The 56,504-nt window shown below is 60.3% G+C and carries 58 protein-coding genes and 1 tRNA gene (2 of these 59 only partly in view); 20 read left to right on the plus strand and 39 right to left on the minus strand.

The features are described from left to right. On the minus strand, positions 1-754 hold the 5' portion of the coding sequence (locus tag N2601_RS13760) for a hypothetical protein (protein WP_104824339.1). The gene continues 95 nt to the left of window position 1, outside the view; only the first 754 of its 849 coding nucleotides appear in the window; it begins with the start codon at positions 752-754; its stop codon lies beyond the left edge, outside the window. 195 nt (positions 755-949) lie between these two features. Here N2601_RS13760 and N2601_RS13765 point away from each other — a divergent pair, with 195 nt between their 5' ends. Continuing rightward, positions 950-1,858 carry a LysR family transcriptional regulator gene (locus N2601_RS13765; RefSeq protein WP_104824340.1) on the plus strand — a complete coding sequence of 303 codons (909 nt, stop codon included), beginning with the start codon at positions 950-952 and terminating at the stop codon, positions 1,856-1,858. Positions 1,859-1,895: 37 nt separating this feature from the next. On the opposite strand, the gene N2601_RS13770 is transcribed toward N2601_RS13765, so the two are convergent. Then, positions 1,896-3,140 carry an SDR family NAD(P)-dependent oxidoreductase gene (locus N2601_RS13770; protein ID WP_260303146.1) on the minus strand — a complete coding sequence of 415 codons (1,245 nt, stop codon included), beginning with the start codon at positions 3,138-3,140 and terminating at the stop codon, positions 1,896-1,898. Between N2601_RS13770 and N2601_RS13775 the strand changes: the two genes are divergently transcribed. The 7 genes from N2601_RS13775 to N2601_RS13805 all read left to right on the plus strand — a co-directional run bounded on the left by N2601_RS13775 (position 3,025) and on the right by N2601_RS13805 (position 9,666). Then, positions 3,025-3,510 (plus strand): TetR/AcrR family transcriptional regulator, encoded by a 486-nt coding sequence (locus N2601_RS13775; protein WP_260303147.1) that lies wholly within the window; start codon positions 3,025-3,027, stop codon positions 3,508-3,510. The two genes, N2601_RS13770 and N2601_RS13775, sit on opposite strands and share 116 nt — an antisense overlap. Positions 3,511-3,737: 227 nt before the next feature. Further along, positions 3,738-4,898: an ABC transporter substrate-binding protein gene (locus N2601_RS13780; RefSeq protein ID WP_260303148.1), complete on the plus strand. Its 1,161-nt coding sequence runs from the start codon at positions 3,738-3,740 to the stop codon at positions 4,896-4,898. Positions 4,899-5,066: 168 nt separating this feature from the next. After that, complete coding sequence (locus N2601_RS13785; protein ID WP_260303150.1) at positions 5,067-6,053, plus strand: ABC transporter ATP-binding protein; 987 nt, start codon at positions 5,067-5,069, stop codon at positions 6,051-6,053. Next, positions 6,050-7,021: an ABC transporter permease gene (locus N2601_RS13790; protein ID WP_260303151.1), complete on the plus strand. Its 972-nt coding sequence runs from the start codon at positions 6,050-6,052 to the stop codon at positions 7,019-7,021. The genes N2601_RS13785 and N2601_RS13790 overlap by 4 nt, the downstream gene beginning before the upstream one ends. Then, positions 7,011-7,826 (plus strand): ABC transporter permease, encoded by an 816-nt coding sequence (locus tag N2601_RS13795; protein WP_260303152.1) that lies wholly within the window; start codon positions 7,011-7,013, stop codon positions 7,824-7,826. The genes N2601_RS13790 and N2601_RS13795 overlap by 11 nt, the downstream gene beginning before the upstream one ends. 13 nt (positions 7,827-7,839) lie before the next feature. Further along, positions 7,840-9,267, plus strand: coding sequence for a gamma-aminobutyraldehyde dehydrogenase (locus N2601_RS13800; RefSeq protein ID WP_260303153.1), 1,428 nt, complete (start codon positions 7,840-7,842; stop codon positions 9,265-9,267). A 225-nt stretch (positions 9,268-9,492) separates the two neighbouring features. Then, positions 9,493-9,666: a DUF1328 domain-containing protein gene (locus tag N2601_RS13805; RefSeq protein WP_104824347.1), complete on the plus strand. Its 174-nt coding sequence runs from the start codon at positions 9,493-9,495 to the stop codon at positions 9,664-9,666. A gap of 35 nt (positions 9,667-9,701) precedes the next feature. Here N2601_RS13805 and N2601_RS13810 read toward each other — a convergent pair whose 3' ends face one another. The 11 genes from N2601_RS13810 to N2601_RS13860 all read right to left on the minus strand — a co-directional run bounded on the left by N2601_RS13810 (position 9,702) and on the right by N2601_RS13860 (position 20,039). Next, entirely contained in the window at positions 9,702-10,376 is a 675-nt protein-coding gene (locus N2601_RS13810) for a DUF1345 domain-containing protein (RefSeq protein WP_104825216.1), read from the minus strand. Positions 10,377-10,485: 109 nt separating this feature from the next. Further along, the gene (locus tag N2601_RS13815; protein ID WP_104824348.1) at positions 10,486-11,217 is read right to left on the minus strand and encodes an SDR family oxidoreductase; all 732 of its coding nucleotides are present in this window, start codon (positions 11,215-11,217) and stop codon (positions 10,486-10,488) included. Positions 11,218-11,331: 114 nt separating this feature from the next. Beyond that, a complete protein-coding gene (locus N2601_RS13820) occupies positions 11,332-12,465 on the minus strand; it encodes an extracellular solute-binding protein (RefSeq protein WP_104824349.1) in 1,134 nt (377 codons plus the stop codon). 6 nt (positions 12,466-12,471) lie between these two features. After that, complete coding sequence (locus N2601_RS13825) at positions 12,472-12,924, minus strand: MaoC/PaaZ C-terminal domain-containing protein (RefSeq protein WP_104824350.1); 453 nt, start codon at positions 12,922-12,924, stop codon at positions 12,472-12,474. Positions 12,925-12,927: 3 nt separating this feature from the next. Further along, positions 12,928-14,001 carry a Gfo/Idh/MocA family protein gene (locus N2601_RS13830; protein WP_104824351.1) on the minus strand — a complete coding sequence of 358 codons (1,074 nt, stop codon included), beginning with the start codon at positions 13,999-14,001 and terminating at the stop codon, positions 12,928-12,930. 201 nt (positions 14,002-14,202) lie between these two features. Further along, entirely contained in the window at positions 14,203-14,532 is a 330-nt protein-coding gene (locus N2601_RS13835) for an L-rhamnose mutarotase (protein ID WP_104824352.1), read from the minus strand. A 14-nt stretch (positions 14,533-14,546) separates the two neighbouring features. Continuing rightward, positions 14,547-15,659 (minus strand): mandelate racemase/muconate lactonizing enzyme family protein, encoded by a 1,113-nt coding sequence (locus tag N2601_RS13840; protein ID WP_104824353.1) that lies wholly within the window; start codon positions 15,657-15,659, stop codon positions 14,547-14,549. A 17-nt stretch (positions 15,660-15,676) separates the two neighbouring features. After that, positions 15,677-16,774, minus strand: coding sequence for an ABC transporter ATP-binding protein (locus N2601_RS13845; protein WP_104824354.1), 1,098 nt, complete (start codon positions 16,772-16,774; stop codon positions 15,677-15,679). Between the two features lie 5 nt (positions 16,775-16,779). Beyond that, positions 16,780-17,646, minus strand: a complete 867-nt coding sequence (locus tag N2601_RS13850; RefSeq protein WP_104824355.1) for a carbohydrate ABC transporter permease — start codon at positions 17,644-17,646, stop codon at positions 16,780-16,782. Between the two features lie 2 nt (positions 17,647-17,648). Next, positions 17,649-18,542, minus strand: coding sequence for a carbohydrate ABC transporter permease (locus N2601_RS13855; RefSeq protein ID WP_104824356.1), 894 nt, complete (start codon positions 18,540-18,542; stop codon positions 17,649-17,651). 180 nt (positions 18,543-18,722) lie between these two features. Beyond that, on the minus strand, positions 18,723-20,039 hold the full coding sequence (locus N2601_RS13860) for an ABC transporter substrate-binding protein (protein WP_104824357.1): 1,317 nt from the start codon (positions 20,037-20,039) through the stop codon (positions 18,723-18,725). A 176-nt stretch (positions 20,040-20,215) separates the two neighbouring features. On the opposite strand from N2601_RS13860, the gene N2601_RS13865 reads away from it, so the two are divergent. From N2601_RS13865 to N2601_RS13880, 4 genes are all read left to right on the plus strand, one after another. After that, complete coding sequence (locus N2601_RS13865; protein WP_104824358.1) at positions 20,216-21,007, plus strand: IclR family transcriptional regulator; 792 nt, start codon at positions 20,216-20,218, stop codon at positions 21,005-21,007. Positions 21,008-21,072: 65 nt separating this feature from the next. Beyond that, the gene (locus N2601_RS13870) at positions 21,073-21,909 is read left to right on the plus strand and encodes an amidohydrolase family protein (protein WP_104824359.1); all 837 of its coding nucleotides are present in this window, start codon (positions 21,073-21,075) and stop codon (positions 21,907-21,909) included. A 31-nt stretch (positions 21,910-21,940) separates the two neighbouring features. Then, the gene (locus N2601_RS13875; protein WP_104824360.1) at positions 21,941-22,486 is read left to right on the plus strand and encodes a MaoC family dehydratase; all 546 of its coding nucleotides are present in this window, start codon (positions 21,941-21,943) and stop codon (positions 22,484-22,486) included. Position 22,487: 1 nt separating this feature from the next. After that, on the plus strand, positions 22,488-23,645 hold the full coding sequence (locus N2601_RS13880) for a CaiB/BaiF CoA transferase family protein (protein ID WP_104824361.1): 1,158 nt from the start codon (positions 22,488-22,490) through the stop codon (positions 23,643-23,645). Between the two features lie 98 nt (positions 23,646-23,743). On the opposite strand, the gene tal is transcribed toward N2601_RS13880, so the two are convergent. Next, entirely contained in the window at positions 23,744-24,709 is a 966-nt protein-coding gene (gene tal, locus N2601_RS13885; protein WP_260303154.1) for a transaldolase, read from the minus strand. Positions 24,710-25,209: 500 nt separating this feature from the next. Between tal and N2601_RS13890 the strand changes: the two genes are divergently transcribed. After that, entirely contained in the window at positions 25,210-26,199 is a 990-nt protein-coding gene (locus N2601_RS13890; RefSeq protein WP_104824364.1) for a sugar-binding transcriptional regulator, read from the plus strand. Between the two features lie 37 nt (positions 26,200-26,236). On the opposite strand, the gene N2601_RS13895 is transcribed toward N2601_RS13890, so the two are convergent. Then, positions 26,237-27,109, minus strand: a complete 873-nt coding sequence (locus N2601_RS13895; protein WP_104824365.1) for a methylated-DNA--[protein]-cysteine S-methyltransferase — start codon at positions 27,107-27,109, stop codon at positions 26,237-26,239. A 69-nt stretch (positions 27,110-27,178) separates the two neighbouring features. After that, the gene (locus N2601_RS13900; RefSeq protein WP_104824366.1) at positions 27,179-27,682 is read right to left on the minus strand and encodes a DUF2244 domain-containing protein; all 504 of its coding nucleotides are present in this window, start codon (positions 27,680-27,682) and stop codon (positions 27,179-27,181) included. On the opposite strand from N2601_RS13900, the gene nth reads away from it, so the two are divergent. Further along, complete coding sequence (gene nth, locus N2601_RS13905; RefSeq protein ID WP_104825217.1) at positions 27,681-28,478, plus strand: endonuclease III; 798 nt, start codon at positions 27,681-27,683, stop codon at positions 28,476-28,478. The two genes, N2601_RS13900 and nth, sit on opposite strands and share 2 nt — an antisense overlap. A gap of 28 nt (positions 28,479-28,506) precedes the next feature. Here nth and N2601_RS13910 read toward each other — a convergent pair whose 3' ends face one another. Continuing rightward, on the minus strand, positions 28,507-29,220 hold the full coding sequence (locus tag N2601_RS13910) for a sulfate transporter family protein (protein ID WP_104824367.1): 714 nt from the start codon (positions 29,218-29,220) through the stop codon (positions 28,507-28,509). Between the two features lie 255 nt (positions 29,221-29,475). On the opposite strand from N2601_RS13910, the gene N2601_RS13915 reads away from it, so the two are divergent. After that, on the plus strand, positions 29,476-30,327 hold the full coding sequence (locus N2601_RS13915) for a MurR/RpiR family transcriptional regulator (RefSeq protein ID WP_104824368.1): 852 nt from the start codon (positions 29,476-29,478) through the stop codon (positions 30,325-30,327). A gap of 48 nt (positions 30,328-30,375) precedes the next feature. On the opposite strand, the gene N2601_RS13920 is transcribed toward N2601_RS13915, so the two are convergent. From N2601_RS13920 to N2601_RS13960, 9 genes are all read right to left on the minus strand, one after another. Further along, on the minus strand, positions 30,376-31,959 hold the full coding sequence (locus N2601_RS13920) for an FGGY-family carbohydrate kinase (RefSeq protein ID WP_104824369.1): 1,584 nt from the start codon (positions 31,957-31,959) through the stop codon (positions 30,376-30,378). A 20-nt stretch (positions 31,960-31,979) separates the two neighbouring features. Beyond that, positions 31,980-32,654 carry an HAD family hydrolase gene (locus N2601_RS13925; protein ID WP_104824370.1) on the minus strand — a complete coding sequence of 225 codons (675 nt, stop codon included), beginning with the start codon at positions 32,652-32,654 and terminating at the stop codon, positions 31,980-31,982. Positions 32,655-32,752: 98 nt separating this feature from the next. Then, entirely contained in the window at positions 32,753-34,234 is a 1,482-nt protein-coding gene (locus N2601_RS13930) for a mannitol dehydrogenase family protein (protein ID WP_104824371.1), read from the minus strand. A gap of 146 nt (positions 34,235-34,380) precedes the next feature. Next, a complete protein-coding gene (locus N2601_RS13935; RefSeq protein WP_104824372.1) occupies positions 34,381-35,379 on the minus strand; it encodes an ABC transporter ATP-binding protein in 999 nt (332 codons plus the stop codon). Positions 35,380-35,390: 11 nt separating this feature from the next. Next, positions 35,391-36,233 (minus strand): carbohydrate ABC transporter permease, encoded by an 843-nt coding sequence (locus N2601_RS13940; RefSeq protein WP_104824373.1) that lies wholly within the window; start codon positions 36,231-36,233, stop codon positions 35,391-35,393. Between the two features lies 1 nt (position 36,234). Beyond that, positions 36,235-37,107: a carbohydrate ABC transporter permease gene (locus tag N2601_RS13945; RefSeq protein WP_104824374.1), complete on the minus strand. Its 873-nt coding sequence runs from the start codon at positions 37,105-37,107 to the stop codon at positions 36,235-36,237. Between the two features lie 146 nt (positions 37,108-37,253). After that, positions 37,254-38,570 (minus strand): ABC transporter substrate-binding protein, encoded by a 1,317-nt coding sequence (locus N2601_RS13950; protein ID WP_104824375.1) that lies wholly within the window; start codon positions 38,568-38,570, stop codon positions 37,254-37,256. A 145-nt stretch (positions 38,571-38,715) separates the two neighbouring features. Beyond that, positions 38,716-39,669: a sugar-binding transcriptional regulator gene (locus N2601_RS13955; RefSeq protein WP_104824376.1), complete on the minus strand. Its 954-nt coding sequence runs from the start codon at positions 39,667-39,669 to the stop codon at positions 38,716-38,718. A gap of 55 nt (positions 39,670-39,724) precedes the next feature. Further along, positions 39,725-40,180, minus strand: a complete 456-nt coding sequence (locus tag N2601_RS13960) for an RbsD/FucU family protein (RefSeq protein WP_104824377.1) — start codon at positions 40,178-40,180, stop codon at positions 39,725-39,727. Between the two features lie 227 nt (positions 40,181-40,407). On the opposite strand from N2601_RS13960, the gene N2601_RS13965 reads away from it, so the two are divergent. The 5 genes from N2601_RS13965 (at position 40,408) to N2601_RS13985 (ending at position 45,222) form a co-directional block, all read left to right on the plus strand. Continuing rightward, the gene (locus N2601_RS13965) at positions 40,408-41,067 is read left to right on the plus strand and encodes a response regulator (RefSeq protein WP_104824378.1); all 660 of its coding nucleotides are present in this window, start codon (positions 40,408-40,410) and stop codon (positions 41,065-41,067) included. Next, on the plus strand, positions 41,064-42,419 hold the full coding sequence (locus N2601_RS13970) for an ATP-binding protein (protein WP_104824379.1): 1,356 nt from the start codon (positions 41,064-41,066) through the stop codon (positions 42,417-42,419). The genes N2601_RS13965 and N2601_RS13970 overlap by 4 nt, the downstream gene beginning before the upstream one ends. A gap of 93 nt (positions 42,420-42,512) precedes the next feature. Next, on the plus strand, positions 42,513-43,439 hold the full coding sequence (locus N2601_RS13975; RefSeq protein ID WP_104824380.1) for an ROK family protein: 927 nt from the start codon (positions 42,513-42,515) through the stop codon (positions 43,437-43,439). Then, positions 43,429-44,139, plus strand: coding sequence for a copper homeostasis protein CutC (locus N2601_RS13980; RefSeq protein WP_104824381.1), 711 nt, complete (start codon positions 43,429-43,431; stop codon positions 44,137-44,139). Before N2601_RS13975 ends, N2601_RS13980 begins: the two co-directional genes overlap by 11 nt. A 135-nt stretch (positions 44,140-44,274) precedes the next feature. Beyond that, the gene (locus tag N2601_RS13985; RefSeq protein WP_104824382.1) at positions 44,275-45,222 is read left to right on the plus strand and encodes a DUF6030 family protein; all 948 of its coding nucleotides are present in this window, start codon (positions 44,275-44,277) and stop codon (positions 45,220-45,222) included. 73 nt (positions 45,223-45,295) lie between these two features. Here N2601_RS13985 and N2601_RS13990 read toward each other — a convergent pair whose 3' ends face one another. The 13 genes from N2601_RS13990 to N2601_RS14050 all read right to left on the minus strand — a co-directional run. After that, a complete protein-coding gene (locus N2601_RS13990; protein WP_104824383.1) occupies positions 45,296-46,843 on the minus strand; it encodes a SpoVR family protein in 1,548 nt (515 codons plus the stop codon). Continuing rightward, positions 46,843-48,114: a YeaH/YhbH family protein gene (locus tag N2601_RS13995; protein ID WP_104824384.1), complete on the minus strand. Its 1,272-nt coding sequence runs from the start codon at positions 48,112-48,114 to the stop codon at positions 46,843-46,845. The genes N2601_RS13990 and N2601_RS13995 overlap by 1 nt, the downstream gene beginning before the upstream one ends. A gap of 18 nt (positions 48,115-48,132) precedes the next feature. Next, complete coding sequence (locus tag N2601_RS14000; protein WP_104824385.1) at positions 48,133-50,079, minus strand: PrkA family serine protein kinase; 1,947 nt, start codon at positions 50,077-50,079, stop codon at positions 48,133-48,135. A 468-nt stretch (positions 50,080-50,547) separates the two neighbouring features. Next, a tRNA-Phe gene (locus N2601_RS14005) sits at positions 50,548-50,623 on the minus strand. Positions 50,624-50,807: 184 nt separating this feature from the next. Then, entirely contained in the window at positions 50,808-51,017 is a 210-nt protein-coding gene (gene yacG / locus N2601_RS14010; RefSeq protein ID WP_104825218.1) for a DNA gyrase inhibitor YacG, read from the minus strand. Positions 51,018-51,022: 5 nt separating this feature from the next. Beyond that, positions 51,023-51,643, minus strand: a complete 621-nt coding sequence (locus N2601_RS14015; protein ID WP_104824387.1) for a Maf-like protein — start codon at positions 51,641-51,643, stop codon at positions 51,023-51,025. A gap of 58 nt (positions 51,644-51,701) precedes the next feature. Next, positions 51,702-51,920: a translation initiation factor IF-1 gene (infA, locus tag N2601_RS14020; RefSeq protein WP_004117876.1), complete on the minus strand. Its 219-nt coding sequence runs from the start codon at positions 51,918-51,920 to the stop codon at positions 51,702-51,704. Positions 51,921-52,062: 142 nt separating this feature from the next. Next, complete coding sequence (locus tag N2601_RS14025) at positions 52,063-52,530, minus strand: arsenate-mycothiol transferase ArsC (protein WP_104824388.1); 468 nt, start codon at positions 52,528-52,530, stop codon at positions 52,063-52,065. A gap of 5 nt (positions 52,531-52,535) precedes the next feature. Further along, positions 52,536-53,009, minus strand: a complete 474-nt coding sequence (locus tag N2601_RS14030; protein WP_104824389.1) for a UPF0262 family protein — start codon at positions 53,007-53,009, stop codon at positions 52,536-52,538. A gap of 3 nt (positions 53,010-53,012) precedes the next feature. Continuing rightward, positions 53,013-54,311: a histidinol dehydrogenase gene (gene hisD / locus N2601_RS14035; RefSeq protein WP_104824390.1), complete on the minus strand. Its 1,299-nt coding sequence runs from the start codon at positions 54,309-54,311 to the stop codon at positions 53,013-53,015. Positions 54,312-54,364: 53 nt separating this feature from the next. Beyond that, on the minus strand, positions 54,365-54,808 hold the full coding sequence (locus N2601_RS14040) for a DUF2948 family protein (protein ID WP_104824391.1): 444 nt from the start codon (positions 54,806-54,808) through the stop codon (positions 54,365-54,367). Between the two features lie 131 nt (positions 54,809-54,939). After that, complete coding sequence (gene murA, locus N2601_RS14045) at positions 54,940-56,232, minus strand: UDP-N-acetylglucosamine 1-carboxyvinyltransferase (RefSeq protein ID WP_104824392.1); 1,293 nt, start codon at positions 56,230-56,232, stop codon at positions 54,940-54,942. Positions 56,233-56,373: 141 nt separating this feature from the next. Next, on the minus strand, positions 56,374-56,504 hold the final stretch of the coding sequence (locus tag N2601_RS14050) for a hypothetical protein (RefSeq protein ID WP_245463896.1). The gene runs 139 nt beyond the window's last position; 131 of the gene's 270 nt are visible here — the last part of the coding sequence; its start codon lies beyond the right edge, outside the window; the stop codon is at positions 56,374-56,376.

Consider the following 56,504-nt stretch of genomic DNA (forward strand, 5'->3'; position numbering starts at 1 on the left):
CAATGAAGCTGCCGGTATTGTTGCCCTCCGGCGGGAGACTGCTCCTCGACGCGGGAGGATTCTGTTCCGGAGGAGTCGCGGGCGCATCCTCCTTTTCCTCGCGGGCGACGGCTTTCTGTTCGGCGGCTTCGGCGGCCTTCTGCTTGTCTTTCTTGGCGCTGCCGCCTGCCTCGCTGTCGGCAGACAGGGGATTGTCGCAGTCGCTGTGATCCTGAAGCGCTGCAAGCGCGTCATCGATATCCTTGGGCAGCATATTGATCTGTTCGCCATAAAACAGACCTTGGGCGCTCGCGCCACCATTGTAGTAGCGCGCCGTCACCGGCTCCTCGGCTGCACCATCGGCAACCTTGTCCGGATGCGGAACATAAACGACATCGGCCCCCAGCGCCCGGCCGCGAATATCGGACCGTAGCGTCGGGCCGTTCTTATCAAGGACGACGACCTGAACGAGATCAGGCTTTTGCTCGTCATACACGGCTTTGGCGACGCGAAGCGCCGTTTTGACGCGCGTCAGCCCATCGGTCGGGTCCGTGCGGATATATTTGCGCACCCAGAGCCGATTCTCCTTGCGGATCGTAACCAGATTGACGTCGCTGCATTTCAAACCGTTCGGGGAGGCGGAGGCAAGACCCAAAAGCCTGTCTTTGCCGAGATAAAGCGCGAAGACGCCGGAGCAGCCTATCAACAAGGCCACTCCGCCGATGATGAAGACAAGCTTCCGGGATGGCCGGAAAATGTGCAGTAAGGCGCTCACGCCAACTGCTCCACCATAGAGCACTCCAACGCGACAAGATGATCAACTCTCACGTTAGGGGATATCGCGTTTCGGAATACTTAAAGAAGAGATGAATCTTGTACCGCTCGCATTTCCGCTACCAAAAAAGGTCCAAGCCTTTCAGACTGATGCTGGTTCTTGCCTTGCACGGCAAACCCATGCTCTAACCGGGGCATGGCCTTCACTTTGAGACAGCTTCAATATTTCGTCGCCGTGGCGGAACAGGGCTCCATCACCCGCGCGGCTCAGAACCTGTCGATCTCGCAATCTTCGGTCACCGAAGCCCTGAAGGAGCTGGAGAGCGATCTTGGCGTCGAGCTTTTCGACCGCCATCCGCGCGGTCTCTCCATCACCCATAACGGCCACCAATTCCTGCGCCACGCCACAAAGATCCTCGCGACCGTTTCCGACGCGCGCACCAGTTTTTCCAGCCAGCAGAATGCGGCCGGCGGCACGTTGAATATTGGCGTCACCTCGCTTGTCGCCGGCTATGTGCTGTCCGACCTCCTGGCGCGCTACCGTCGCGCTTGCCCCGGCGTCGAGGTCAGCGCCATCGAGGACAATGGCGGCTATCTCGAGCATCTTCTGGTTGGTGGCGAACTCGACGTCGCCGTCATGGTCATTTCCAACCTGCGTGACCGCATGGCGCTACAGGCCGAAATTCTCGAGACATCCCCCTATCGTCTCTGGTTGCCCATGGGGCATCCCCTGGTCTCCGCCGATATCATCAGCGTCGCCGACATCACCCGCGAACCGCTGATCATGCTGACCATCGACGAGATCGAGGAGAATACCGGCAAGCTGCTGACAGCGCTCGGCGCCCGCCCGCATGTCGCCTTCCGCACCCGCTCCGTCGAGGCAGTTCGAAGCCTGGTTGCCACGGGTGCCGGCGTGGCGCTGCTGCCGGATCTCGTCTACCGCCCCTGGTCGCTGGAAGGCGACCGCATCGAAAGCCGCGACGTCTCCGGCTCGCTGCCGGTCGTCCAGGTTGGCATGGTCTGGCGCAAGGGGTCCAGCCTGCCGCAAGCCGCCCGCGATTTCGTCGGCATTGCGGAAGCCATGCGCTCGGGCCGTCAGCGATAGTAGAGAGCTGAAAAGCTTTTCATGTAATCTTCCGATTTCAAATGGCGTATGTGACGCCGGTAATCCGTTCCAGATCACTGAACAGAGCGCGCCAAGCGGAGGGATCATCCGCATAGGGAGCCGTTTTCGCCTCGACGGGATTGCCGCGTAGCTCCATAAAGCCGCCAGGTCCGTAATAACCGCCAGGTCGGGCGTTCTCCAAAGTTGCAGCCATAAGGCTCGGCCACGCGCCTTTCTCCGAACTTTGCAGCAAAGGGTACGTTAAGATGCCGGCGATCTTGGTGCTCAAGGTTGTTGCGGCAAAGAGATTGGTTCGCGCGCCGCCAGGATGGCTGATGGTGGATAGTAGTCGGTCGCCCGCGCGACGCTGTAACTCACGAGCGAAGAGGACGTTGGCAAGCTTCGTCTTGGCGTAGACGCGCATCGGCACGTAGCTGTCCTTGGCCTCAAAATCCGTTATCCGTCCCGGCTTGAACATCTTATGTGTGCCGGACGCGACTGTTACGACACGTGGGCGGTTCGCGCGCAGCAATGCAGGCAAAAGCAAACCAGTCAAACGGTAAGGCCCGAAGACATTGGTCGCGAACTGCAGCTCGTGGCCGTCGACGCTAACTTCGCGCCGAGGAAGGCCCATTACGCCAGCATTATTGATCAGCATATCGATAGGATGGCCGTATTCGAGCTGGCTGTCGGCGAATGCTTGAACGGACACAGGATTGGAAAGGTCCAAGACACCCGAGCGTACAGTGGCGGTCGGAATAATGTCGCGGATGCGCTTTACCGCGTCCTCGCCTTTGGACTTGCTGCGCGCGCCGATCGTAACCTGTGCGCCGGCGCGAGCCAATTCGAGCGCGGTATGCCATCCTATTCCGCTGTTGCCACCTGTAACGATTATACGTCTACCCGTTTGCGGGGGGATTTCTGCAGGGGTCCAAGCATTGCTCATTTTCATTGCTTTCTGTCTGTGGAAGCTGGCGCGCTGTAACTTTGTTTGCGCAAAGCGGTACATTGTGACAAAATTTACTCTTTCTGTCAAAAGGAATTGACGATAGCCAAAGATCAAGAGGAGAAATGCAATAACTTGACAAAAAACACTCAATTTGTCACAAGCGGCTATGGCGCCCAGGATAACCCCAGAAGAAGTTGCTTCACGCCGCAACACCATTTTGAATGCCGCAAAATGGTGCTTCCTCAATTTTGGCTTCGCCAAAACGTCGCTGGACGATATCGCTAAACGCGCCTGCATTTCGCGCACGCTGCTGTACAAAATGTTCAGCAACAAAGAGGATATCTTTACTGCCGTGTTTCGGCACTGGCTGATATCCCGACACCCGCTTGCCAAGGCAGCCGTTACTGGCGCTGGCACGAAGCAGGAGCGCCTCTTTGAGGTCTGCCGTATTATGCTGATCGAGCCTTGGGCGGACATGATTGGGGCACCTATGGCCGGCGAGTTCTATGAAGTGTGTGAACGGCTAGACCCGGAAATTGATGCGCTACATCGCAAAGTCGCGTTCGAGTGTATATCGGCAATTGTGGCGGATAGGACGGCCACTGATGTGTTCATGCTGTCGTTAGACGGTCAGATTGGGGACGATCCTTCTGTTCCCGTTCTTGAGAAACGAGTCCGATTGCTAATCGATCGTTTCATTTGAAGCTGCTTTGTCTTTGTCCGCTTCTCGCGGATTCTTCCCTACGCATATCGGGTAGGTGCCGAGCTTACTTGCGACACATATATGCCAAGTGAGATATCGGAAATTCCGATACCGCCTTTCTGATAAATGAATTTGCGAATACGGCAAAATAGCGTCACCTTTTCTCTGGGAACATAACGCCAGAAACTGGCTCCGATACCAACTGGCTCAAGAACCGGGAGAGTTTGATGAAGCATCTGCTGAAATCATGCACGGCAGCGCTCGCATGCTTAAGTTTCGCCACGCAGGTCGTCGCCGCTGCGCCGCTGAAGACGCTCGGCAAAGGCGAAGGCGCCGTCAGCATCGTTGCTTGGTCCGGCTATATCGAGCGCGGTGAGAGCGACAAGAATTACGACTGGGTCACCCAATTCGAGAAGGACACGGGCTGCAAGGTCAGCGTCAAGACCGCCGCCACCTCCGATGAAATGGTGGCGCTGATGAACGAAGGCGGCTTCGATCTCGTCACAGCCTCGGGCGACGCGTCGCTCCGCCTCGTTGCCGGCAAGCGGGTTCAGCCGATCAACGTCGATCTGATCCCGAGCTGGAAAAATCTCGATGAACGACTGAAAAACGCGCCGTGGCATACCGTCAACGGCGTCCATTACGGCGTGCCCTATCTCTGGGGGCCGAACGTCCTGATGTACAACACCGACGCCTTTAAGGATAAGACACCGAAGAGCTGGGATGTCGTCTTCGAGGAAATGACCCTGCCGGATGGCAAGTCCAACAAGGGCCGCGTGCAGGCCTATGACGGGCCGATCTATATCGCCGATGCCGCGCTCTACCTGATGGCCCACAAGCCGGAACTCGGCATCAAGGACCCATACGAACTCAACGAAGACCAATACAAGGCCGCCCTTGACCTGCTGCGCGGCCAGCGCAAGCTCGTCAGCCGCTATTGGCACGACGCGATGATCCAGACGGACGACTTCAAGAACGAAGGCGTCGTCGCCTCGGGCTCCTGGCCGTTCCAGGTCAACCTGCTGCAAGCGGATAAGCAGAAGATCGGCTCGACCTTCCCCGATGAAGGCACGACCGGATGGGCCGATACGACCATGCTGCATGTCGACAGCCAGCATCCGAACTGCGCCTATATGTGGATTGAGCATTCGCTACAGCCAAAGGTCCAGGGCGACGCTGCGGCCTGGTTCGGCGCCGTGCCTTCGGTCCCGGCTGCGTGCAAGGGCAACGAGCTCCTGACCGACAGCGGCTGCGCGACCAACGGCTATGATCATTTCGACAAGATCAAGTTCTGGAAAACACCGGTCGCCAAGTGCAAGACCGAGAGCGAATGCGTGCCGTACCATCGCTGGGTTTCAGACTATATCGGCGTGATTGGGGGCAGATAGTTCACGCCGATTATGGCGACCGCCTCTCCATTCTAAAGAGCGCGATCGCACCGGGGCGATGAGGGGCCTGATATCTGAAGCCCCTCATCGCCTCACCGAGCCCTCTTCCAAGCGAAGAGGCGCAACGGAACAACATGCCCTTCTTCTCTGCATACCCGGGAGCATCCCATGACCGCCGTTCGTTTCCAGCAGGTATCGCGCCATTTCGGCCAGGTCCGCGCCGTAGACCGCGTCGATCTAGAGATTGAGTCCGGTGAATTCTTCGCCATGCTCGGCCCTTCCGGCTCTGGCAAGACCACTTGCCTCAGGCTCGTCGCCGGTTTCGAGCAGCCGACCGGCGGCCATATCGAGATCTTCGGCGAAACCGCCGAGGGCGTGCCGCCCTACCGGCGCAACGTCAACACGGTCTTCCAGGACTATGCCCTCTTCCCGCACCTCAACATCCTCGACAATGTCGCCTATGGGCTGATGGTCAAGGGTATCGGCAAGACCGAAAGGCTGAGGGCCGCCGAACAGGCACTCGAACTGGTGAAGCTACCGGGTTATGGTGACCGCCGCCCCGGCCAACTCTCGGGCGGCCAGCGCCAGCGCGTGGCGCTGGCCCGCGCTCTCGTGAACAAGCCGAAGGTGCTGCTGCTCGACGAACCGCTCGGTGCGCTTGACCTCAAGCTGCGCGAGCAGATGCAGGAAGAGCTGAAGAGCCTTCAGCGCGCGCTCGGCATCACCTTCGTCTTTGTCACCCACGATCAGGGCGAAGCACTCTCCATGGCCGACCGCGTCGCCGTCTTCAACAATGGCAGGATCGTGCAGGAGGGCACGCCGCACGACATCTATCAGCGGCCGAAGACCCGCTTCGTCGCGGATTTCGTTGGCTCTTCCAATGTGATCGCCCCTGAGACCATGTCATCGCTCGGCGGTGAACGGCGCTGGGCGAGCCTGCGGCCGGAAGCGATACGGTTGACAGAGGGGGCCGGTGTTCCGGCGACGGTGCAGGCGACCAGCTTCCTCGGCGCCGCCACCCGGCTTTCGGTCGAAGCGCAGGGCACGCGCATGCAAGTCACCGTGCCGGCCGGCCAACCTATCCCCGACACCGGCGCCTCGGTGCGCATCGCTTGGCTGCCCGCCGACATCCATTACATGGACGACGCCGCATGATATCAGCCGCCATCTCAACGGCTGCACCGGCAGCCACCTCGATCCTGCCACGTCGCGGCGGTTTCTTCGGCCGCCTCTCGGATCTCTTCTGGCGCCGCCCGAAACTCCTGCTTTTCCTCATGCTGACGCCGCCGCTGCTCTGGCTCGGCATCATCTATATCGGCTCGCTGATCGCGCTGCTGCTGCAAAGCTTCTTCTCGATCGACGACTTCTCCGGAATGGTGAATTACGAATTCACGCTCGCGACCTATGCGCAGCTTTTGAATTCCGCCAATTTCGACATCATCATCCGCACGGTCGTTATGGCGGCGCTGGTGACCATCGCCTCCTCGTTCGTCGCTTTTCCGATCGCCTATTATGCGGCGCGCTACGCCAAGGGAAAATGGAAGGCGCTGTTCTATCTCGGCGTCATGCTGCCGCTCTGGTCGAGCTATCTGGTCAAGGTCTACGCCTGGAAGCTGATCCTCGCCAAGGAAGGCATATTGACCTGGCTTTTCGACAGGCTCTACCTCGGCTGGCTGCTCGACGGCGTGCTCAGTCTCCCGATCGTCGGCGGAAATTCGCTGTCGGTGAGCTATATCGGCACCTTCCTGGTCTTCGTCTATATCTGGCTGCCCTATATGATCCTGCCGACGCAGGCTGCCCTTGAGCGCGTGCCGGCCAACCTCCTCGAAGCCTCCGCCGATCTCGGCGCGACGCCGAACCAAACCTTCCGCACGGTGCTGCTGCCGCTGGCCTTGCCGGGTGTCGTTGCCGGCTCAATCTTCACCTTCTCGCTAACGCTCGGCGACTACATCATTCCGCAGATCATCGGCTCGTCGCGTCTCTTCATCGGTCAGGCCGTCTATGCGCAGCAGGGCACGGCCGGCAACGTGCCGCTCGCCGCCGCCTTCTCGGTGGTACCGATTGTCATCATGGCCATCTATCTCTGGATCGCCAAGAAACAGGGGGCCTTCGATGCGCTCTGATCGCGGCCAACGCGCGTCCGTGCCCCTGAAGATCGCCGCCGCCGGCGGCCTGCTCTTCCTGCATCTGCCGATCCTGCTGATCTTCGTCTATGCCTTCACGACGGAGGAAAAGAGCTATCAGTGGCCGCCGCCGGGCCTCACGCTGCAATGGTTCGGCATAGCCTGGAACAGGCCGGACGTCTGGTCGTCCTTGGCACTGTCGGTGCAGGTGGCGACCGTCGCGACTGCCATCGCTCTCGTGCTCGGCACGCTCTGCGCAGCGGCCGTCAGCCAGACGAAATTCTTCGGTCGCGAGGCGATCTCGCTGCTGGTCATCCTGCCGATCGCGCTTCCCGGTATCATCACCGGCATAGCGCTGCGCTCGGCCTTCAGCCTGTTCGACATTCCCTTCTCGGTCTGGACGATCGTTCTCGGCCACGCCACCTTCTGCGTTGTCGTGGTCTATAACAACGCCGTCGCCCGCTTCCGCCGCACTTCCGGCTCGCTGATCGAAGCCTCGATGGATCTCGGCGCCGACGGCTTCCAGACGTTCCGCCATGTGATCCTGCCGAATATCGGCACGGCGCTGCTTGCCGGCGGCATGCTCGCCTTCGCGCTGTCCTTCGATGAAGTCATCGTCACTACCTTTACCGGCGGTCAGCAGATGACCTTGCCGATCTGGATGCTGGAAGAGCTGATCCGCCCGCGCCAACGTCCCGTCACCAATGTCGTCGCCATGGTCGTGGTGCTCGTCACCTTCCTGCCGATCCTGGCAGCCTACTATCTTACCCGCGACGGCGACCAAATCGCCGGCGGCGGCAAATGAAAGGGAGATAATTATGGACACCCAAATGCTGATCGGCTCCCGCTTTGAGGCCGGTTCGGAGACGGAAGAGCATATTCTCAACCCGAAGACGGGTGAGACCGTGCTCAATCTGCCGGAAGCCTCGCTCGGCCAGATCGATGCCGCCGTCAACGCCGCCGAGAAGGCTTTCGCGAGCTGGTCGCAGACGACGCCCGCCCAGCGCTCCACCTATCTCCTGAAGATTGCCGACGCCATCGAGAAGGATGCCGAAAGCTTCGCGACGCTCGAGGCGCTGAACTGCGGCAAGCCGATCAATGCCGTACTCAACGACGAAATCCCCGCCATCGTCGATTGCTACCGCTTCTTCGCCGGCGCGGTGCGCAACCTGCACGGCCCGGTCGCCGGCGAGTACCTGCCCGGCCACACCTCAATGATCCGCCGCGATCCGATCGGCATTGTCGGCTCCATCGCACCGTGGAACTATCCGCTGATGATGATGGCCTGGAAGCTGGCGCCCGCCATTGCCGGCGGCAACACCGTCGTCTTCAAGCCCTCGGAACAGACGCCGCTGACGGCATTGAAGATGGCGAAACTCCTGTCGGACATCCTGCCTGAAGGCGTCGTCAACGTCATCCTTGGCCGTGGTGAGAGCGTCGGCAATGCGCTGATCAACCATCCGAAAATCGGCATGGTCTCGATCACCGGCGATGTCGCCACCGGCAAGAAAGTCCTGCAGGCCGCCGCCAAGACGGTGAAACGCACCCATCTCGAACTCGGCGGCAAAGCCCCGGTCATCGTCTTCGATGACGCCGATATCGACGCCGTCGTCGCCGGTATCCGGACCTTCGGCTATTACAATGCCGGCCAGGACTGCACCGCCGCCTGCCGCATCTATGCCGATGCCAAGGTCTACGACAATTTCGTCGCCGACCTGACCTCTGCCGTCTCCAGCATCAAGTTCAACCTTGCCGACGACACGGAGAACGAAATCGGCCCGCTGATCTCCAAGCGCCAGCGCGACCGCGTCGAAAGCTTCGTCACCCGCGCCGCCGAACACCGGCACATGGAAATCACCACCGGCGGCAAGACCTCGGGCGATCGCGGCTTCTTCTACGCCCCCACCGTGGTTGCCGGCGCCACGCAGGACGACGAAATCGTCCGTCGCGAAGTGTTTGGCCCCGTTGTCTCCGTCACCCGCTTCACCAGCACCGACGATGCCGTCGCCTGGGCTAATGACAGCGACTACGGCCTTGCCTCCTCCGTCTGGACCAAGGACATCAGCCGCGGCATGCAAACCGCCGCCCGCCTGCAATATGGCTGCACTTGGATCAATACCCATTTCATGCTGGTCAACGAAATGCCGCATGGCGGCCTGAAGCAATCCGGCTACGGCAAGGACATGTCGGTCTACGCGCTGGAAGACTACACAGCCGTCCGGCACGTCATGATCAATCATGGGTGAGAAGCGGTTCGGTGTAACCGAAGCAATCGACCCAGCGGGTCGATTGCAGCGCCGAACGCCCTGAGCCACGCGAAGGGCCGGTGGTGCAGCACTTGCGAAACGTCTGCTGAAAGGCATTGGTTTCAAGAATGCCGCCCTACCACCGCTCCCCGCAATCGAAACGGCATCGGAACAATTTCCCCTTTTCTGCGTCTTCATTAGGCGCAACGCAGAGGAGATTTTCTAATGCTGAAATGGGCTCTGATATTCTTCGTGATTTCGTTGATAGCCGGCTTTTTCGGCTTTTCCGGCGTCTCGGCCGCAACAGCGACGATCGCCCGCGTGCTCTTCGCGCTCTTCCTGATCGTTTTCCTGGTGTTCCTGATCATGGCAGTGATGGCCGGTAACGCGGTGCTCTAAACCGACGAGATATCAACGATGCTTCGGCGGGCGGGCTACACCAGGCTCGCCCCGACATTGATCGCAAGCGCCAGGATCGTCGTGTTGAACAGGAAAGACAGGATGGCGTGCAGCAGTACCAGCTTGCGCATGCTGACGGAAGATACGCCGATATCGGCTGTCTGGGCGGCGACGCCGATGGTGAAGGAGAAATAGAGGAAGTCCCAATAGATGGGCTCCTCTACCGGCTCGGCGAACTTCAACCCCTGCCCCCTACCCGAACCGCGATAGAAGCGGTGCGCATAGTGGACCGTAAAAAGCATGTGCAGAAACACCCAGGAAATCAGGATCGTTACGATCGCCATCAATGCACGGAAAAGCGCTACCTGCGGCGGCGCCTCCTTGACGCCGAGCAGTTCCAGAGCGATGCCGCCAACACTGGCGACTGCGGCCGCGATGGACAGGAACAGCAGAACGGCATCCGAAAAATCGAGATCGGCCGAACGCTTGCGGATGCGATGCACATCGGATGTTAGCATCCGGTACAGGCTGAATACGATATAGATGATGGCGGTGGCATCCCAGGCAACAAGCAAGTTGCTCGGATTGAACGCACGCGAGGTCAGAAGCAGGAAGCACACGATGCCGGCCGCAACGCTGACCAGAATCACCTGATGCTTGTGCAACAGCACGGCGGTCCCGGAACGATGCTGCTCTCCGCCCATTCGCATGCCGCTCTCCATTCACTAAATATCCATCAGATATAGATTCTCTGACGTAGGTGGCAAACAAAAAGAGGCCCCGCAATGCGAGGCCTCCGCGCTTGGAGAAGACGCTAGTTCAAGCCGTCCAGCCACCGTCGATGACATGGATCTGACCGGTGGTGAAACCCGCCTCGTCGCCGGCGAGATAGGTCACCAGGGCAGCGATCTCCTCGGCAGTCGCGATGCGGCCCATCGGCTGGCGGGCGATGAAGTCCTTCATCGCCTTCTCATAATCGCCGGTGGCGCGCAGGCGCTCATGCAGCGAGGGGCTGTCGACCGTGCCGGGGCAAATGGCATTGACGCGGATACCCTTGGCGACGAAATCGGCGGCGATCGACTTGGTGAGGCCGATCACCGCTGCCTTGGAGGCGCAGTAGGCGAAGCGATTCGGTACGCCCTTCACACTGGAGGCGACCGAGGACATGTTGACGATCGAGCCTTTGCCCTTTTCGAGCATGCCCGGCAGGAAGGTGCGGCAAGTCGTGTACATCGCCTTGGCATTGAGATTGAAGGAGAAATCCCAATCCTTCTCCTCGCAGTCGAGGATGGTGCCAGCATGTACGAAGCCGGCGCAATTGAAGAGCACGTCGATCGGACCGAGTTCATCGGCATATGCCTTGACCGCGGCGCTGTCGAGCACGTTCAGCACATGCTTGCTGGCGCCTTCCAGCGTCGAAAGCGTCTGCTCGTTGATGTCGGTGGCATATACATGCGCCCCGAGCGAGATGAAGCGCTCAGCCGTCGCGCGGCCAATCCCCTGTCCCGCCGCCGTGATGACGACCTTCTTGCCTTCCAATCCGTGACCCATAATCCTGATCCTTTCCTCCAGGGCATGATCCCGAGACCGAAAGGCCACGAAGCGAAAATGCGTGGTTGCTTGCGGATAAGATCATGCGAAAACAAACAGCTAGAGCCGCCTGCCCTAGCTTTCGAACGATTGCGCGAAGAGCTGGTTGAGCTTGTCGATGAGGACTGTATGCCGCGCGGCGGTGCGCAGTCCATTGGTAATAATGTTGGAAGCCTCGCTCTGGAAAGCCATGTAGCCGTCATGACGCGGCCGGACATAGGCGCCCTCCAACGTCGCGCGCGTATTGCGGTAAAAATCGAGCGCCGGCCCGTTAACGCTATCGCTGCCCCAGGCGTCGGCATGGCCGGGCTGGCCATTGCCACTGGCGTAGGCGCCCGCCTGCACCGGCCCGCTGGCAATCCAGCGTGCAAAGGCCTTGGCCTCCTCCGGCACCTGCGTCCGGGCCGAAACGGCAATACCCGTGCCGCCGAGCGCTGAGCCTTTGGGCGCGCGGCCATCGATCACGGGCATGTCGGCAAAGGCTAAGCGCGCCGGTCGGAATCCGGCAAAGGAATAGCTGACATAGCCATAGGCGAAGGGGACGACGTCATAGGGGCAATCCAGCTCACCCATCAGCTCGAAGACAGCTATCGGGTCCATGTCGTCACATTTGGCATCCATGCCGCCGACGAGCCGTGCCATCCAGTCGAGCACAGCTTCTCCATCCGCCGTGGCGATCAACTCCGGTCCTTCGACGCTGCAGGGCGTGCCGAGATGTGCCGCAAGCGTGAAGAAGGTCATCAGCGAATGCGGCGGCCGCATCGGCAGGATCGCCCTGCCCCTGGCCGCGAGCGATACGATCTCGGCAAGATCGGTGATCGGCCCACTCAACCGATCCGGCCGGTAGGCCTGAACCTGTGTCGCCGCATCGATCGGGAATCCCCACTGCCGGCCCTGCCAATTGTAGCTCGGATAGGAGCGCCCGACCGTGCCGGCGGCGATTGCGACAAGTTCACCGGCATGGTCCGCATCGTCGAGCGGCAGCAGGCAATTCTCCCGCGTGATCTGGCCGACATGCGGATGGTCGATGACGATCAGATCATAGGCGGCCGCAAGCTCCTCCACTGGAAAGGTCTCGAAATCCTGCAGCGAGCGCTTCTCCCATACGACCTCGACGCCGGTCTTTTCCTTCCAGATGGCCGAGCATGCCACCATCGGATCGTAGCCGCGCGGATGCGACCAGGTCATTCCCTTGAGTGTCACCATCATTCTCTCTCAGTTTGCCGCTTTGCGCTCGACGATCAGAATATGGTCGGCGGCGAGGACGACCTCGTCGCGCTGGTTCAGCACTTCGCAACGCTCGACAACGCGGCCGGACGCCGGGCGCTTCGGATCGTCCTCTTTCGCCGATATCGTCACCCGCGTGCGGATCGTGTCGCCGATATGCACAGGGCGAATGAACCGCAGCCGGTCGTAGCCATAGGAAAAGGCGACGGGATTGATGAGTGAGGCCGTCAGCCCGACGCCGATCGAGAAGATCATCGTGCCGTGGGCAATGCGCTGACCGCCAGGCAAGGTCTTGGCGAATTCCGCGTCCATATGATGCGGAAAGAAATCGCCGGTGTGGCCGGCATGGACAACGAAATCGGTCTCGGTGATCGTGCGTCCGGTCGTTATGCGGACGTGGCCGAGCTCATAGTCTTCAAAGTAGATCCTTTGTTGGGCCATCGCTTACACCTTTGGAAGTCCGGCAATCGGCGTTGCCGGCTCAGCGCTCGATTGATAGGCGGCCTCAACCAGCGCCATGGTCTGCCAGCCATCCTCGACGGAGCCGACCAATGTCTGGTCCTCGCCCGAGGCGAAACGCTGCAGATTGGCCATACGGTTGACGAAGGCATCCGGGAACCAGGCGCCTTCAAGCTTCACCTCGACCCACTCGCTGCCGCCGGCCGGGCGAATCCACAGCTCGTCCGGCTCGCCGCGCGGATAGTCGAGATTGACCCCGAGTTTGATATAGGCCGCACCCTTGGTGCCGGAGATGCGGAACTCGCAGGCCTGGAATTTGCGGCCGAATTCATGGTCGTGATTGACCGAGAGCACACAGCGCACCTTGTCGCCATAGTCGAGGATCGCGGCCGTGCGCGTCTGCGCCACCTCATGGTTCGGATGGCCGATCGTCTTGGCATGCACCCCCTTGGGATTGCCGAGCAGGCCGCGAATGAAATCGAGATAGTGGATCGAGTGCATGGCAATCTCGATCCGCGGTAGGCCTTTCAGGAAAGGCCAGAGCCCCCACGGCGTTGCAAGCGCCAGCCAGGCGTCGAAATCGACGACCTCGCCGAGATAGCCTTTATCGACGGCATCATAGAGCGCCAGCATCATCGGTGCGAACCGAAGCTGGAAATTGACAGCCGCCTTGATGTCGCGCTCGCGGCATACCCGGAGAATTTCCGTCGCCGCAGCCAGATCGGTGCCCATCGGCTTCTGGATCAGCGCAAAAGAGCCGCGCGGCAGCTTGGCAAGGATAGCGGTATGGGCGGCCGGCGGCGTTGCCAGATCGAAGATCGCACCTTCGACGGCAAACGCCTCCGCCTCGGATGCAAAGGCGCAAATGCCCCATTGGGCCGCCAACTCCGCTGCCTTCTCGGCATTCGGATCATAGAGACCGGCGACCGGGAAGCCCGCCTTGTTGTAGGCCGGCAGATGCGCGTCGCCGACGATGCTGCCGGCACCAAAAATGACGATCGGGCGGGGATTCGACGGCTTCGGCCACCATTGGCGGAGAGATTTGGGATCGAAGGTCATTGGATATCTCCGGCGTTGGCGGCAACCTTGCCTTCTCCCCTCGGGCAGAAGATGGCCCGAAGGGTCAGATGAGGGGGTCTCGCGGCATATTCGGAGCTGCGTTGAGCGGAAAGCAAAAGGCGAAGTTCGCCCGGTAACGCCCCCTCAACCCGCGCTCCGCGCGTCCTTCTGCCCGCTGGGGAGAAGGTGCGCACCCTCATCTCAGTCATGATGAAACACCTCTTCCATCATGGCCCACCACTCGCCTTCCTTGCGGGTCTCGAGCGGCTTCTGACAGGGCATGCAGACGGACCACCATTCCTGGTTTTTCGGGCTTGCGGCCATCTTGGCCATGTCAGCCTCGAAATCCGTGCCGACATATTCCCAATAGCCGAAAAGCAGATTTTCCGGCTCCTTCAGGAAGATCGAATAGTTGGTGATGTTGCACTCGGAGATCAGCGCCAGGATCTCGGGCCAGACGGCCGCATGCAGGCGCTTGTATTCCTCGATCTTCGACGGCTCCAGGCCGATCACCATCCCCATCCGCTGCATGGCATATTCCTCCTTCAGCCGTGGATTTCCCGTGTGAATTCGCCGATCGAGCGTGCCTTCACCGCTTCCCAATCCCAGGCGATACCGATACCGGGCTCGGAGGGTGCGATTGCCCTGCCGTCGATGATCTCCATGCCCTTGGTGGTGAGGTCGTCGAGCTGCGGGATATATTCGACATATTTCCCGTTCGGCACGGCGCAGACGAGGCTGACATGCAGCTCCATCAGGAAATGCGGGCAGACCGGAATATCGAAGGCTTCCGCCGCATGTGCCACCTTCAGCCAAGGCGTGATGCCGCCGATACGGGCAACGTCGACCTGGACGATCGAGCAGGCGCCCTTCTGCATATATTCGCGGAAATGCCGGATCGAATACATGGATTCGCCGACCGCAATCGGCGTCGGCGTCGAGCGCGTCAGGCGAATATGGCCATCGAGATCGTCTGATGGCAGCGGCTCCTCGATCCAAGCGAGATCGAGTTCTCTCAACCTTGCAGCACGGCGGATGACCTCATCGACCGTAAAGCCCTGATTACAGTCGGTCATGATCTCGAAACCCATCCCAAGCGCCAGACGCATGGCGGAAAGCCGGTCGTAATCTTCCGAGCCATGCGGCTTGCCGATCTTCACCTTCGAGCCGGAGAAACCCTTGGCCTTCGCCTGCAAGGCATCCTCGACCAAAGCCTCCTTCTCGATGTGCAGCCAGCCTCCCTCGGTCGTGTAGAGCGGGCAACGATCCTTGGCGCCGCCGGCAAGCTTCCAGAGCGGCAGCTTCTGCTTCTTGGCGCGCAGATCCCAAAGCGCCGTGTCGATGGCGGCGAGCGCCAGCGCGGTAATGGCGCCGATGGTCGTCGCATGGGTCGCGAATTCCATTTTGTGCCAGATCGCCTCGATGCAATCGGCATCCTCGCCGATCAGCAGCGGCACGAGATGGTCCGACAGCAGCCGCATGACGGAGGAGCCGCCGGTGCCGATCGTGTAACTGTAGCCGGTACCGACGGCGCCGTCGGAATCGGTGATGGTGACGATCGGCGTCTCCTGGCTGACAAAGCTCTGGATCGCATCCGTCCGCTTCACCTTCGGCGGCAGGTCGACCATGCGCAGCTCAATTTTCTCGATGCGGGCCATGTGCTTGCCTCCCCCGCTCAGATCGCCAGGCTCTTGCCGGTCTCGGTGGAAAAGAGATGCGCCTGGCTGAGGTCGAAGCTCATTTTCAATTGTTCGCCGCTCTTTAATCCGCGCGGATTGAGCATACGCGACACCCATTCGCGACCGGCGAATTCGACGAAGACCAGGGTTTCATTGCCGAGAGGCTCGGTGATGGCGACGGGCAACGTCACCTCATGCACCGCGGCCTCGGCGCCGGAATGAAGGCCATGGCCGCTCGGGAAAATATCGTCCGGGCGTAGGCCGAAGGCAACCTTTTCGCCATCTCTGACCCGATCCGCAAATTGCCCCGGCAGCGGCAGCTTGTCGCCATTCTTGAACACCAGCGCGCCGGCCGAAACCGTTGCCTCCTCGATATTCATCGGCGGCGAGCCGATGAAGCCGGCGACGAAGCGCGTGGCCGGCCGCTTGAACACTTCATCCGGCGTGCCGACCTGCTCGATGTAGCCATCGCGCATGATGACGATGCGGTCGGCAAGCGTCATCGCTTCCACCTGGTCATGGGTGACGTAGATCACCGTCGACTGCACCTTGGCATGCAGCTTCTTGATCTCGGTGCGCATCTGCGTACGCAGCTTGGCGTCGAGGTTCGACAGCGGCTCGTCGAAGAGGAAGACTTCCGGCTGGCGGACGATGGCGCGGCCCATGGCAACGCGCTGGCGCTGGCCGCCGGAAAGCTGTGCCGGGCGACGGTCCATCAACGCTTCCAGGCTAAGGATCGCGGCCGCCTCGTTGACGCGCTGGTCGATTTCCGCCTGCGGCTGCTTGGCGATCTTCAGCGAGAAGCCCATATTCTCGCGCACGGTCATGTGCGGATAGAGCGCGTAGGACTGGAACACCATGGAGATGTTGCGATCTCGCGGTGGCAGGTCGTTGACGATGATATCGCCGATCATGATGGCGCCCTCGGAGACGTCCTCGAGGCCCGCGATCATGCGCAGCGTCGTCGACTTGCCGCAGCCGGAAGGCCCGACAAGGGCGATGAATTCCTTGTCCCTGATATCAAGGTCAATCCCGTGCACGATTTCCAGGGCGCCATAGCGCTTGACGAGTTTTTTGAGCGTAACCTGAGCCATGGGGTTCAACCTTTGACCGCACCGAATGTCAGACCGGACACCAGATGCTTCTGAATAATGAAGGTGAGAGCGAGCGCCGGAACGATCATCACCACCGCGAGAGCGCACATGCCGCGCCAGTCGATGGTGAATTCCGCCGTATAGTCGAGCAGCCCGACCGGGAGTGTCTTGGAATCGACGGAGCGCGTGAGCTGCGAGGCCAATGCATATTCGTTCCAGCAGGTGAGAAAGGCGAAGATGCCGGCGGATGCGATGCCGGGGCCGGCGAGCGGAAATTCCACCTGCCAGAAGGCTTGCCAGCGCGTGCAGCCGTCGATCTGCGCGGCTTCGGCGAGGTCCTTCGGCACCTGCCGGAAGAAACCGTCGATCAGCCAGATGGTGAAAGGCACATTCAGCGCGACATAGGTGAGGATCAGGCCGAAATGCGTGTCGATGATGCCGAGCCGTGCATAGACCATGAAGAGCGGCAGCGATAGCGCGACGCCCGGCACGGAGCGCGTCAGCATCAGGCCGAGGAACACCGCGGATTTGCCGGTGAAGCGGAAGCGCGCGAAGGCATAGCCGCCGGACATGCCGATGATCAGCGCAATGACGGTAGAGGTGACGGAAATCACCAGCGAATTACGGAAATAATCCCAAACGGGGATGCCGCCCTGTCCCGCCCCACCAAACATGGCGCGATAGGCATCGAGCGACAGCTCCTGCGGGATCCAAACCGGCGGCTTCGCCATGATCTCGACCGTGGGCCGCAGCGAGCTGAGGATGATCCAGAAGCCCGGCAGGCAGATGATGAGCATCGCGATGAAAAGGCCGATGAGATAGGCGACTTTTCCGATGCGGCGGCGCATGCGTTGTTCAGCGTTGCGATCCATGATTACCACTCCGCTCCGATCTGGGTGCGGGCAAGCGCCAGCTTACGGAAGAAATAGACTGTGAAGGCGATCGACAGGATGATCGAGACATAGGCCATGGCGTTGGCGAGCCCCATCTGCGCATCGGCATAGGCCGTGCGCCCGACCAGCGTCCAGATCAGCTCGGTGCGGCGCGCCGGGCCGCCATCCGTCATGATCTTGACGATGTCGTAGGCGCGGGCAACGTCGAGCGAGCGGATCGTCATGGCGATAAAGGCGAACGGCATCAGGAACGGCCAGGTGACGTAACGAAAGGTCTGCCAGCTCGTGCAGCCGTCCACTTTCGCGGCCTCCACCGGCTCCTGCGGCATGGCGAGCAGGCCAGCGAGGATGAGGATGGCGAAAACCGACGTCGACGACCAGATTTCGGCGATGACGATCGACAGCAGCGCCAGATTGCCGTCGATCAGCCAGGGGATGGCACTATTGGTTATGCCCAGGGATTGCAGGGCATTGTTGATGATGCCGACATTGTCGTTGAACATGAATTTGAACTGGAAGCCGACGAGCACCGGCGAAAACATCATCGGAAACATCATCAGCGTGCGCAGCACACGCTTGCCGTAAGTTGCCTTGTTGACCAGAAGCGCCAGGCAGAGGCCGAGCAGCATTTCCAGATTGAGCGCGATGGTCAGCAGCACCACGGTGCGCACGAAGGCCGCCAGGAAAACCGGATCGGTGAGAATGCGGGTATAATTCCGCAAGCCGATGAAGGTGAAGAGCGTCGCCGGGCGCGTCAGGCGGAACGGCGTGAAGCTGGAATAGAAGGACAGAAGCAACGGAAACAGCACCACCGCCACAAGCACGATGATCGCCGGAAGAAGCAGCAGGACCGGTGGAGATATTTTCTTATACATGGTTTGCACCTGTCGGCATTCCTCAGCAGCATGGCCCGGACTGCGTGGAATGCGATTGCATGGGGCCGAGAGGCCGGCGTCACAGCCGGCCGGACAGACCGGCCCCTAAAGGCGCAGGTCATACTATTTTTCAAACAACTCCCGCACCCTCTGTCGGATGCGGGAGTTTGATTGCGGCGATCAGAGTGCGCCGGCGTCCTTCAGGACGTCGGTTGCCTTTTGTGCGGCCGTGTCGAGCGCTTCCTTGGAGGTCTTGTCGCCGAGGATGGCGGCCTGAAGCTCAGGATAGACGACGTTGGAAATCTCGATCCATTGCGGCGTGCGCGGAACCGGGAAGGCATACTTCATCGATTCCTGGAAAGTGCTGAGCACTTCCTTCTTGTAAGGATCGGATGCAGCCTGTTGGATGTCCCATTCCCAGACGGCCTTGCGGGTCGGCAGCGTGCCGTTGGCGGCTTCGAGCTTCTGCGAATCGTCGTTGGTAAGGAACCAGACGAGCGAGGCGGCGGCATCCTTGTTCTTGCACGCTTCCGTCACGGAGAAGCCGTGATGGCCGGACCAGCCGGTGTGCTTGCCGGCCGAACCGACAGGCTGCACGACGACGCCGACATTGCCGGCGATCTTCGAGGACTTCGGATCGTTGAAGTAGGTCGCCCAGCCCGGCCAATCGAGATCGAGCGCGACGGTGCCCGACGCAAAACCGGCGCCGAGATCGTCCCAAAGATAGTTGGTCGTGCCGGCCGGAACGGCCTTCGCCTTGTACATGTTCACGAACCAGTCGAGCGCGCGCACGCCGGCTTCGGAATTGAAGGCCGGTTTGCCGTCCTTATCGAGATATTCGCCGCCTTCGGCGACCAGCATTTCATAGAAGCGGCCGTTGATCGCCTCTTCCTTGCCGGGGAACTGCGTGCCGAAGAAGTTCGGCGGATTGGCGAAGAAGGTTGCCTGGTCTGACACTTCCTTCCAGGTCTTCGGCGGCGCCAGGTCGTAGCCGTACTTGGTCTTGAACGCCGTCTTCTTGGCCTCATCGTTGTAGAGGCTCTTCTGATAGTAGAGTGCCGAAACGTCGAACTGAGCGCGCGGCAGCATGACTAGCCGGCCGTCGATGGTCGATGCCTCGATGGTCGAATCGACGAACTTGGCGATCTCTTCCTTCGGCAGCAGCTTGCCGAGGTCAGTATAGAGGTCGGGATACTGAGGGGCGAAGGACGAGTGGTTCGAGCCGACGCACCAGGAAATATCGCCCGACGCCATGTCCGACTTGATTTCCTTGTCGAGCTCGAAGTGGTTCTTCTTGGAGAGGATGTTGACCTTGGCGCCGGTCTCCTTCTCCCACTCGGAAATGCGCCCATAAAGCGGCTCGTATTGCTGGCCACCGATCAGCTTGGCGTCGATCGTCACGCCCGGGAACTTGCCGGGCAGGTCGGCGGCAAAGGCCGCGGAGCTCGCGAGCAATGCCAATACGCCGGCGGCAAGACCGGCCTTCAAATTCCTCATTGAATTTTCCTCCCTAAAGGACCGGACACTCCGCCCGATCGCCTCACGATCCAAATATGGATCAATGATTTATATGTAAACACCTTATTCACTGACCGTCAAGCGGGATCACAGGCGCTTGCAAATCGCTTTCATTCATATATGAATGGTGAATCATATTTCTCTGATGAGGCCCTATGAGTGTAGAAGACGATAGCGATCGATACCGCGCGCCGGCGCTGGACAAAGGCCTCGATATCCTGGAGCTGCTGGCGCGGATCGACGGCGGCCTGACGCAGGCCGAAATCGCCAAGGCGCTCGGCAAAAGCCCGAACGAATTCTACCGTATGCTCGATCGCCTGGTCCGGCGTGGCTATGTACAGCGTCAGGACGGCGATCGCTTCTATCTGACCCTCAAGCTCTTCGGCCTGGCGCACTACCACGCGCCGGTGCGCCGGCTTGTTTCCTTCGCCACGCCGCTGATGCGCGAATTCTCCAACCGCGCCGAGCAAGCCTGCCATCTGGCGATTTTCGACCGCGGCTCGGTCGTCGTCATCGCCCAGCAGGATTCGCCGACCTATTGGGGCATCTCGATCCGCGTCGGCGCCCAGATCAATTTGTATAATACCGGCTCCGGCCACATTCTTCTGGCATTCAAGGATGAAAAACAGCGCCAGATGATGATCAATGAGCAGAGGCGCCAGGAACAGGACGCGGAGGAGCCGCCGGCCGATCTCGAGGAAAAGCTCTCGGCAATCCGCGAGAAGGGCTTCGAAACCATGAACAGTCTGCAGACGAGTGGCGTTCACAATATTTCTGCACCAATCCTGGCGATGGACGGCAATGCACTGGCAGCGCTGACCTGCCCCTATATCGAGCCCGTGAACCAGAAGGCACCGACACGCGAACAGGTCGTCGAATATGTGCGGGAAGCGGCCAAGGATATCTCCGAAACCGTCGCCGGCACGGTCGACAAGGCGGAGTTATAATTTTTATTTGAATAAACTATTCTTATGTGAGTATATGTTGAGCAAGCAGGTATGGGAGGAACACCATGCTTTTCGACAGCCACTTGCATATTGTCGACCGAAAAAAGCTCGCCTATCCCTGGCTAGCTGGCGCCGGTGCGCTCAATCGCGACAGCCTCTGTGAGGACTATGCGCGCGAAGCGAAGCGCCTCGGCATCACCGACACGCTTCACATGGAAGTCGATGTCGCCGAAGAGGATATCGAACGCGAGACCGACTATGTCAAAGGTCTGAGCCGTGAGCCCGGCAGCCTGCTGCGCGGCGCGATCGCCGCCTGCCGTCCGGAAAATGCCGGCTTTCCCGCCTATCTCGAACGCGTGCTCGCCGACCCCTTCGTAAAAGGCTTCCGCCGGGTGCTGCATGTCGTTCCCGACGACGTTTCCGAAGGCGCACTTTTCCGCGAAAATTTGAAGCGGCTCAACAATACACGGCTCACCTTCGATCTATGCGTCCTCCCGCATCAGATTTCCCAGGCGATCGCGCTAATCGACCTCAATCCCGACATCCGCTTCGTGCTCGATCATTGCGGCGTGCCGGCAGTAAAGGATGGATTGAGCGAAAGCTGGTCGTCTGGGATCAGTGAGGTTGCCAAACGGCCGAATGTTACCGTGAAGATCTCCGGTGTCGTTGCCTATACCGATCCCGATAACTGGTCGCCAGAAACACTGCGTCCCTTCGTCGAACACTGCATCACAAGCTTCGGCTGGGATCGCGTCATCTGGGGCAGCGATTGGCCGGTCTGCACGCTCGCCGGCAATCTCTCCACCTGGGTCGCCGCCACCCATGCCTTGATGCAAGGCGTAAGCGCCGACGAACGCAATCGGCTCTATCATCTTAACGCCAAGCGCCTCTGGTCTCTCTGAGACCGGCGCGTTTCCACCGAAAGCCAATGCCATGACCGCCACCGTCGGCATTTCCAGCACCCACCCCAAGACCATGCCGGCGGATCATGCCGATATTCCCGTCTGGAACTCGGAAAACTGGTTCTATGAAGACTTCGAGATCGGCCACAAGATCCGCTCGCTGCGGCGGACGATCTCCGAAGGCGAATCCCAGCAGTTCAACGCCCTTGTTCTCGATATGCATCCCTATGTCAGCGACCAGATCTTTGCGGAGACGGAAGGTCTGTTCGGCAAGCGCCTCGTCGCCGGCGCCTTCGTCTTCTCCGCCGGCCTCGGCCTCGTCGCCACCAACTGCATCAACGCCTTTTCCTATGGCTATGACAGGCTGCGCTTCATCAAGCCCACCTTCATCGGCGACACGATCTACACCATCCGCACCAATCTCGATAAACAGCCGAAATATAAGGATCTCGGCCTGATCCGCTCTTCCTACGAAGTCTTCAAGGGCGAAGGCGAGCTGGTGCTCTATTGCGAGCATATCCAGACGGTGCGCTACAAGGACGGCCGGCCCGCGGACGCTCCGGAGTTGAAGGGCTGAGATGATCGAAGGCAATAATGGCGGCCTGCTCGACGGCATCACGGTGCTCGATATGAGCCAATTCCTGGCTGGGCCGATGGCCGCGCTGCGGCTTGGCGATCTCGGCGCGCGGGTGATCAAGATCGAGCGTCCCGATGGAGGCGATCTCTGCCGCCGGCTTTATCTCAGCGACACCGAGATTGGCGGCGACTCGACGCTCTTCCACGCGATCAATCGCGGCAAGGAAAGCGTTGCCATCAATATGAAGGACGAAGGTGACCTGCAGGACCTGCGCGTGCTGATCGCAAAGGCCGACGTCATCATCCAGAATTTCCGCCCCGGGGTCATCGACCGCCTGGGTCTCGACTACGTCACGGTCGCGAAGATCAATCCCCGCATCGTCTATGGCAGCATCACCGGCTACGGGCCCGATAACGAATGGCGGCATTTCCCCGGTCAAGACCTGCTTGCCCAGGCCCGCTCCGGCGCCATGTGGCTGAACGGTGAAGCCGATGACGGTCCGGTGCCCTTCGGCCTCGCGGTCGCCGACATGCTGGCCGGCAATCTCATCGTCCAGGGCATTCTCGCCGGCCTCGTGCGGCGCGGCGTCACCGGTCAGGGCGTCCATGTCGAAACCAGCCTGCTGGAAGCGATGATCGATTTCCAGTTCGAGGTACTGACCACCCATCTGAACGACGGCGGCCGCCTGCCGAAGAAATCCTCCGTGCGCAATGCCCACGCCTATCTCTCGGCTCCTTACGGCGTCTATCATTGCGCCGATGGCTGGTTGGCGCTGGCCATGATGCCGCTCGCGAATCTGGCGCCGCTCTTCGAGCTTCCGGCGCTTGCCGATTATACGCCGGACGAGGCCTTCTCCCGCCGCGACGAGATCAAGAGCCTGATCGCTGCCCGCCTGCACGAGAAGACGGTGAGGGAATGGCTCGCCATCCTGGAGCCCGCCGATATCTGGGCCGCGGAGGTGCTGGACTGGCCGAAACTGCTGCAAAGCGCTGCCTTCCGCCAGCTCGACATGCTGCAGACGGTAACCCGCGACGACGGCACCTCCGTTCGCACAACGGCAAACCCGATCCGCGTCGACGGTGTCAGGAGCAAGAACAGCTTTGCGGCGCCGACGATCGGTGGTCAATCGGAGCAGATCAGGGCGGAATTTATTGGGTAGGCTTTTCCGCCCTATCATCCGAAACAAAAAAAGGGCGCCGCATCTCTGCGGCACCCTCTTAAACAACGGCCCTCTTCAAAAAGAGAAGCAACCTCGCATTAGGCAGCGGCGAGCTGCAGTTCCTTGCCGACCATGGTGCGAAGGGCGACCAGATCCTTGGCGAAGGCGCGAATGCCTTCGGCGAGCTTTTCGGTTGCCATCGCATCTTCGTTCATCATCCAGCGGAAGGTCCGTTCATCGACGGCGATCTTGGAGACGGAAGTCTTGTTTTCCGGCGAGAGCTTGCGCTCCAGCTTGCCTTCATCCTTGGCGAGTTCGTCAAGCAGGTTGGGGCTGATCGTCAGGCGATCGCAGCCGGCCAGCGCTTCGATTTCGCCGGCGCTGCGGAAGGAGGCGCCCATGACGATCGTCTTGATGTCATTGGCCTTGTAGTAATTGTAGATCTCGCGAACAGAAATAACGCCCGGATCTTCTTCTGGCGTGAACTCCTTGCCGGTCGACTTCTTGTACCAGTCGAGGATGCGGCCGACGAAGGGCGAGATCAGGAAAACCTTGGCGCCGGCGCAGGCAACGGCCTGGGCCTTGCTGAAGAGCAGCGTCAGGTTGCAGTCGATGCCTTCCTTCTGCAGGACTTCGGCGGCGCGGATGCCTTCCCAGGTGGATGCGAGTTTGATCAGGATGCGGTCATGGCCGATGCCGCGTTCCTTGTAGGCAGCGATGATGGAGCGGGCCTTGGCGATCGAACCTTCGGTGTTGAAGGAGAGATCGGCGTCGACTTCCGTCGAGACGCGGCCGGGAACGAGGCCGGAGAGAGCGGCGCCAACGGAGATTGCCAGGCGGTCGGCGACGGCAGCGGCAACGGCGTCCGGCGTACCACCCTGCTTCTTGCCCCAGGCGACGGCTTCCTTGATCGCGTCGGCAAACATCGGCGTGCCGAGCGCCTTCAGGACGATGGTCGGATTGGTCGTGCAGTCGACCGGCTTCAGGCGGGCAACCGCCTCGATATCGCCGGTATCGGCCACGACCGTCGTCATAGCGCGAAGTTGGTCAAGCTTGGATGTCATGATACGTATCCTTGTTGAATTGGCCCATTGAATTGAGAGATATTGACCGGCGAATTCCGTCCGGTTCGATGGACGACACGAAGACTGCAAGCGGATTGCGCCGTTCCTTCTCCTATGCCTCGGTAACGGGAGAAAAAGCGCGAAAGTTCCATTTCCGGTGAACGGTCAAAGCCGCGAAGAAGCAATTGCCGAAGACAGGCTTTCCGCCAAAACCGAGCGCCCTATATGGCTCCCTGCTTGGCCAGACGCATCCACGGCGCAGCACTCGCACATTGCCCTCCTCGACTGGACAAAGACCGACTTCCTCACGGCGACTATCATCAATCTCGCAGCGAAAAGTCAAGGACATTTGTGCATTTCAATTGACATAAGTTTCAAGCCATAGAATATCGGCAATAGAAGCTGATCTTGCTCGCCCCTGTCATGCACGATCGCCGCAACCTTTGTCGTTTGCGATCATTAAAACAAAAAGGGCGTGCAGAAATCTTGCCGGAGGACCTGTGGCCAAACTCAGACGTGGGACACACACCGCCTATTCCGAGACGGCGTCTCTGAGGCTGCGCGCTGCCTGGCTCTATTACAATCAGGGTCTGACGCAGAAGGATGTTGCCGAGCAGCTCGGCATCAGCCGCACCACTGTGATCCGTCTGCTGGACGAGGCGATGCGCCGCAGCGAAGTGCAGATCTGGATCAATGAAGGCATCGACGATTGCGTCGAACTCGCGATCAAGCTGGAGCGTGCCTATGGGCTGGACGAGGCGATCGTCGTTCCCTCGCCTGCAGGCGGAGACGTCGACGCGCAGGCAAAAAGCGTTGGCCTGGCGCTCGGCCAGTTCCTGACCGAGGCGATTCCCGACAATTATACGATCGGCGTCGGCTGGGGCCGGACGATGACGGCTTCGCTCGCAAGCTTTCGCCCGCCACGCCGCGACAATTGCAAAGTGGTTTCGCTGCTCGGTGGCATCGTCGCTGTCCAGCAGACCAATCCCATCGACTATACCTGGCGTTTGGCGAGCCAACTCGGCGCGGAATGCTACATGTTCCTGGCACCGCTTTTGGTCGATTCCATTGAGACCAAGCGCAATCTGATTGAAAAATGCGGTCTGGAGGCGATCTACCGCCTGGCCGAAAGCCTCGATCTCGCCATCGTCAGTTGCGGCGATATCGGCCCCCGTTCCACCTCGCTGTCGGAAGGCTTCATCTCGAAGCAGGTGCTGGATCAGTTGATCGAGGCGGGCTGCGTCTGCGATACCATGTTCAATTTCCTCGATGCCGAGGGCAATTCCGTCGATCATCCGATCAACAAGCGCGTCATGTCGGTCGATCTCGACACCCTAAAGAAGGCCAAGCACATCGTCCTGTCTTCCGGCGGCGCACACCGCGCCCTTGCAATCCGCGCCACTATCAAGCGCATCGGGTGCAATACCCTGATTACGGACGAAGGCGCCGCAAAGGAACTGTTGCAGATGGCGATGGCAAAGGCAGCTTGACTCCTGCCCTCACCCCGGCGGGAGAAGGCAGAGCCCCTCAAGCCTTCCCCGCTTCCCAGCCCAACATAGCCCGCTTGCGCGTCAGGCCCCAATGATAGCCGGTGAGATCGCCGTTCTTGCCGAGCGCGCGGTGACAGGGAACGACGAAAGAAACGGGGTTGCGGCCGACGGCGGCGCCGACCGCGCGCATCGCCGTCGGCTGGCCGATGTCTTTGGCGATATCGGAATAGGTAACTGCCCGGCCCATCGGGATCTTCAACAGGCTTTCCCAGACCCGCACCTGGAAATCCGTGCCGATCAGCACGACGCGCAGCGGCTGTTCGCTCGACCATTTCGATGGCTCGAAAATCCGCGCCGCATAAGGCATGGTCGCCTGCAGGTCCTCGGCATATTGCGCATTCGGCCAACGGCAGGTCATATCCTCCAGGCAAGCCTTCTCGTCGCCGGAATCGCTAAAGGCAAGGCCGGCAAGACCGCGGTCTGTGACCATGATCAGCGCCAAGCCGAAGGGCGAGATATGGAACCCGTAGCGGATGATAAGCCCGCCGCCCTTCGCCTTCCATTCGCCGGGTGACATCGCCTCATGCGTGACGAAGAGATCGTGCAGCCGGCTTGGCCCGGAAAGCCCCACTTCGAACGAGGTTTCCAGCAAGGGCAGGTCTTCCTCGCGCAGCAGCCGCTTGGCATGGTCGAGCGTCACGGCCTGCAGGAAAGCCTTGGGCGACAGTCCGGCCCAACGGGTAAAGGTCTTCTGCAATTGAGTGGGCGATTGTCCGAGTCGTTCGGCGATCGTTTCCAATGACGGCTGATCGCGATAGTCCTCGGTGATGAGCTCGATCACCCGGCGGACGGTGTCGTAGTCCGGCCCTTCCGGGGTGATGTCTGTCTTCAACTGTGCGATAGCATTCATAATCTTTCTCCTTAAAAAGGAGAACACCACGAAGAGAAGGGTAAAACCACCCGTTTCTTGCCTGGATGCCTATATCCGCTGCGTCACCGTGGCGAGGGCGCGTTTGAAAGCCTTCGCAAAGCTCTCCCGGTCCTCCGGATTGAGAAAAGAGCCGACATCGGTGTGATGGCTTCGATCGCGGACATGCATCGAGACAACACCGATTTCACTGTGCCGGCGGACAAGGAAACGTGTCCAGAACGGATTGAAACGGTGTTCGACCATGCGGCCCGAGGGCGAGAATTTGCGGATCGAAACGTCGGTGCGCGACACCGTCACCTCCTCCCGCACCCTGCCAGAGCGGTAATTCAGCCAGAAGGCGCCATAGAGCAGGGTGAAATCCGCCCCGAAGAAGACGCCGATAGGCCATGCGCCGCGGATGACGAACAAGATGCCATAGATCAGGCAGAACGCTCCCGCCAGAGTCACCATCACCTTGAATCCCCGTCGCCCCAGGGAGCGGTGAGGAAACAATTCGGCGGCGAAGACCGGCTTGTTGCTATCGATGTCAGTATCGGCGTTGCGTTCGGTCATAGGACTTGAGTATAGGTCGTTCATGGCAAACCCCAAGACCAAATCCAGCGCGCAAACCATGAAAAAGTCAAATGCGGCCGCAAGCCGCAAGCCGGCTTTTAAAAGCCCCTATTCCAAGGCAAATCTGGACGAGATCTTTCGTCGTTTCTCCATCCAGCGGCCTGAGCCGAAGGGGGAACTGGAGCATGTCAATCCCTTCACGCTGGTGGTTGCCGTGGCGCTGTCGGCGCAGGCAACCGATGTCGGCGTCAACAAGGCGACCCGCGCTCTCTTTGCCGTCGCCGATACGCCACAGAAGATGCTCGATCTCGGCGAAGATCGCATCCGCGACTACATCAAGACGATCGGCCTCTACCGCAACAAGGCGAAGAACGTCGTGGCATTGTCGGAGAAATTGATCCGGGATTTCGACGGCGAGGTGCCGCAGACGCGCGAAGAGCTGATGACGCTGCCCGGCGTCGGCCGCAAGACCGCCAATGTCGTGCTCTCCATGGCCTTCGGCCAGGCAACGCTCGCCGTCGACACCCATATTTTCCGCATCGCCAATCGCCTGCGGCTTGCGCCTGGCAAGACGCCGGACGAGGTCGAACAGCGGCTGATGAAGGTAATCCCTGACAAATACCTCTACCACGCGCATCACTGGCTGATCCTGCACGGGCGCTATGTCTGCAAAGCGCGCAAGCCGGAATGCGAACGCTGCGTCATCGCCGATCTCTGTCGCTCGCCGGAAAAGACCTGGGACATCCCAGCGCCATTAGTAGAGCTACCGCCGCAACTGGTCGGCGCCGCCGATTAGAGCTGCAATCGTCCTATATCTGCAATTTTCAGCCGCGACGAGCCGCTTCCTTCTGGGAAAGAAGCTTGTGCAAGTGCACCATCATCCCCGCGGCAAACAGCGGCGTCAAAAGGTTGACCAGGGGAATGGCGAGGAAGGCGGCGATCACCAGACCGGCAAGGAAAACGGTGAAGGCATATTTGCTGCGAAACCGTCGTGCCTCTTCCGGCGGCCGGAAGCGCATGGCGGCAAATTCGAAGAACTCCCGGCCAAGCAAATAGCCGTTGACCAGGAAGAAGGCGACGAGATTGACGCCGGGAATGAAAAGCAGAAGCAGCGCGATGATGTTGCCCACGACAACGATGCCGAGGAATTTCAGCGAACTCTTCATCGCCGGCACAAATGGCAGCGCTTTTCCCGGCGCATCGGCCGGATAATCCCTCTTCTCCACCACCTCAGCGACATCGTCGAGAAAGAGCCCTGCGATCAGTGCCGTAACCGGTGAGATCAGCAACGCCAAGCCTAGCGCCAAAACAAGGCCCGCCAGAACGGCGAGAAGAAAGGTGAGCCAGCTCGTCCAATCCGGTACGGGCGGCATGACGCTTTGTAACCACGGCAATACGAAGGCGATGAAGCTGCTGCGCAGCGCAAACCAGAGAGCGATAAGCGCCAGCAATGTGAGCCCGAGGACTTTCCAAAAAACCTTGCGCGTCTCGGCTGCAAAGAGATTGGCGACGGAAAGACGCGCGGCATGGATGATCATTCGTCCGATATCCCGTTAGTCGTGGCCGGATATGTAAGTAGTAATTGCAGATATATCAATATATTCCCGCCGGCCGCGTAATAACCCTCACCCATTTGAATTGTTGTAATCAAGTACGCACTAATATATTGTGGGTTTCATATGAAAAACAACAACCTAACATGATTAGCGGTCATCCAAAATCTGCAAGCACTCCGATTGTTTCCGCATTCGGCGCGATCACGCTTAGGATAGACCGTCAGCGAGGCGCAACATTTGGAAGACCTTGGCCAGAAGCTTAGACAATATATCAAAACAGGCACTCCCGCCGAGCGTCGAATCGCCAAGTATTTCTCCGAACACTTGAACGAGTTGCCCTTTGAAACCGCCTCTTCCGTCGCCGACAGGCTGGAATTGAGCCCGATGACTGTCGGGCGTTTTCTGCGGTCGCTCGGCTATCAGGGCCTGGATGGCATCAAGGTGCACCTGCGGGAAAATGTGACCCCGGTGACGCTGCAACTGCCGAACGTTCTGGAACAGTTGCAGAAGGACGCCAACGAGGGACGCCCGATTGCCGGCCAGATCGCCGAGCAGGTCGAGATGCTGCAGCATATCTACAATCTCACCAGCCAGCCGCACTGGCTGGATGCGGTCGCGACGATCCTGTCGTCCAGCGAGGTTTTCGTCACCGCGCATCTTAGTCTCGCAAGTCTCGGGCGCCATCTCTGCGACCGTCTCGCATTCGCACGCGATCATGTGCAGTTCCTCGACGGCTCCAATGGCAGCTATATCGAGCTGCTCGGCCATCAGTCGAACGACGCATTGGTGGTGATCGTCGATTCGCCTCGCTTCGTCGCCTCGCGGTTGCTTGCGCGCTCCGCCCGCCGCTCTGGCTACAAGGTGCTGCTGATCACCAGCCAATATACCGAATGGGCGCATGAATTCGCCAATATGACGCTGTCACTGCCGCCGCTGCGCGCCGGCAACCACGAAAACCTGTCGGCAATGATGGCGCTGTTGGAATTCCTGGCCGTTGCCGTCATTCATGCGGCCGGCGAAGAGGCGGAGAGCCGCATCCACAGGATCGAAGAGCTGGAAGGCATGTTTGCCCACGCGCCCCTTCGATAATGGTCGACAAGCGATGGCTTGGACGCCAGAAAGTCCTTCCGGCGTTTTTTATTCCATGGACTCCAGCTCGGCGCGATGGCGATACATCGCGAGAAAGCGCCGATAATCGCGATCATAAAGCGTCTTCTTGCCCTTGTCCGGCATGCGCTCGTGACCGCCGGGATACATGGCCGCGCCGGCCGTTGCGAGGCTGTCGTAAAGACCGCAGGAGACGGAAGCGGCGATCGCCGTTCCCAAGAGCACCGCCTCGTTCATCTTCGGCACGACCACCTTGCAGCCGGTGATGTCGGAATAAAGTTCCATCAGAACCGCATTCTTCACGTGGCCGCCGGCGACATGCAGCGTATCCGGCACGTACCCGTAGTCATGCATTTTCTCGAGGATATGGCGGAGACCGAGCGCGACGCCGACGCAGGTGCGCCAATAGAGGCGGCAGAGGCCGTCGAAGGATGCATCCAGCGTCAGGCCGCTGACGACGCCGACCGCATGCGGATCGGCAAGCGGCGAGCGGTTGCCGTGAAAATCCGGAAGCACATGGATGCGCTCGCCAAAGGCATCGCCCTCGACGGCGCGAAGCTCCGCGATGCGCCTCACGATACGGTCGTGCAGCGCCGCCGTCGGTTCGCCGCCGGCCGCATGCATGCCGACGATATGATCGAGCAGCGCACCGGTCGCCGATTGCCCGGCTTCGACCAGCCAGGTGTCCGGAAACACGGCTTCGTAATAGGGGCCCCACATGCCGGTGCTGCGCTTGCGTTCGCGCGAGAAAGAGACGATGCAACTCGACGTTCCGGCAATCAGCGCCAATTGGTGTTCCAGCGCGTTGAGGTCGCCGGCATGGCCGCCGAGCGTGCCGAGCGCGCCCGCATAGGCATCGATCATGCCGGCGCCGACATGACATTCTCGGTCGAGCCCCAAAGCCTCCGCCGCTTGCGCTGTCAGCGTGCCGACGCTTTCCCCAACCGGAGTTGTCTCTTCCGGCAGGTTGCCGCGTTCGCGCAGATCGCCAAGACCGATCACATTGAGGAAATCCGTCTGCCAGCCGGGTTCGCGGTGCGCGAGATAATTCCATTTCGCCGTCAGCGTGCAGCGCGAGCGCGCAAGCGAACCAGTGGCCTTCCAGGTCATGAAATCGGCGAGGTCGAAGAAATACCCGGCCCTTGCCCAGCTCTGCGGCAGATTTTGCTTCAGCCACATCAGCTTCGGCATCTCCATTTCCGGCGACATGAAGTGACCGGTATGTTCGAGAACCTGATGCTTGGTCGCCGTGCAGAAATCCGCTTCGGCAAGCGCCCGGTGATCGAGCCAGACGATGGTGTCGAACCGGTCCTCGCCCCCGGTCGAGATCGTGAGCGGCTGGCCATCCGCGTCGCGCACCACCAGCGAACAGGTGGCATCGAAGCCGATGGCGCCGATGACGGAGATATCGACGCCGGAGGCCGCAACGGCGGCGCGCACCGCTGTGCAGACAGCGGCCCAGATGTTTTCAGAATCGTGCTCGGCGTGATTTTCACGCGGGCGGTTCATGATGATCGGATGTTCGCCCTTACCCAGCAGAGCACCGCGGGATGTGAACACGCCGGCGCGCGCGCTGCCAGTGCCGATATCGACCGCAACCACATGATCACGCATTCAGTATGGGCCCCGTCCATTTATGGCTTATTGCGGACAAGGTGTATCAAATCCGACATTGCGTCAAACACGACTTCTGGGGAAAGCCGCTCCAGTTCTGCCCGGTAACTCGGCGAATGAGCATGCGAGCCGCCGATGAAAGCGAACACCGTCATGCCGGCCGCCCTCGCTGCCGTGATCCCGGCCGGACTGTCTTCGATGACGATACAGTCCTGCGGCGCGACCTGCATCTGCTTGGCGGCATAGAGGAAGAGATCGGGTGCCGGCTTGCCGCGCTTGACCATGCTGGCGCTGAAAATATTCGGCTCCAGCCGCTCCAGCAGGCCGGTAACGCCGAGCGACAACCGGATGCGCTCTATCTGGCTGGAAGAGGCGACGCAACGCGGAACGGTCAGCGCGTCCAGCGTCTCGGCAATGCCGCCGATGGGCTTCAGTTCGTTCCGGAAGCGTTCATAAAGGTCATTGCGGATACGATCGAGAAAATCCTGATCGATGAAGACGTCGAACTCCGTCTCCAGCGTATCGACGAGCGTGGCGAGGCTCTTGCCGAGAAAGCGGCTGTAGATGTCCTCCTCGCTCATATCGACGCCGACATCACGCATAGCCTGGAGGAGCACGCTGACGGACAGCGGTTCACTGTCGACGAGCACACCATCGCAGTCGAAGATTACGAGTCCCTTCTCCGCACCAGTCATCGCAGATCCAACCCGAACCCTGTTGAGCCGCGCCTCTTCAAACGCAGGCCTGGCCATAAAAATTCGGCCGGGACTTGGACGCCCCGGCCGATAGACAGTTATTCCGCGAGTTTGTTATCGAGGTATAGCTGCAGGGTAACGCGGGTCCCCTTTTCCCACAGCGTTTTTAATGCATGGGCAAAGCGCTTGCGGAAAAGATCCGATTTGGCGACGTCGCCGAAAATATCATCGAAGACGAGGAAGGCGCCCGGGTCGTCCTTGGCCTTCAGCGCGGCGGCATGTAGCCGGTCGGCGCTGGCATCGTTGAAAACGATGTCCTTGCCGCTGTCGGTGGTGCCGGCGAAATAGCGGCACCACAGCGCCGAAACCAGCGCCAGGCCCACGACATCCTCTTTGCGGCGCAAACGATCGGCCGTCGACGGCAGGATGAACTTCGGCTGCCGGTTCGAACCGTCCTGTGCCAAGCGCGGAATGGTGTCGGCAATCTTCGGATTGGAGAAGCGCCGCTCGATCAGCTTGAAATAATCGGCAAGCACCGTGTTCGGCACCGGCGGGATGACGGGAATGATCTCTTCGTTCTCGAGCTTGGCGAGGTAAGCGCGGATCAAGGGCTCTTCCATGGCCTCGTGCACGAAATGTACGTCCATCAGCGCCGCCGGATAGGCGATTGCCGCATGGCCGCCGTTCAGGATGCGGATTTTCATATGCTCGTAGGGCGTAACATCCGGCACGAAAGTAACGCCGACCTTTTCCAGCGCCGGACGGCCTGCCGGAAAATTGTCCTCCAGCACCCACTGCTTGAACTCTTCGCAATAGACCGGCCAGTTGTCCTCGATATCGAAGAATTCCTTGAGCAGATCGATCTCGCGTGCGCCGGTTGCGGGCGTAATGCGGTCGACCATGCCGTTCGGGAAGGCGACGTTGGCGGCGATCCAGTCGGCAAAAGCGGGATCCGAAAGCTTCGCCGTGCCGACGACGGCGGCTTTGGTGACACCGCCATTGTGGGGAATGTTGTCGCAGGACATGACGGTAAAGGGTTGCAGACCGGCGGCACGGCGGGCCTTGAGGCCGGCGACGATCAGGCCGAACACCGTCTTCGGCGCATCCGCATTCTGACCGTCGGCAACGATGGCCGGATGGGCGGGATTGAACTTGCCGGATGCGTCGATGAAATAGCCGCCTTCGGTGATCGTCATCGAGACGATGCGGATCGAAGGATCGGCAAGCTTGGCGATGATGACCGCAGCGTCGCCGACCGGCAGAATGTCGATCATCGGCGCGGTTACGCGCGCAGCGGTGCGATTATTGTCCTGTTCGACCACCGTCGTCAGGAAATTCTGAGCCGCGAGCTTCTCGCGCATGGCGGCGTCCGAAGGCAGGACGCCGGCGCCGATGATCGCCCAATCGTGGTTCTGGCCGACATTGAAAAGGTCGTCGAGGTAGACCGCCTGATGGGCGCGATGGAAATTGCCCACGCCGAAATGAACGATGCCCGCCGACAGCGACTTTGGATCATAGGCCGGGATGGCAGCCGTTGCAGCCGCCTCCTGAAGGGTTGCGAGCGATAATTTGCACGTCATGTCTCAAGTCCTTCTGAAAGGTCTTCTGCTCCGGATGGATTGGGAATGCCTTATCCGGCTAGGATGGCCTGGGCCCATCTGATGTGGCCCAGGTCTAATAGTATTCGCCATGCCGCGTGAGGCCGGACATGGCGAGGGCGCGCGATTTAGATCGACTGCCCCCTATCGTTGAACCGGTGGATGCGGGATTTGTCGGGAGTCAGATAAACGGTATCGCCGGCGCGTGCCGGGAAATCGCCGGTTCCGCGGGCCGTGATGGTGCCGATGCCATCGGCATCGATATGCAGGAAGGTGTCGGAGCCGAGATGTTCGGCGACGTTCACCCTGCCCTGCCAGTCCCCCTCGGTGGTCGACAGCAGTACGTGTTCCGGACGGACGCCGATCGTGTGGGCGCCGAGGTTCTGGGCATAGGCGCCCGTGACGAAGTTCATCTTCGGCGAGCCGATGAAGCCGGCAACGAAGATGTTCTGCGGGTTACGATAGAGCTCGAGCGGCGAACCGACCTGTTCGACATTGCCGCGGTTCAGGACGACGATCTTGTCGGCCATGGTCATGGCCTCCACCTGATCGTGGGTCACGTAGATCATTGTCGTCTTGAGCTGATTGTGCAGTTCGCTGATTTCGAGGCGCATGTTGACGCGCAATGCCGCATCGAGGTTCGACAAGGGCTCGTCGAACAGAAAGGCTGCGGGCTGACGTACGATGGCACGGCCGATGGCGACGCGCTGGCGCTGGCCACCTGAGAGCTGGCGCGGCTTGCGTTCCAGATAGTCCGTCAGGTTCAGAACACGTGCCGCATCCGCCACTTTCTTGTCGATCTCCGCCTGTGCCAGGTTCGCCATCTTGAGCGGAAAGGCGATATTCTTGCGAACGCTCATGTGCGGATAGAGCGCGTAGGATTGGAACACCATGGCGAGGCCGCGCTGGGCCGGCGCCAGATTGGTGCCGTCCTTGCCGTCGATCATAATCTGGCCGCTTGAGACATCCTCGAGGCCGGCGATCAGACGCAGCAGCGTAGACTTGCCGCAACCGGAGGGACCGACGAACACGACGAACTCGCCGTTATTGATTTCGAGGTCGATGGAAGGGATGACCTTGGCTTCGCCGAAGACCTTAGAAACCTTCTTAAGGACAATGCTACCCATGTTTCTCTTCCTTACTTAACCGCGCCAAAGGTGAGGCCGCGAACGAGTTGTTTTTGCGAAAACCAGCCGAGGATCAGGATTGGGGCGATCGCCATGGTCGATGCCGCCGAAAGTTTGGCGTAGAACAAGCCTTCCGGGCTGGAATAGGAGGCGATGAAGGTGCTGAGCGGCGCCGCGTCCACGGCGGAGAGATTCAGCGTCCAGAAGGCCTCGTTCCATGCGAGGATGATGTTGAGAAGCATCGTCGAGGCAAGGCCCGGGATCGCCATCGGCGTCAGCACATAGATGATCTCCTTGGCCAGCGACGCGCCGTCCATGCGGGCCGCTTCGAGGATCTCGCCGGGGATTTCCTTGAAGTAGGTATAGAGCATCCACACGATGATCGGCAGGTTGATCAGCATCAGTACGACGACCATGCCGAGACGGCTGGCGAACTGATTGTTGAGCAGACCGAATGCCTGGAACAGCAAATAGATCGGGATGAAGGCGCCGACGGGCGGCATCATCTTGGTGGACAGCATCCACATCAGCACGTCCTTGGTGCGCTTGGTCGGCGAAAAGGCCATGGCCCAGGCCGCCGGAACGGCGACGATCAGACCAAGGATCGTCGAACCGAAGGCGATGAGCACCGAGTTGCCGAAGTGGAGGAAATAGTTCGAGCGCGATTGCACCTCGAAATAATTCTCCAGCGTCCAATGGAAGAAGAGGAATTGCGGAGGCGAGGCGATGGCGTCGCCCTCCGTCTTGAAGCTCGTCAGGAACGTCCAGAGGATCGGGAAGAAGATCAGGATCGCGACCACCCAGGCGGCGACGGATACGACCACCTTATGTTTGGTTGAGACAGTACGAGCCATCTTAAGCCTCCAGATTCTTGCCGACTGCGCGCATCAGGAAGATCGCGACGATATTGGCGAGGATGACGGCAATGATGCCGCCCGCCGACGCGCCGCCGACGTCTTGCTGCAGAACGAGCTGCGAATAGACCAGGTAAGTGAGGTTGGTCGTTGCCGTGCCCGGGCCGCCATTGGTGGTGACCAGGATTTCGGCGAAGGCCGAAAGCAGGAAGATCGTCTCGATGAGAATGACGACCGTGATCGCACGCGCCAGATGCGGCAGGATGATGTAGATGAACTTCGACACCGCGCCGGCACCATCCATTTCGGCGGCTTCCTTCTGCTCTTCGTCGAGCGACTGCAAAGCAGTCAGCAGGATGAGCGTTGCGAAGGGCAACCACTGCCAGGCAACGATGATGATGATCGAAAACAGCGGAATCGTCTCCAGCCAGGTCAGCGGATCGAGCCCGACGAGCTTGAAAAGATACGCCAGAAGCCCGTTCACCGGGTTCATGAACATATGTTTCCAAATAAGGGCGGCGACCGTCGGCATGACGAAGAAGGGCGCGAGCACCAGCATGCGCACGATGCCTTGGCCGAAGATCGGCTGATCGAGAAGGAGCGCGAGAGCGATGCCGCCGACCACCGTGATGATCAACGCGCCGACCACGAGCAGGATCGTTACCAGCAGCGAATTCCAGAAGGCCGGATCGGTGACGAAATATTCGTAATTCAAGAACCCGATGAAGTCATGCGCACCGGGAGACATGAGATTGTAGTTCAGCGTCGAGAAATAGATCGTCATGACCAGGGGGACGATCATCCACGCGAAGAGAAGCAAAACCGAGGGCGCCATCATGACGCGTGCGGTAGAACGGGTGTGTAGCGTTGCCATGGCAAGTACCGACCTATCTTTTAGCAGGGAGAGTGGCCGCGGACCGGCTAAAATAAAAGAGGCCGCCGAAGAGCAATTCGGGCACTCGGCGACCTAAGGGAGGAGAGCGCTACGAGCCGCTCTCCTCCATACCCTTGGGAGGTTTCTTATTTCGGATAACCAGCCTTGGTCATTTCACGGCTGGTCAGTTGCTGTGCGGCCTTGAGCGCCTGATCGACGGGGATCTGACCTGCAAGGGCAGCAGAGAACTGCTGGCCGACGGCGGTGCCGATACCCTGGAACTCAGGAATAGCGACAAACTGGACGCCGACATACGGGACCGGCTTGACGGTCGGGTGGGCCGGATCAGCCGCATTGATCGAGTCCAGCGTCATCTTCGCAAAAGGTGCTGCCTTCTGATAGTCCGCATTCGCATAGAGCGAGGCACGGGTACCGGGAGGTGCATTCAGCCAGCCTTCCTTCTGGGCAACGAGGTTGGTGTAATCCTTGCTGGTTGCCCAGGAGATGAACTTCTCGGCAGCTTCGGTCTTCTTCGAAGAGGCAGGGACCGCCAAGCTCCATGCCCAGAGCCAGTTGCCGCGCTTGCCGAGGCCCTTGTCCGGCGCCAGAGCGAAGCCAACCTTGTCGGCAACCTTCGATTGCTTCGGGTCGGCAACGAACGAAGCTGCGACGGTCGCATCGATCCACATACCGCACTTGCCGGTCTGGAACAGCGAGAGGTTTTCGTTGAAGCCGTTGGACGAAGCGCCCGGAGGGCCAGCGTCCTTCATCAGCTTGACGTAGAAGTCCAGCGTGTCCTTCCATTCCGGCTGATCGAACTGTGCCTTCCATTTCTCGTCGAACCAGCGAGCGCCGAACGAGTTCGACATCGCCGTCAGGAATGCCATGTTTTCGCCCCAGCCGGCCTTGCCGCGAAGGCAGATGCCGTAGACTTCATGGTCCTTGTCGGTAATCTTGCGGGCTGCGTCGGCTATGAAATCCCAAGTCGGCGCATCCGGCATCTTCAAGCCGGCCTTGTCGAACAGGTCCTTGCGGTACATCACCATCGAGCTTTCACCGTAGAACGGCGCAGCATAGAGCTTCCCGTCTACCGTCAGGCCGCTGCGGATAGCCGGGAGAAGGTCATCCACGTCGTAGTTCTTGTCGGCAGCAAGCTTATCGAGCGGCGCGAGCCAGCCGAGCTTGCTCCAGATCGGCACTTCGTAGGTGCCGATCGTCAGCACGTCGTATTGGCCGCCCTTGGTAGCGATGTCCGTCGTAACCTTCTGGCGCAATACGTTTTCTTCGAGCGTGACCCACTGCAGGTCAATGTCGGGGTTTTTGGCTTTGAAATCGTCCGTAAGCTTCTGCATACGAACCATATCGCCATTGTTCACGGTGGCGATCGTGAGGGTTTCGGCGGACGCCATTCCAGCAAACATCAGTGCGGAGCATGCGCTCAGCAGGAAAGTTTTCAATTTCATATCTTCCTCCCAGAAGATCAAATTTGAGCATTCGCTTTGCTCGTGAGCAATTACTCACCTGTTGCGACAAAATGTCAATGCGAATTCATTGCTGCATTGCCGAACAAGCAGCTCATCCATTTGATTTTATGTGGTTATTTTTTGCTCAGGCTTTGAGCAGAAACTCAGCAACCGCTTCATCGGTGATCAAACCATTGATCTGATGGCCGGTAACGGCCGCTTTGATGGCTTCGAACTTCCGTTTGCCCTTGGCTATTCCGATGACGGAAGAGGCTTCGCGCGGCGGAAGCGGTGCGCTGGCCACCCGGTCGTTGATGGCATCTGACATCAACTTGCCGTCGCCATCGAATACCCAGCCGCAGATTTCGCCGGCCGCTCCGCGCTTCATCAGCGCCAGCATCTCGTCCTTCTCGAGAAAGCCGTCGAGACAGAGCGGCGCCTCGATGCCCATCTCGCCGACGCCGACGAAAGTCACATCGGCCTGCGCGCTGATATCGAGCGTCGAGCGCACCAGCGCCTGCGCATGCAGAAGCTCGCGCTCCTCGGCCGAGGAGACCAGCACGGGCAGCGGCATGGGATAGTGCCGCGCCTTGATCGCATCGGCCATGCTGAAGATAACGTTGTAATAGGCGGCCGAGCCATCCGGACCGATATTGCCGGTCAGCGATACGACCCGGTGCTGCGGGCATTCCATGACCGGCAGCTGGTCGACCGCGGCCTTCAGCGTGCGGCCGGTGCCGATCGCCAGCACGATCGGATCGCTGCGCTTCAGCCAGCGCTCGATCTCGGCAGCACCCGCTTCGGCGATACCGACCGTGGAGGATGTCCCGTCGGGATCGCTCGGCACCACTTCGACATGCCTCAGCTTGAATTTTTCCCGCAGCGCCACCGCATATTCGAGGCAGGCGGCAATCGGATGGTCCAGCCGCACCTTGATCAGCCTTTCGGCGACCGCGAGCGACACCAGCCGCTGTGCCGATTGCCGGGAGATTCCCATGGCGATGGCGATCTCGTCCTGCGTCCGCCCGGCAACGTAATACAGCCAGCCGGCTCGCGCCGCATCGTCAAGCCGCCCCTGGGAATCCAACTTCCTGACCATCACATTCCTCTGCGAAAGCAGCACCCTTTACCCGATATGGCAGCAGCGCGGTACGTTACTCAGTTTCCGGCGGAATGACGCCCTTGGTCAAGGTGAAACAACCATAGAACCGGCGCTCGCCGGTCTGGATCACGCAGTAAGCAGTTTTTGTCCGCTCATAGAAGGCGAAACGCTCGACCGGCGTCAGAGGCCAGTGCTTGCCTTCGGCGCGATCGATCGCCGCCTGCACTTCCTTCTGAACCTGCGGTACTTCATCGGCCGCGCCGACCACTTCCATGCGCGTCGCCGCGTCGGTGATGAACGTATCGAGCGGCATCAGCGACAGCACCGCCGCGACGGCTTCGGCGGCCGATACATTGTCGATTCGCAGAAGCTGCCCCAGCCTGGTCTGACGCGCGATTGCATCGGCCGGAAAATTCGTGTCGACGATCGCGAGCATGTCGCCATGCCCCATCGATTTCAACGCATGCAGCACATCCGCATTCAACAGCGGCGAAATTCCCTTCAGCATGAACGGCTCTCCTCAGCTCTTCGATCAGCGGCAGTTCCGAAGCCGCGCTCTTCATCGGGAGCAAAGAAGTAATCGCGGCGCCGATCTCTGTCCATAGCCGCCACGAACGTTATCAGCAGAACGTGAGGGATGAGAACTGCGCTTCTCATTGTGGCTTATTTCGGCCTTTATTGACCAGATAGGTTCGGCGGCATTAACTGAAGCACGGGCATTGTTGCGAGGGACAGGTGAGAATTCTTCTGGTCGAGGACGACGATATGATCGGCGGCGCGGTTCGCGACCATATTGCCGCGTCCCCGCATGCCATAGACTGGGTGAAAAACCTCGCCGATGCGCAAGAGGTTACCAGCGCCGTGCACTATGGCCTCATCCTGCTTGATTTGCAGCTTCCCGACGGCATCGGCATCGACTTCCTCAAGAAACTGCGCCGCAAACCGGACGAGACGCCGGTCATCATTCTGACTGCGCGCGACCAGATTTCCGACCGTATCGAGGGCCTGAACAGCGGTGCCGACGATTATCTCGTCAAGCCTTTCAATCTCGGCGAGCTTACAGCCCGCATCATGGCGGTGGCCCGCCGTTACAGCGGCAGTCCGCAGCCCACCGTTCGTTTAGCCGATCTCGAAATCGACCTGCCGCAACGGCGCATTACGCTCTCCGGCAAGGATGTCGTGCTGACCGGCCGGGAATGGGCGGTCCTCGATCTGCTGGTTGCGCGACCGGGCGCCATCGTCTCGAAGGACCAGATAGAAGAAGCGCTTTATGCTTTCGGTTCGGAAATCGAAAGCAACACGGTGGAGGTCTATGTCAGCCGCCTGCGCAAGAAGATCGGCAAGGACCGCATCCGCACGGCCCGCGGCGTCGGCTATTGCCTGGGTGAAAGATGACGCAGCGCAAAAGTCTCAACCGCACCAGCATCACCCGCCGCCTGATCGCGGCGCTGACCGGCACGGTCGTCCTCTTTTGGCTGATCGCCGTCGGCATCGGCGTCTATGTGGTCAACAAGGAGCTCGCCGAGACCTTCGATGGCGCATTGCAGGAAACCGCCCAACGCCTGATGCCTCTGGTGGTCGACGATCTTGCCGATCGCGATCCCTCCGCCGATCCGCAAACCCTCGAAAATATGGAGAGGGGACTGAACCGGGAATACCTGACCTACCAGGTGCTCGACGCGACGGGCAAGCTCATCCTGCATTCCCATGATGCACCGAAGATACCCTACGACGTGCCATTGAAGATCGGTTTCCACAACACGCCGAAATACCGAATCTACACAGAATCCTCTTTGAACGGCACACTCTTCCTGCATGTCGCCGACGCCTTCAAGAATCGCCGGGAAGCCTCGCGGGAGAGCGGCGTCGCCCTGCTCTGGCCGCTGCTTGCCCTCATCCCCGGCAGCGTCGTCGCCATCTGGTTCATCGTCGGCCGCTCGCTTCGGCCGATCGACCGGTTGCGGTTGGAAATCGCCACCAAGGATGGCGGCAACATGGCCCCGTTGGAGAGCGACCCGTTGCCCCGCGAGCTGCAGCCGATAGGCCGTTCCGTCAATCTGCTCCTCGGCCGCCTGCGCTCGGCTCTCGAGGCCGAACGTGAATTCACCGCCAACAGCGCCCACGAACTGCGCACGCCGATCGCCGGCGCGCTCGCGCAGACGCAGCGGCTGATCGCCGAACTGCCGAAAGGGCCTCTCGCCGAACGCGCCGGACGAATCGAGACCTCGCTCTCCAATCTCGGCCGCCTGGCGGAAAAGCTGCTGCAGCTCTCCCGCGCCCAGGCCGGCATTGGCACTGGCGACAAGCCCGCCGATCTGATCGCCATCATCGAAACAGTCATCGGCGACTACGACCGGGATACGGGTACGGCGGGCCGCATTCTCCTGGAGAACGAGGCCGACGGGAAGCTGATCCGCAACGTCGATATCGACGCCTTCGCCATCGCCATCCGTAACCTCATCGAAAACGCCTTGATTCATGGTCCGACCGATGACGAGGTGACCGTCAGGATCGGCCAGGCAGGAACGATCCATATCCTGAATGGCGGCAATGTGCTGTCGCAAGAAGAACTGGCCGATCTGAAAAAACGTTTCTGGCGCGGCAATACGAAAGCTTCCGGCTCCGGCCTCGGCCTTGCCATCGCCGAGCGCATCGTCGAGCAGATCGGCGGCCGCCTCGATCTTTTCTCCCCCGCTACCGATAAGGTGGACGGTTTCGAGGCCAGGATCATCCCACCCGAAGCCTGATCACGCCGAGACCGGAGCACCGCGCGGAATGGCCTTGCAAAGACCGGCAAAGGGTGCGAGCAAGCGCAAGACGTTCCCTGCAGGCCAATATTCATGATCGTTTCTTTCGATATCGGGGGCTCCGCCATCAAAGGCGGCATCGCCCATTCCATGATGGACATCACGCCGCTCGCCCGCCGCCCGACGCCGAAGTACGACTTCGGCGAATTCGTCCAAGCTTTGCGCGCTGTCATCGCCGAGGCCGGCGAGACGCCGGATTGCATTTCCTTTTCCATTGCCGGCGTTGTGGACCCCGATACGCAGGCACTCACCTGTGCCAACATTCCCTGCATCAACGGCCGGCGCCTTGCCGCCGAACTGGAAGCGGAACTCGGCTATCCCGTGCTGATCGCCAACGATGCCGATTGCTTCGCCATGGCGGAAGCAATGTCCGGCGCGGGACGCGGCCATCGCATCGTCTTCGGCGCCATTCTCGGCACCGGCGTCGGCGGCGGCCTGGTGGCGGATGGCCGCCTCGTCAATGCCGCCGGCGGCTTTGCTGGCGAGTGGGGGCACGGTCCGATCATCGCTTCCTTTGCCGGCAGTCCGCCGGCGGTCATCCCCGCCTATCCCTGTGGCTGCGGCCAGAAGGGATGTGTCGACACCATTGGCGGCGCTCGTGGCGTCGAGCGGTTGCACAGGACCCTGCATGGGTTGGAATTTTCCAGCGAAGAGATCATCGGCCAATGGCTTGAGGGCGATGCCAAGGCCGAGCGGACGATCGATGTCTTGGTCGATCTCGTCGCCTCGCCCCTGGCGCTGACCGTCAACATCACCGGCGCAACCATCGTTCCGGTCGGCGGCGGCCTTTCCAATGTCGAACCCCTGCTGGCGCGGCTGGACACGGCGGTGCGCGCCCGCATTCTCCGCAAGTTCGACCGCCCGCTCGTCGTGCCGAGCGAATGCAAGGTCGAGCCCGGCCTGATCGGCGCGGCCTTGCTTGGACTGAAATTTGCCGAAGAGCGCAGCCATGTTGCTTGAGGTCTGCGTCGAGGATATTGCCGGGCTCAATGCCGCCATCGCCGGTGGCGCCGATCGCATCGAGCTTTGCAGCGCGCTGGCCGTCGGCGGTCTCACGCCGAGCGCCGGGCTGATGGCGGCTGCGGCGCGTGCGCCCATTCCCGCCTATGCCATGATCCGCCCGCGCGCCGGCAGCTTCGTCTATTCGGCCGATGAACAAGACATCATGAAGAGCGACATAGACGCCGCCCGCCACGCCGGTCTGCCGGGTGTCGTGCTCGGCGCCTCCCTGCCGGACGGCCGCCTCGACAGCGATACGCTCCGCGCGCTCGCCGATCATGTGGGAAGCCTCGGCAAGACATTGCATCGCGCCTTCGATCTCGTTCCCGATATCGAGGAGGCAGTGGAGCTCGCCATTTCCCTCGGCTTCGAGCGCATTCTGACCTCGGGCCGCGCGAAAACGGCCGCGGAAGGGCCCCCCGCTTTGGAACAGGCGATCGCCGTTGCCGCCGGCCGCATCTCCATCATGCCCGGTTCGGGCGTCAATATTGGAACTGTCGACAAGCTCTGGCCGCGCCTTGCGATCACCGAAATCCACGCTTCCTGCGCCGTTGCTGCCCCGGAAACGGATGAACACCTGCTCGCCTTCGGATTTTCCACACCTATGGTGCGCCGCACCGACGCAGCGACCGTTCTGGCGCTCAAGGCACATTTCGCCTGAAGGCTGCGATTTGACAAAAAACGGTAGAGTGATCAATCGTTCATAAACGCATATTCTGTAGCTATGGATCGGCTGCGGAATGCCAACCCATTGCAGTTAAGCAGGTTTCCTCTGGAGTAGCTGTAGATCTAAACCATGTCGGTGGCGCCACCTCGCAAGAAAAGCAGAGCTGTCTTCTGGATTGCGACGATCGTCATCGGCTCGATCATTTTGGCGACCGCGTTGCTTGCTAACGATATGCGCAATCTAAGGGCGCTCGATGCTCGTTATCATCTCGATCTGTTCAGCGGGTCGGCCCAGCCAGCCTCACCTCCGGTCGTAACAGCCGCCGCCCCACAAACCGCCGCCGCCAATCCGAAACCAGCCGAAACCCCTGGCACAAAGAGTGCGACAGCCAATCCCGGGGTCACGACAACCGCGCCAGCACAGAAGCAGGCCACGCGCGTCAAAAAAGCGGCAACGCCAAAACCAGCCCGGCGCTCCCACTTATTCGACCCGCCCGTCGATGCCCTGCGCGGCGCCTTCGTGCGAAGCTGGCGAATAAAGGGCGAGACGCTTTGCGCCGACCTTTCGAAATCGGGCCTGTCCGTTGGCGAATGGAGGCAGAGCGCGCTTGACGCTGGAACCTTCGAATGCAGCTACGAGATTCAGAAAGGCGGCAACGGTGACCGCAATGCTGCGTCGTTCTTCATCATCGTCCGTGGTGCGTCGACCGGAGAGCTCGACAATATCCGTATCAAGGTGATCATGCCCGACAATGCGGATGGCAGGGCGATCGGCGAGACATTTATCGACGCCGTCGTCCTGCTGCTGACCGAAACCCGCTGGCTCGATTTCCAGCCGGCGCTCGAAGCGATCGGCAAGCTGCAGGACGTGACGCTGGAAGCTTTCGGCACAAAGCTCAGCTTCTTCCGGGAATTCCGGAACGACAGAAGCTTCAATCTTCAGCTAAGCCTCCAGAGGAAAACGCCGGAACAGATCCGCACCGCCATCGTCTTCGACAAGGCGCGATGGACGCTGCGGTCGCCGCCACCCGTCACATATCAAACCGCTCGCGAAAATTTTACATGGCGTTCGCGATGAAGGGTCGCTGTTCTCACCGCGCAACGATGGTGGTCAAATATCGCCAATCTTGATGGCCGGTGAATCTGCGCCGTCAGGCCGCAATGGCCGACGGACGCGGATGGACGAGGTGGTCGCGCAGGACCGAGCCGGAGCGGTCGACCTCCTGCAGCAGCACGTCATAGCTCCAAAGATCGGCAAGGTGCTGCAGCACGCGTTTGGCATCAATATCCTCCAGCAGGCCGCCGTTCAGCACCGTATGCTTGAGCATGAGCCGCCGGTCGCCGGCAAGATCGACATCGACAATCTCGATATGCGGATCGATCCAGCCGACATCATATTGCCGCGCCAGTTCGCGCCGGATGCGCTTGTAACCGCGTTCGTCATGGATAGCCGCCACCAGCAATCCCTCCTCCTCTTCCGGATCGTCCGTGAGGTGGAACATGCGCATCTTGCGCATCAGATGCGGGCTGAGGAACTGCGATACGAAGCTCTCGTCGCGGTAATTCGCCCAGAGGTCGCGCAGTACTCCCATAGTGTCCCCACACCCGGCGATATCGGGGAACCATTGCCGGTCCTCGTCCTTCGGCTTGGTCACGATCCGCTCGATGTCCTGCATCATCGCAAAACCGATCGCATAGGGATTGAAACCGGAAAAGCGCGGATCGTTGAAGGAAGGCTGGAAGACGACATTGGTATGCGATTTCAGGAATTCGAGGAAATCGCCGTCGCCGATGCCGCCGAGTTCGTGCAGCCGAGTCATGATGCGGTAATGCACGTAGGTCGCCGTGCCCTCATTCATGACCTTGGTCTGGCTTTGCGGATAGAAATATTGCGCCACATGCCGGACGATGCGCAGGATCTCCCGCTGCCACGGCTTCATCCGCGGCGCCATCTTCTCCAGGAAATAGAGGATATTTTCCTGCGGCAGGCCGGTGAGCGAACGCCGGTGCTCCAAATCGAGGTCAGGCGCCTTCTTGCCCTTTACGACCGGAACCGTCCGCCAGAGATCGTTGAAGATCCGTTCGTCATATTCGCGCCGCTCGCGCTCGCGCCTTTCCTCATCGCGAAGATCGAGCGTCTTCTTGCCGGCATAACGGTGGACACCATGCGACATCAGCGCATGCGCGGCATCCAGCGTCCGCTCCACGGCGGCATGGCCATAGCGCTCCTCGCAGCGGGCAATATAGCCCTTGGCGAAGTTGAGGTAATCGAGAATACCCTCCGCATCCGTCCAGAGCTTGAAGAGGTAATTGTTCTTGAAGAAATGATTGTGCCCGAAGGCGGCGTGGGCGACCACCAGCGCCTGCATCGTCGCCGTATTTTCCTCCATCAGATAGGAGATGCAAGGCGAACTGTTGATGACGATCTCATAGGCAAGCCCGCGCAGACCCTTGCGATAAAAAGCCTCGTGATGAGCAAAATGCTTGCCGAAGGACCAATGCTTGTAGAACAGCGGCATGCCGATCGAGGAATAGACGTCGAGCATCTGTTCGGCGGTGATGATCTCGATCTGGTTGGGATAAACGTCGAGGCCGAGCTCGTCGAGGGCGATGCGCTCGCAGGCATTGTGGATCCGCTGGATGGTGGCGAAGTCCCAGTCCGCACCGTCAAAAAGCCGCTCCATCGATGCCTTTGCCATTATCCGCTCCTGGTTTCCGCCGCCCGGCGCTGAAAGAGATCATGGAAGACGGGGTAGATCTGGCTGCGATCGCTAACGCGGCGCATCGACAGCACGGGCCACCCCACCTGAATGCGCTCATAGAGCGACCAAAGCGCCGAGCCGGAAGAGATCGCGACGCTGCGCGCCTCCCCCACCTCCAGATAGGCGAAATACTGGCTAACCGGCAGGATGGCACTGGTGAGAAGCGCCGCCGCCGTCGCATTGTCCGAATAGGCGTTGTCGCCATCCGATGCCTGCGCCGCGTAGATGTTCCAGTCCGATGGCGGGAAACGATCGTGAACGATCCGCCGCATGGCTTCGAGAGCGCTCGACACCTGCGTGCCGCCGGTCGCCGGACTGCGGAAGAAGGTCTCCTCATCCACCTCTTCGGCCACGTCCGTATGGCGGATGAAGACGATCTCGACGCGGCGATACTGCCGCGTCAGGAAGATGTAGAGCAGCATGTAGAAGCGCTTGGCCAGATCCTTCATGTGCTCCGACATCGAGCCGGAAACATCCATCAGGCAGAACATGACGGCCTGTGCCACCGGCTTCGGCTCGTTCTCGAAACGGCGGTAGCGGATATCGATTGGGTCGATATAGGGAATACGCCGGACTTTCGATTCCAGCACCTTGATCTCAGCCTCGAGCGCGGCGCGGCGTTCCTCATCCTTGCATTCGGCCGCCTCCGCGATGAGTTCGGCGACGGTCTCGGGCTTCGGACGGTGCAGCGCCACGCGCCGCATCATCGCCAGCCGCATGGTGCGGTTGATGGCAAGATTGGCCGGCGATCCCGTTACCGAATAGCCCGATCGTACCGGATTGGGCTGATCGGTGGTCGTCAGCCGCTTCTTGGCAAGATCGGGAAGTTCAAGATCGTCGAGGAAAAGATCGAGGAACTCCTCGCGGGTCAGGATGAAGCGGAAGGCGTCTTCGCCACTGCCCTCGCCGCCGGCCCGCCCCCTTCCGCCACCGCTCTCTGGCCGCGGAAGGATATCGCCTTCAAGGAAGTCCTTGTTGCCGGGAAGGATATGCTCATGCAGGCCCTCTGGGCCGCGATGGAACCGGGGCTCCTCGGTTCCATCAAGGGGAATGCTGATCTCACCGCCCTTCAGAATATCCTGAATGTCGCGATTTTGAGAGGATTCATAGACCGCTCTCTGCACCAGCGCTTTTGCTCTTCGCAAAAACCGTTGACGATTTTCTAGACTTTTGCCGCCTGGATTCAGGCGCCGGTCAACAATGTGCATTCCTTCTTCCTTGGTGGCTCATCCTGCCTGTTTCACACGCATGTACCATTCCACAAGCCGCCGAACCTGACGCTCGGTATAGCCCCGCGCCATCATGCGTTCGACGAATTCGCCATGTTTCTTTTCCGTCTCGCCATCCTTCTTGGATCCGAACGAGATCACCGGCAGGAGGTCCTCGACCTGGGAGAACATCCGCTTTTCGATGACTTCGCGAATCTTCTCGTAACTCGTCCAGGACGGATTCTTTCCGCCGTGGCTTGCCCGCGCCCGCAAGCAGAACTTGACGATCTCGTTGCGGAAGTCCTTCGGATTGGCGATACCCGCCGGCTTTTCGATCTTGGTCAGTTCCTGGTTGAGAAGCTCTCGGTCCAAAAGCTGGCCGGTATCCGGATCCTTGAAATCCACATCCTCGATCCAGGCATCGGCGTAATCGACATAACGGTCAAAGAGATTCTGGCCGTAATCCGCATAAGATTCCAGATAGGCCTTTTGAATCTCATGTCCAATAAATTCCGCGTAGCGCGGCCCGAGCTCGCTCTTGATGAATTCGATGTAGAGCTTTTCGGTTTCGAGCGGCAGTTGCTCGCGACGGATCGCCTGCTCCAGCATATACATCAGATGCACCGGATCGGCACCGATCTCGGTCGTATCGTAGTTGAAGGTCGCCGCCAGCACCTTGAAGGCGAAGCGGGTCGAAGCCCCGTCCATGCCCTCGTCGACACCGGCCGCATCGCGATACTCCTGCACGCTGCGCGCCCTCGGATCTGTCTCCTTCAGGCTTTCGCCGTCATAGACCCGAAGCTTGGAGAAGGCCGTCGAGTTCTCGTGCTTGGCAAGCCTCGTCAGAACCGTGAAGCGAGCAAGCGTTTCCAGCGTCGACGGCGCACAGGGCGCGTCGCTAAGCTCGGATTCCTCGATCAGCTTCTCGTAGATCTTCTGTTCTTCGGTGACCCGCAAGCAATAAGGCACCTTCACGACGCAGATACGGTCGATGAACGCCTCATTGTTCTTGTTGGCCTTGAAGGTCTGCCATTCCGACTCGTTCGAGTGGGCGAGAATGATGCCCGAGAAGGGAATGGCGCCGATATTCTCGGTGCCGATGTAATTGCCTTCCTGCGTCGCCGTCAGCAGCGGATGCAACATCTTGATCGGCGCCTTGAACATCTCAACGAATTCGAGAATGCCCTGGTTGGCGCGATTGAGCGCACCGGAATAGCTGTAGGCGTCGGGATCGTTCTGCGCCAGGCTCTCGAGCTTGCGGATATCGACCTTGCCGACCAGCGAGGAGATGTCCTGGTTGTTTTCATCACCCGGTTCGGTCTTGGCGACGGCGATTTGTCGCAGCCTTGACGGCTGTATCCTGACCACGCGGAACCGCGAAATGTCGCCCTCGAACTCTTCCAGCCGCTTCAGGCACCACGGGCTCATCAGCCCGGTCAGGCGCCGGCGCGGAATGCCGTAGCGCTCCTCGACCATCGGCCCCATGGTCACGGGATCGAAGACGCTGAGCGGGCTTTCGAACACTGGACTGAGCTCGTTGCCGGCTTTCAGCACATAGATGGGGTGGACCTCCATCAGCGACTTCAGCCGCTCGGCGAGCGAGGATTTACCGCCGCCGACAGGCCCGAGCAGATAGAGGATCTGCTTGCGCTCCTCCAACCCCTGCGCCGCATGGCGGAAGAAGGCGACGATACGTTCGATCGTCTCTTCCATACCGAAGAAGCCGGAGAAAGCCGGATAGGTTCGGATGGTTCGGTTCATGAAGATACGCCCGAGGCGGGTATCCTTGGCCGTATCGATCAGCAGTGGTTCACCCATCGCGGCCAGCAGGCGCTCCGACGCATTCGCGTACATGAGCGGATCATCCCGGCTCGCTTCCAGGTATTCGGAGAATGACATCTCGACTTCGCGCCGTGCTTCGAAAGAACGGGCGAACGTGTTGAATAGCACATCGTTGTTTAACATGGCGCCTCGATAGCTTGCTATTGCAATAAACGCCGGACTTAACGGGATCACTTCCCGCTAGTATCTAAGGTGCGGTAATAGTCGCTTCGAATCAATAGGTGACCCTTCAATAATTCGTACGCTTGATTGCATTAGCCATCAATATCTTGAAAGGTTCTTTCACCGGAATTAATAATGAATACCTCTAAAGTTGCGAAGTTTGTCCGATTCTCCACCATTAGACGCGCTTGACAGCCCCTGCAAAAGCGCGAGCCAGGCTCGCCCTTTCTGATGGCCTGAAGCCGCGATATTCCGCTTGAAACAAAGGGAAAATTCAGGGTCGGAAAAGTGCGAGGAATCTAAGCTCCCCCACCGGCCACTTGCAGGACGTGGATAACACCAGGGATTGCCGTGCTGCATATCGGCCACGCCGCTTTGCTGATAGCCGATACGGCTGCCGCAGATCCGATGATATTGTGAAGATAAGAATGGTGCCCAGGACCGGAATCGAACCAGTGACACGCGGATTTTCAATCCGCTGCTCTACCAACTGAGCTACCTGGGCATCCTTGCTTCGCGCTGATCGGAAGGTCTTGGAAGACCCTGGGCGGTTGGTTCGCCCCGGAAGCGAGCGGGGTTATAGCATCTTGTTCGCCCATGTCCAGCCGCAAATGACTCTTTTTTGACAGGAAATGGATTTTTGGCAATTCGCGAATAAAATGAAAGGCTTCGTGGAAATGGCGAAGCACCTATTCCTCGTCGGACGCCTTGGTCTCGTCCTCGGCAACGGGAATGGCATAGGCGCCGTTCAACCACCGCGACAGATCGAGTGAGCGGCAGCGATCAGAGCAGAAGGGATAATGCTCGCGCACCGAAGGTCGCCCGCATTCCGCGCAAGCCCGTGTCTTGCGCAGCGGCTCGATCTTTGCCCCCACCTTGATCTTGTCGTCGTCCGCCATGACGATCATCCTTCCTGCCATTCCGCGTAGACGTCGAATCCTTCGCCCGCGAGAAGCAGCATGGTTTCATAAAGTGGCAATCCAACGACATTCGTGTAGGAGCCGATCAGCTTCTGCACGAAGGAGCCGGCGAGCCCCTGTATGCCATAGGCACCCGCCTTGCCGCGCCATTGGCCGGAGGCGAGATACATATCGATATCCTTGCCGGACAGCCGCTTGAAGCGGACTTTGGTCTCGACCACCTTCTGGCGCAGCTTGCGGTCCGGCGTGATCAGGCAGATGCCGGTATAGACGACATGGCTGCGGCCGGAGAGCAGATGCAGCGCAGAAGACGCCTCTTCGACGAATTCCGCTTTCGGCAGGATTCGCCGGCCGACGGCGACGACCGTATCGGCGGCGAGGATATAGCTTCCCTGCCAGGCGACGTCGCCCTTTACCGCCGCAAACGCCGCCTCGCTTTTTTCCGTCGAAAGCCGGCGCGCCAGCGAGCGCGGGTGCTCCGACTTCTTCGGAGCCTCGTCGATATCCATGGGCATCAGGCGCGCCGCTTCAATTCCCGCCTGATGCAGGAGGTCGACGCGGCGCGGCGATCCGGAGGCCAGTATCAGCTTGTGTTTCAGCGCCATAAAACCTCGACCGTGACAGGCGGCATTTCGGAGGGCCGGCTCGGATGCGAGCTGCGGACTACTTGAAACGATAGGTGATGCGGCCCTTGGTCAGGTCGTAGGGTGTCATTTCCACGAGCACCTTGTCGCCGGCGAGAACCCGGATGCGGTTCTTGCGCATGCGGCCGGCGGTGTGAGCGATGATCTCATGCTCATTTTCCAGCTTCACACGGAAGGTCGCGTTCGGCAGCAATTCGGTGACGACACCGGGAAATTCAAGGACTTCTTCTTTCGGCATTAAAGCTTCTTTTCCTGTGGGGTTGATGCCGGCTTCCATGACAAAAAGTAAGGCCGCCGGAATTTTGCGCGGAAACTACACAATCGTCGCGGTTTTGTGAACCTCGTTGATAAGGCTTTCTGCATTTGTTTAACGAGACACTCTAAAGAGAGCCGCGATGCTCGACCAGCCGGCTTTCGATCAGGCCGAGCAGATAGTCTCTCACCTCGCGATACGCATTGAGAATCTGCTCGCGCGTGCCGCCGGCGACCGAGGGATCGATGGTCGGCCAATAGATGACATCGATGGCATTGGCGCGCGTCAGTTCGAGAGCCGCATGATGTGCTTCGGGAGACAGCGTGATGATGACGTCGAAGAAATCATCCTCCAGCTCCTCCAGCGTCTGCGGCTGCCGGCGCCCGAGCGAGAGACCGATCTCGCCGAGGACGACATCCACGAACGGGTTGCGTTCGCCTGCGCGCACGCCCGCCGAGGCGACATAGGTGCCCTGCGGCAGCATTCCGCGCGCGATCGCCTCGGCCATCGGCGAGCGGATGGTGTTGAGCCCGCACATGAACAGAATGGCACCGGGCGGCTTCCCATTATGTTCGATAGCCTTCGGCTGTTCCATTGCCGTCACCCGCGCCAGTAGAGCACGCAGACGAGTGTGAAAAGCCGCCGGGCCGTATCGAAATCCACGATGATCTTACCCTTCAGCCGGTCCATCAGCGTCCGCGAGCCTTCATTGTGAATGCCGCGGCGGCCCATGTCGATCGCCTCGATGCGGCTGGGGGTGGCGGAACGGATAGCCTCGTAATAGCTTTCGCAGATCATGAAGTAGTCCTTCACGATCCTGCGGAACGGCGTCAGCGACAGAATGTGAGTGGCGACGACGCCCCCCTCTTCCGTGCGGATATCGAAGACGAGCTTCTGGTCGACCAGAGACAGGCTCAGCCGATAAGGCCCGCCGCCATGGCCGACGGGCTCGAAACTGTTTTCCTCGATCAGATCGAAAATGGCGACGGCGCGCTCGTGCTCGACATCGGGCGTCGAACGGCCGATCGTGTCGTCCAGGATCACGTCGCTCAGCCGGAAGACGCCTTCAGCCATGCCTTATCCTTCGAGATTGAGGCGGATCGCAACGGATCGCGCATGGGCATCGAGCCCTTCGGAATTGGCGAGCGCGATCGCCGCAGGCCCAAGCGTGCGCAACTGCTCGGGACCGAGCCTCAGGATCGAGGTGCGCTTGACGAAATCAAGCACCGAAAGCCCGGACGAGAAGCGCGCGGAGCGGGCCGTCGGCAGCACGTGGTTGGAGCCGCCGACATAATCGCCGATCACTTCCGGCGTATGACGCCCGACGAAGATCGCGCCGGCATTGCGAATGCCGGCCAGCAGCGCATCCGGATCGTCGACGGCAAGCTCGACATGTTCGGCGGCGATACGGTTGGCGAGCGGAACGGCCTGCTTCAGATCGGAAACCAGGATGATGGCGCCGAAATCCCGCCAGCTCGCGGTCGCCGTCTGCGACCGGCCGAGCTGCTTGAGCTGCCGCGCGACGGCGCCTTCGACGGCCTTGCCGAGCGCGGCGTCATCGGTGATCAGGATCGACTGCGCGCCCTCGTCATGCTCGGCCTGCGCCAGGAGATCGGCGGCGAGCCAATCCGGATCATTGTGCTTGTCGGCGATGACGAGCACTTCCGAAGGGCCGGCGATCATGTCGATGCCGACGGTGCCGAAAACCTGCCGCTTGGCGGCGGCAACATAGGCATTGCCCGGGCCGGTGATCTTAGCGACGGGGGCGATCGTTTCCGTGCCGTAGGCAAGTGCCGCAATCGCCTGCGCCCCGCCGACGCGGTAAATCTCCTCGACGCCGGCCATGCGGGCCGCCGCGAGAACAGCCGGATTGACCGCGCCCTTCATGGTTGGCACGGCGATGACGACGCGATCGACGCCGGCGACCTTGGCCGGCACGGCATTCATCAACACCGAACTCGGATAGCTCGCCGTGCCGCCGGGCACATAGAGGCCGACGGCTTCGATCGCCGTCCAGCGCGAGCCGAGACCGACGCCGAGAGCGTCTTCATAAATATCATCCTTGGGCAATTGCCGGCGATGATGCGATTCGATGCGGGTGGCGGCGACTTTGAGCGCGCCCAGCACTTCGGCGGGGACGGCGGCAACCGCCGCATCGATCTCCGCTTCGCTGACACGCATCGGCGTGACGGCGAAATCGATACCCTCGAATTTCCTGGAATAATCGGCGAGAGCCGCATCTCCGCGCGCCCGTACATCATCGATGATGGCGCGTACGACGGCGTTCACATCCTCGGATACTTCCCGCTTGGTCGTCAGAAAAGCGGCGAACTGCTGTTCGAATCCTTCCGATGCCTGATCCAGCCAGATAGCCAACGCTGATAATCCTCTTCCTTCGGGGCCGCCGCACGCGGCGAAAACTCGTACGCCTACTTGGCCTCGTCCGGATGACTGGGCTTATTAGCCGTTTCCCACGCGCCGCCGATATCTGCAAGCTGAACTTCGATACATTCGACATCGAGCGCGATCGTCGCCTTGCCGGCGAGCGTCAGCTCGATCGTGCCATCCGGCCCTTCGCCCTTTTGATCGAAGCGGATGGCGAGCAGCGACAGCACCTCGTCGCGCTGGCGCCGGTCGACGCCGTTGGAGCGCACCGCCAGCACCCGCTTGAACACCAGCGCCGAGCGATGACGCTCGAACGGCTTGCCCTTCTGATCCGACACTTCCCAGACGAAACGGTTGGCGGCAACGGAAAACTGCCCGAGCCGCGGCGCATAGGACATGTCGGAAACCTTGAAGACGCTGTCCTGCATATGCGCGGAGATCACGCCCAAATCTTCGTTGTCGAGCGCCATTAGCTTGAGATTGGTCATTCGCCTGATATCCCCGATCGCCACGGAAATGCCGATGCCGGCATTTCTCAAGTGATGGAAATAGGATGCGGGCGGGCAAGACGCAACCGGAGAAACAGGCTTCTCCTGTCTCTTTCTATGGGCCGCCGGAATTAGTCGCTGATGCGCTCGACAATGGCACCGCAGCGCGTCAGCTTGTCTTCCAGCCGCTCGAAGCCGCGATCGAGATGATAGATGCGCGAGACCAGCGTTTCGCCCTCGGCGGCAAGGCCGGCGATGACGAGGGAGACGGAGGCGCGCAGGTCCGTCGCCATGACCGGCGCGCCCTTCAGACGCTCGACGCCTTCGATCTTGGCGGTCTGGCCGGAGAGCGAGATCTTCGCGCCGAGGCGCGCGAGCTCCTGCACATGCATGAAGCGGTTTTCGAAGATCGTCTCGGTGATGTGCGAGGTGCCCGTCGAGCGCGTCATCAGCGCCATGAACTGCGCCTGCAGGTCGGTCGGGAAACCCGGGAAGGGATCGGTGACGATATCGACCGGCTTGATGCCGCCGCCATTGCGCTGAACGCGGATGCCGCTTTCGGTCGCCGAGATAACGGCGCCGGCGCGGCGCAGGCTTTCCAGCGCGGTGTCGAGCAGCGCCATGTCGGTGTTTTCCAGGCGGACATCGCCGCCGGCCATGGCGACGGCCATGGCATAGGTGCCGGTCTCGATACGATCCGGCAGGACGCGATGGCGCGCGCCGGAGAGCGAGGTGACGCCTTCGATGGTGATCGTGCTGGTGCCGGCACCGGAAATCTTGGCGCCCATGGCGATGAGGCAATTGGCAAGATCGGCGACTTCCGGCTCGCGGGCCGCATTGCCGATGACCGTCGTGCCGCGGGCAAGCGTCGCCGCCATCATCATCACATGCGTGGCGCCGACCGAAACCTTCGGGAAGACATAGCGCGCGCCGATCAGGCCGCCCTTCGGCGCGGTGGCGTTGATGTAACCGCCGTCGATTTCCATGGTGGCGCCGAGCGCCGTCAGGCCGTCGATGAAGAGATCGACCGGACGCGTGCCGATGGCGCAGCCGCCCGGCAGCGACACGCGCGCCTGGCCTTCGCGGGCAAGCAGCGGCCCGATGACCCAGAAGCTGGCGCGCATCTTGGCGACCAGCTCATAGGGAGCGGTCGTGTCGGCGATGGTGCGGCAGGTGAAATGGATGGTGCGGGAATAGCCGTCTTCCTGGCGCTCGCGTCGGCCGTTGACGGCGACATCGACGCCGTGATTGCCGAGGATGCGCATCAGCAGCTCGACATCGGCCAGATGCGGCACGTTTTCGAGCGTCAGCGTATCGCTTGTCAGCAGCGAGGCGATCATCAGAGGCAGAGCCGCATTCTTGGCGCCGGAGATCGGAATGATACCGTTGAGCTCGTTGCCGCCGACAATCCTGATACGATCCATATATGACTACGGGCGAGGCCCGCCTTTCCTGAAGTTCCGTGCGCCAAATTCCACGCGTTTGGGGAGAGAGCGCTGTTTAGACGAAATAGTTTAAGGCTTCAATTCGTTTGATGCTGTTTGATGATGACCAACATCAAATCATTACGATTCGTCCATTTTTGCGGCGGCATCCTTTGCATCGGACGAATTTGCGGCGGGAAGCCCATCCGTCTCGTCCGCCTGGCCGGCGCGGCGCGCCCGGACCTGCTGTTTGCGGCGGGCAAGATTTTCAC

This window comes from Rhizobium sp. CB3060 (genome assembly GCF_025200735.1).
Classification (GTDB): Bacteria; Pseudomonadota; Alphaproteobacteria; order Rhizobiales; family Rhizobiaceae; genus Rhizobium.

Excerpts from the sequence above, each read along its gene's own strand:
- N2601_RS13920 (WP_104824369.1), bottom strand. The coding sequence starts at position 31,959 with ATGCGTGATCATGTGGTTGCGGTCGATATCGGCACTGGCAGCGCGCGC.
- N2601_RS13970 (WP_104824379.1), top strand. The coding sequence starts at position 41,064 with ATGACGCAGCGCAAAAGTCTCAACCGCACCAGCATCACCCGCCGCCTG.
- N2601_RS13990 (WP_104824383.1), bottom strand. The coding sequence starts at position 46,843 with ATGGCAAAGGCATCGATGGAGCGGCTTTTTGACGGTGCGGACTGGGAC.
- N2601_RS13960 (WP_104824377.1), bottom strand. The coding sequence starts at position 40,180 with ATGCTGAAGGGAATTTCGCCGCTGTTGAATGCGGATGTGCTGCATGCG.
- N2601_RS13875 (WP_104824360.1), top strand. The coding sequence starts at position 21,941 with ATGACCGCCACCGTCGGCATTTCCAGCACCCACCCCAAGACCATGCCG.
- N2601_RS13935 (WP_104824372.1), bottom strand. The coding sequence starts at position 35,379 with ATGGGTAGCATTGTCCTTAAGAAGGTTTCTAAGGTCTTCGGCGAAGCC.
- yacG (WP_104825218.1), bottom strand. The coding sequence starts at position 51,017 with ATGGCGGACGACGACAAGATCAAGGTGGGGGCAAAGATCGAGCCGCTG.
- N2601_RS13870 (WP_104824359.1), top strand. The coding sequence starts at position 21,073 with ATGCTTTTCGACAGCCACTTGCATATTGTCGACCGAAAAAAGCTCGCC.
- N2601_RS13865 (WP_104824358.1), top strand. The coding sequence starts at position 20,216 with ATGAGTGTAGAAGACGATAGCGATCGATACCGCGCGCCGGCGCTGGAC.
- N2601_RS13850 (WP_104824355.1), bottom strand. The coding sequence starts at position 17,646 with ATGGATCGCAACGCTGAACAACGCATGCGCCGCCGCATCGGAAAAGTC.
- N2601_RS13825 (WP_104824350.1), bottom strand. The coding sequence starts at position 12,924 with ATGGCCCAACAAAGGATCTACTTTGAAGACTATGAGCTCGGCCACGTC.
- N2601_RS13945 (WP_104824374.1), bottom strand. The coding sequence starts at position 37,107 with ATGGCAACGCTACACACCCGTTCTACCGCACGCGTCATGATGGCGCCC.
- N2601_RS13930 (WP_104824371.1), bottom strand. The coding sequence starts at position 34,234 with ATGACGTGCAAATTATCGCTCGCAACCCTTCAGGAGGCGGCTGCAACG.
- murA (WP_104824392.1), bottom strand. The coding sequence starts at position 56,232 with ATGGATCGTATCAGGATTGTCGGCGGCAACGAGCTCAACGGTATCATT.
- N2601_RS13845 (WP_104824354.1), bottom strand. The coding sequence starts at position 16,774 with ATGGCTCAGGTTACGCTCAAAAAACTCGTCAAGCGCTATGGCGCCCTG.
- N2601_RS13820 (WP_104824349.1), bottom strand. The coding sequence starts at position 12,465 with ATGATGGTGACACTCAAGGGAATGACCTGGTCGCATCCGCGCGGCTAC.
- N2601_RS14015 (WP_104824387.1), bottom strand. The coding sequence starts at position 51,643 with ATGGCGCTGAAACACAAGCTGATACTGGCCTCCGGATCGCCGCGCCGC.
- N2601_RS13800 (WP_260303153.1), top strand. The coding sequence starts at position 7,840 with ATGGACACCCAAATGCTGATCGGCTCCCGCTTTGAGGCCGGTTCGGAG.
- N2601_RS13980 (WP_104824381.1), top strand. The coding sequence starts at position 43,429 with ATGTTGCTTGAGGTCTGCGTCGAGGATATTGCCGGGCTCAATGCCGCC.
- N2601_RS14030 (WP_104824389.1), bottom strand. The coding sequence starts at position 53,009 with ATGGCTGAAGGCGTCTTCCGGCTGAGCGACGTGATCCTGGACGACACG.
- N2601_RS14040 (WP_104824391.1), bottom strand. The coding sequence starts at position 54,808 with ATGACCAATCTCAAGCTAATGGCGCTCGACAACGAAGATTTGGGCGTG.
- N2601_RS13860 (WP_104824357.1), bottom strand. The coding sequence starts at position 20,039 with ATGAGGAATTTGAAGGCCGGTCTTGCCGCCGGCGTATTGGCATTGCTC.
- N2601_RS13940 (WP_104824373.1), bottom strand. The coding sequence starts at position 36,233 with ATGGCTCGTACTGTCTCAACCAAACATAAGGTGGTCGTATCCGTCGCC.
- N2601_RS13910 (WP_104824367.1), bottom strand. The coding sequence starts at position 29,220 with ATGATCATCCATGCCGCGCGTCTTTCCGTCGCCAATCTCTTTGCAGCC.
- tal (WP_260303154.1), bottom strand. The coding sequence starts at position 24,709 with ATGACATCCAAGCTTGACCAACTTCGCGCTATGACGACGGTCGTGGCC.
- N2601_RS13830 (WP_104824351.1), bottom strand. The coding sequence starts at position 14,001 with ATGACCTTCGATCCCAAATCTCTCCGCCAATGGTGGCCGAAGCCGTCG.
- N2601_RS13805 (WP_104824347.1), top strand. The coding sequence starts at position 9,493 with ATGCTGAAATGGGCTCTGATATTCTTCGTGATTTCGTTGATAGCCGGC.
- N2601_RS13785 (WP_260303150.1), top strand. The coding sequence starts at position 5,067 with ATGACCGCCGTTCGTTTCCAGCAGGTATCGCGCCATTTCGGCCAGGTC.
- N2601_RS13815 (WP_104824348.1), bottom strand. The coding sequence starts at position 11,217 with ATGGGTCACGGATTGGAAGGCAAGAAGGTCGTCATCACGGCGGCGGGA.
- N2601_RS13985 (WP_104824382.1), top strand. The coding sequence starts at position 44,275 with ATGTCGGTGGCGCCACCTCGCAAGAAAAGCAGAGCTGTCTTCTGGATT.
- N2601_RS14000 (WP_104824385.1), bottom strand. The coding sequence starts at position 50,079 with ATGTTAAACAACGATGTGCTATTCAACACGTTCGCCCGTTCTTTCGAA.
- N2601_RS13835 (WP_104824352.1), bottom strand. The coding sequence starts at position 14,532 with ATGCAGCGGATGGGGATGGTGATCGGCCTGGAGCCGTCGAAGATCGAG.
- N2601_RS13810 (WP_104825216.1), bottom strand. The coding sequence starts at position 10,376 with ATGCGAATGGGCGGAGAGCAGCATCGTTCCGGGACCGCCGTGCTGTTG.
- N2601_RS14025 (WP_104824388.1), bottom strand. The coding sequence starts at position 52,530 with ATGGAACAGCCGAAGGCTATCGAACATAATGGGAAGCCGCCCGGTGCC.
- N2601_RS13880 (WP_104824361.1), top strand. The coding sequence starts at position 22,488 with ATGATCGAAGGCAATAATGGCGGCCTGCTCGACGGCATCACGGTGCTC.
- N2601_RS13950 (WP_104824375.1), bottom strand. The coding sequence starts at position 38,570 with ATGAAATTGAAAACTTTCCTGCTGAGCGCATGCTCCGCACTGATGTTT.
- N2601_RS13895 (WP_104824365.1), bottom strand. The coding sequence starts at position 27,109 with ATGAATGCTATCGCACAGTTGAAGACAGACATCACCCCGGAAGGGCCG.
- N2601_RS13790 (WP_260303151.1), top strand. The coding sequence starts at position 6,050 with ATGATATCAGCCGCCATCTCAACGGCTGCACCGGCAGCCACCTCGATC.
- N2601_RS13925 (WP_104824370.1), bottom strand. The coding sequence starts at position 32,654 with ATGACTGGTGCGGAGAAGGGACTCGTAATCTTCGACTGCGATGGTGTG.
- N2601_RS13795 (WP_260303152.1), top strand. The coding sequence starts at position 7,011 with ATGCGCTCTGATCGCGGCCAACGCGCGTCCGTGCCCCTGAAGATCGCC.
- N2601_RS13995 (WP_104824384.1), bottom strand. The coding sequence starts at position 48,114 with ATGCACATTGTTGACCGGCGCCTGAATCCAGGCGGCAAAAGTCTAGAA.
- infA (WP_004117876.1), bottom strand. The coding sequence starts at position 51,920 with ATGCCGAAAGAAGAAGTCCTTGAATTTCCCGGTGTCGTCACCGAATTG.
- N2601_RS13900 (WP_104824366.1), bottom strand. The coding sequence starts at position 27,682 with ATGACCGAACGCAACGCCGATACTGACATCGATAGCAACAAGCCGGTC.
- N2601_RS13975 (WP_104824380.1), top strand. The coding sequence starts at position 42,513 with ATGATCGTTTCTTTCGATATCGGGGGCTCCGCCATCAAAGGCGGCATC.
- N2601_RS13855 (WP_104824356.1), bottom strand. The coding sequence starts at position 18,542 with ATGTATAAGAAAATATCTCCACCGGTCCTGCTGCTTCTTCCGGCGATC.
- N2601_RS13780 (WP_260303148.1), top strand. The coding sequence starts at position 3,738 with ATGAAGCATCTGCTGAAATCATGCACGGCAGCGCTCGCATGCTTAAGT.
- N2601_RS13955 (WP_104824376.1), bottom strand. The coding sequence starts at position 39,669 with ATGGTCAGGAAGTTGGATTCCCAGGGGCGGCTTGACGATGCGGCGCGA.
- N2601_RS13840 (WP_104824353.1), bottom strand. The coding sequence starts at position 15,659 with ATGGCCCGCATCGAGAAAATTGAGCTGCGCATGGTCGACCTGCCGCCG.
- N2601_RS13765 (WP_104824340.1), top strand. The coding sequence starts at position 950 with ATGGCCTTCACTTTGAGACAGCTTCAATATTTCGTCGCCGTGGCGGAA.